General features: G+C 67.7%; 58 protein-coding genes, 2 tRNA genes and 2 pseudogenes (1 of these 62 only partly in view). 40 read left to right on the top strand and 22 right to left on the bottom strand.

The genetic code is table 11. The annotated features are described in order from the left end of the window. The first annotated feature begins 15 nt into the window (after positions 1-15). The 3 genes from TFC3_RS38560 (at position 16) to TFC3_RS18550 (ending at position 1,401) form a co-directional block, all read left to right on the top strand. The gene (locus tag TFC3_RS38560; RefSeq protein ID WP_067501384.1) at positions 16-234 is read left to right on the top strand and encodes a hypothetical protein; all 219 of its coding nucleotides are present in this window, start codon (positions 16-18) and stop codon (positions 232-234) included. 234 nt (positions 235-468) lie between these two features. Further along, a complete protein-coding gene (locus tag TFC3_RS18555) occupies positions 469-693 on the top strand; it encodes a hypothetical protein (RefSeq protein WP_067501380.1) in 225 nt (74 codons plus the stop codon). A 57-nt stretch (positions 694-750) separates the two neighbouring features. Continuing rightward, complete coding sequence (locus TFC3_RS18550; RefSeq protein ID WP_067501377.1) at positions 751-1,401, top strand: O-methyltransferase; 651 nt, start codon at positions 751-753, stop codon at positions 1,399-1,401. Here the strand turns inward: TFC3_RS18550 and TFC3_RS18545 are convergent. Continuing rightward, entirely contained in the window at positions 1,398-2,480 is a 1,083-nt protein-coding gene (locus tag TFC3_RS18545) for a DUF3866 family protein (protein WP_067501373.1), read from the bottom strand. The two genes, TFC3_RS18550 and TFC3_RS18545, sit on opposite strands and share 4 nt — an antisense overlap. A gap of 10 nt (positions 2,481-2,490) precedes the next feature. Continuing rightward, positions 2,491-3,561 (bottom strand): cation diffusion facilitator family transporter, encoded by a 1,071-nt coding sequence (locus tag TFC3_RS18540; RefSeq protein WP_236718196.1) that lies wholly within the window; start codon positions 3,559-3,561, stop codon positions 2,491-2,493. A gap of 90 nt (positions 3,562-3,651) precedes the next feature. Here TFC3_RS18540 and TFC3_RS18535 point away from each other — a divergent pair, with 90 nt between their 5' ends. From TFC3_RS18535 to TFC3_RS18505, 7 genes are all read left to right on the top strand, one after another. Further along, positions 3,652-4,638: a YafY family protein gene (locus TFC3_RS18535; RefSeq protein ID WP_067501370.1), complete on the top strand. Its 987-nt coding sequence runs from the start codon at positions 3,652-3,654 to the stop codon at positions 4,636-4,638. Continuing rightward, positions 4,635-5,612: a YafY family protein gene (locus TFC3_RS18530; RefSeq protein WP_067501367.1), complete on the top strand. Its 978-nt coding sequence runs from the start codon at positions 4,635-4,637 to the stop codon at positions 5,610-5,612. The genes TFC3_RS18535 and TFC3_RS18530 overlap by 4 nt, the downstream gene beginning before the upstream one ends. Before the next feature lie 18 nt (positions 5,613-5,630). Beyond that, complete coding sequence (locus TFC3_RS18525) at positions 5,631-5,918, top strand: hypothetical protein (protein WP_067501363.1); 288 nt, start codon at positions 5,631-5,633, stop codon at positions 5,916-5,918. Positions 5,919-6,061: 143 nt separating this feature from the next. Continuing rightward, positions 6,062-6,448, top strand: a complete 387-nt coding sequence (gene tatA / locus TFC3_RS18520) for a Sec-independent protein translocase subunit TatA (RefSeq protein ID WP_067501360.1) — start codon at positions 6,062-6,064, stop codon at positions 6,446-6,448. Positions 6,449-6,454: 6 nt separating this feature from the next. Then, positions 6,455-7,405 carry a twin-arginine translocase subunit TatC gene (gene tatC, locus TFC3_RS18515; RefSeq protein WP_067501357.1) on the top strand — a complete coding sequence of 317 codons (951 nt, stop codon included), beginning with the start codon at positions 6,455-6,457 and terminating at the stop codon, positions 7,403-7,405. Positions 7,406-7,532: 127 nt separating this feature from the next. After that, positions 7,533-8,438, top strand: a complete 906-nt coding sequence (locus TFC3_RS18510) for a YegS/Rv2252/BmrU family lipid kinase (RefSeq protein WP_369819631.1) — start codon at positions 7,533-7,535, stop codon at positions 8,436-8,438. Between the two features lie 75 nt (positions 8,439-8,513). Beyond that, the gene (locus TFC3_RS18505; RefSeq protein ID WP_067501351.1) at positions 8,514-8,720 is read left to right on the top strand and encodes a hypothetical protein; all 207 of its coding nucleotides are present in this window, start codon (positions 8,514-8,516) and stop codon (positions 8,718-8,720) included. 4 nt (positions 8,721-8,724) lie between these two features. Here TFC3_RS18505 and TFC3_RS18500 read toward each other — a convergent pair whose 3' ends face one another. Next, the gene (locus TFC3_RS18500; RefSeq protein ID WP_067501344.1) at positions 8,725-9,474 is read right to left on the bottom strand and encodes an HAD family hydrolase; all 750 of its coding nucleotides are present in this window, start codon (positions 9,472-9,474) and stop codon (positions 8,725-8,727) included. Positions 9,475-9,560: 86 nt separating this feature from the next. On the opposite strand from TFC3_RS18500, the gene TFC3_RS18495 reads away from it, so the two are divergent. Further along, positions 9,561-12,341: an RNA helicase gene (locus TFC3_RS18495; protein WP_067501336.1), complete on the top strand. Its 2,781-nt coding sequence runs from the start codon at positions 9,561-9,563 to the stop codon at positions 12,339-12,341. Here TFC3_RS18495 and TFC3_RS18490 read toward each other — a convergent pair. Next, positions 12,295-12,687 carry a DUF1330 domain-containing protein gene (locus TFC3_RS18490; RefSeq protein WP_067501333.1) on the bottom strand — a complete coding sequence of 131 codons (393 nt, stop codon included), beginning with the start codon at positions 12,685-12,687 and terminating at the stop codon, positions 12,295-12,297. The two genes, TFC3_RS18495 and TFC3_RS18490, sit on opposite strands and share 47 nt — an antisense overlap. A 134-nt stretch (positions 12,688-12,821) precedes the next feature. Here TFC3_RS18490 and TFC3_RS38100 point away from each other — a divergent pair, with 134 nt between their 5' ends. Beyond that, a complete protein-coding gene (locus TFC3_RS38100) occupies positions 12,822-12,965 on the top strand; it encodes a hypothetical protein (RefSeq protein ID WP_161952628.1) in 144 nt (47 codons plus the stop codon). An 87-nt stretch (positions 12,966-13,052) separates the two neighbouring features. Beyond that, complete coding sequence (locus TFC3_RS37165; RefSeq protein WP_201787181.1) at positions 13,053-14,009, top strand: hypothetical protein; 957 nt, start codon at positions 13,053-13,055, stop codon at positions 14,007-14,009. On the opposite strand, the gene TFC3_RS18480 is transcribed toward TFC3_RS37165, so the two are convergent. The 4 genes from TFC3_RS18480 to TFC3_RS18465 form a co-directional block, all read right to left on the bottom strand. After that, the gene (locus TFC3_RS18480; protein WP_067501331.1) at positions 13,972-14,292 is read right to left on the bottom strand and encodes a hypothetical protein; all 321 of its coding nucleotides are present in this window, start codon (positions 14,290-14,292) and stop codon (positions 13,972-13,974) included. The genes TFC3_RS37165 and TFC3_RS18480 overlap by 38 nt on opposite strands. Positions 14,293-14,443: 151 nt before the next feature. Next, positions 14,444-14,528 (bottom strand) — tRNA-Leu (locus TFC3_RS18475). Positions 14,529-14,675: 147 nt separating this feature from the next. Continuing rightward, complete coding sequence (locus TFC3_RS18470; RefSeq protein ID WP_067501329.1) at positions 14,676-15,350, bottom strand: SprT-like domain-containing protein; 675 nt, start codon at positions 15,348-15,350, stop codon at positions 14,676-14,678. 78 nt (positions 15,351-15,428) lie between these two features. Beyond that, complete coding sequence (locus TFC3_RS18465) at positions 15,429-16,013, bottom strand: hypothetical protein (RefSeq protein WP_161952627.1); 585 nt, start codon at positions 16,011-16,013, stop codon at positions 15,429-15,431. Positions 16,014-16,185: 172 nt separating this feature from the next. Between TFC3_RS18465 and TFC3_RS18460 the strand changes: the two genes are divergently transcribed. Together TFC3_RS18460 and TFC3_RS39420 are read left to right on the top strand one after the other, a co-directional pair. Continuing rightward, positions 16,186-16,599 (top strand): nitroreductase family deazaflavin-dependent oxidoreductase, encoded by a 414-nt coding sequence (locus TFC3_RS18460; protein ID WP_067501321.1) that lies wholly within the window; start codon positions 16,186-16,188, stop codon positions 16,597-16,599. A 55-nt stretch (positions 16,600-16,654) separates the two neighbouring features. Further along, positions 16,655-17,044, top strand: a pseudogene (locus TFC3_RS39420) (IS1380 family transposase); the annotation flags it as partial. Between the two features lie 737 nt (positions 17,045-17,781). Here TFC3_RS39420 and TFC3_RS18450 read toward each other — a convergent pair. From TFC3_RS18450 to TFC3_RS18440, 4 genes are all read right to left on the bottom strand, one after another. Further along, on the bottom strand, positions 17,782-19,941 hold the full coding sequence (locus tag TFC3_RS18450) for a hypothetical protein (protein WP_067501315.1): 2,160 nt from the start codon (positions 19,939-19,941) through the stop codon (positions 17,782-17,784). Between the two features lie 76 nt (positions 19,942-20,017). Continuing rightward, a tRNA-OTHER gene (locus TFC3_RS37160) sits at positions 20,018-20,148 on the bottom strand. Positions 20,149-20,398: 250 nt separating this feature from the next. Continuing rightward, positions 20,399-20,914, bottom strand: coding sequence for an isochorismatase family protein (locus tag TFC3_RS18445; RefSeq protein WP_236718194.1), 516 nt, complete (start codon positions 20,912-20,914; stop codon positions 20,399-20,401). Positions 20,915-21,031: 117 nt separating this feature from the next. Further along, positions 21,032-22,618 carry a methyl-accepting chemotaxis protein gene (locus tag TFC3_RS18440; protein ID WP_369819630.1) on the bottom strand — a complete coding sequence of 529 codons (1,587 nt, stop codon included), beginning with the start codon at positions 22,616-22,618 and terminating at the stop codon, positions 21,032-21,034. Positions 22,619-22,933: 315 nt separating this feature from the next. Between TFC3_RS18440 and TFC3_RS18435 the strand changes: the two genes are divergently transcribed. The 13 genes from TFC3_RS18435 (at position 22,934) to TFC3_RS38550 (ending at position 31,963) form a co-directional block, all read left to right on the top strand. Further along, complete coding sequence (locus TFC3_RS18435; RefSeq protein ID WP_067501313.1) at positions 22,934-23,365, top strand: DUF4259 domain-containing protein; 432 nt, start codon at positions 22,934-22,936, stop codon at positions 23,363-23,365. 550 nt (positions 23,366-23,915) lie between these two features. Beyond that, positions 23,916-25,184, top strand: coding sequence for a helix-turn-helix domain-containing protein (locus tag TFC3_RS37155; RefSeq protein WP_153040289.1), 1,269 nt, complete (start codon positions 23,916-23,918; stop codon positions 25,182-25,184). 408 nt (positions 25,185-25,592) lie between these two features. Then, entirely contained in the window at positions 25,593-26,072 is a 480-nt protein-coding gene (locus TFC3_RS18430; protein ID WP_236718193.1) for a tyrosine-type recombinase/integrase, read from the top strand. A 271-nt stretch (positions 26,073-26,343) separates the two neighbouring features. Next, the gene (locus TFC3_RS18425; protein WP_067501302.1) at positions 26,344-26,790 is read left to right on the top strand and encodes a nuclear transport factor 2 family protein; all 447 of its coding nucleotides are present in this window, start codon (positions 26,344-26,346) and stop codon (positions 26,788-26,790) included. A gap of 96 nt (positions 26,791-26,886) precedes the next feature. Continuing rightward, positions 26,887-27,081, top strand: a complete 195-nt coding sequence (locus tag TFC3_RS39415) for an NIPSNAP family protein (RefSeq protein ID WP_236718192.1) — start codon at positions 26,887-26,889, stop codon at positions 27,079-27,081. 229 nt (positions 27,082-27,310) lie between these two features. Further along, positions 27,311-27,883 (top strand): DUF4240 domain-containing protein, encoded by a 573-nt coding sequence (locus tag TFC3_RS18415; protein WP_067507010.1) that lies wholly within the window; start codon positions 27,311-27,313, stop codon positions 27,881-27,883. Positions 27,884-28,267: 384 nt separating this feature from the next. Beyond that, entirely contained in the window at positions 28,268-28,792 is a 525-nt protein-coding gene (locus TFC3_RS18410; protein ID WP_236718191.1) for an HAD domain-containing protein, read from the top strand. Positions 28,793-28,976: 184 nt separating this feature from the next. Beyond that, positions 28,977-29,339 (top strand): nuclear transport factor 2 family protein, encoded by a 363-nt coding sequence (locus TFC3_RS18405; RefSeq protein ID WP_067501300.1) that lies wholly within the window; start codon positions 28,977-28,979, stop codon positions 29,337-29,339. Positions 29,340-29,714: 375 nt separating this feature from the next. After that, the gene (locus TFC3_RS40025; RefSeq protein ID WP_255363772.1) at positions 29,715-29,840 is read left to right on the top strand and encodes a hypothetical protein; all 126 of its coding nucleotides are present in this window, start codon (positions 29,715-29,717) and stop codon (positions 29,838-29,840) included. A 276-nt stretch (positions 29,841-30,116) separates the two neighbouring features. Then, positions 30,117-30,521, top strand: a complete 405-nt coding sequence (locus TFC3_RS18395; protein WP_153040287.1) for a pyridoxamine 5'-phosphate oxidase family protein — start codon at positions 30,117-30,119, stop codon at positions 30,519-30,521. A gap of 227 nt (positions 30,522-30,748) precedes the next feature. Then, positions 30,749-31,111 (top strand): GntR family transcriptional regulator, encoded by a 363-nt coding sequence (locus TFC3_RS18390; protein ID WP_067507006.1) that lies wholly within the window; start codon positions 30,749-30,751, stop codon positions 31,109-31,111. Between the two features lie 139 nt (positions 31,112-31,250). Continuing rightward, positions 31,251-31,709 carry a hypothetical protein gene (locus tag TFC3_RS38555; protein WP_236718190.1) on the top strand — a complete coding sequence of 153 codons (459 nt, stop codon included), beginning with the start codon at positions 31,251-31,253 and terminating at the stop codon, positions 31,707-31,709. Next, positions 31,706-31,963, top strand: a complete 258-nt coding sequence (locus TFC3_RS38550; protein WP_173745280.1) for a hypothetical protein — start codon at positions 31,706-31,708, stop codon at positions 31,961-31,963. The genes TFC3_RS38555 and TFC3_RS38550 overlap by 4 nt, the downstream gene beginning before the upstream one ends. An 84-nt stretch (positions 31,964-32,047) precedes the next feature. Here the strand turns inward: TFC3_RS38550 and TFC3_RS18380 are convergent, their stop codons facing one another. Together TFC3_RS18380 and TFC3_RS18375 are read right to left on the bottom strand one after the other, a co-directional pair. After that, positions 32,048-34,267 (bottom strand): bifunctional diguanylate cyclase/phosphodiesterase, encoded by a 2,220-nt coding sequence (locus TFC3_RS18380; RefSeq protein WP_067501292.1) that lies wholly within the window; start codon positions 34,265-34,267, stop codon positions 32,048-32,050. A gap of 41 nt (positions 34,268-34,308) precedes the next feature. Continuing rightward, positions 34,309-36,603 carry a bifunctional diguanylate cyclase/phosphodiesterase gene (locus tag TFC3_RS18375; protein ID WP_067501290.1) on the bottom strand — a complete coding sequence of 765 codons (2,295 nt, stop codon included), beginning with the start codon at positions 36,601-36,603 and terminating at the stop codon, positions 34,309-34,311. A 283-nt stretch (positions 36,604-36,886) separates the two neighbouring features. Here TFC3_RS18375 and TFC3_RS37150 point away from each other — a divergent pair, with 283 nt between their 5' ends. Next, positions 36,887-37,273 carry a hypothetical protein gene (locus TFC3_RS37150; RefSeq protein ID WP_153040286.1) on the top strand — a complete coding sequence of 129 codons (387 nt, stop codon included), beginning with the start codon at positions 36,887-36,889 and terminating at the stop codon, positions 37,271-37,273. Here the strand turns inward: TFC3_RS37150 and TFC3_RS18365 are convergent. Continuing rightward, the gene (locus TFC3_RS18365; protein WP_067501283.1) at positions 37,267-37,479 is read right to left on the bottom strand and encodes a hypothetical protein; all 213 of its coding nucleotides are present in this window, start codon (positions 37,477-37,479) and stop codon (positions 37,267-37,269) included. The two genes, TFC3_RS37150 and TFC3_RS18365, sit on opposite strands and share 7 nt — an antisense overlap. A 149-nt stretch (positions 37,480-37,628) precedes the next feature. Here TFC3_RS18365 and TFC3_RS18360 point away from each other — a divergent pair, with 149 nt between their 5' ends. From TFC3_RS18360 to TFC3_RS18345, 4 genes are read left to right on the top strand one after another with little or no spacing between them, the layout of a single operon-like run. Continuing rightward, positions 37,629-38,834: a sensor histidine kinase gene (locus tag TFC3_RS18360; RefSeq protein WP_067501281.1), complete on the top strand. Its 1,206-nt coding sequence runs from the start codon at positions 37,629-37,631 to the stop codon at positions 38,832-38,834. Continuing rightward, on the top strand, positions 38,831-39,511 hold the full coding sequence (locus tag TFC3_RS18355; protein WP_067501280.1) for a response regulator transcription factor: 681 nt from the start codon (positions 38,831-38,833) through the stop codon (positions 39,509-39,511). The genes TFC3_RS18360 and TFC3_RS18355 overlap by 4 nt, the downstream gene beginning before the upstream one ends. A gap of 20 nt (positions 39,512-39,531) precedes the next feature. Beyond that, a complete protein-coding gene (locus TFC3_RS40190) occupies positions 39,532-39,966 on the top strand; it encodes an SDR family oxidoreductase (RefSeq protein WP_067501277.1) in 435 nt (144 codons plus the stop codon). A gap of 45 nt (positions 39,967-40,011) precedes the next feature. Then, positions 40,012-40,560 carry a hypothetical protein gene (locus tag TFC3_RS18345; RefSeq protein WP_067501276.1) on the top strand — a complete coding sequence of 183 codons (549 nt, stop codon included), beginning with the start codon at positions 40,012-40,014 and terminating at the stop codon, positions 40,558-40,560. 7 nt (positions 40,561-40,567) lie between these two features. Here TFC3_RS18345 and TFC3_RS18340 read toward each other — a convergent pair. Further along, positions 40,568-40,771 (bottom strand): annotated as a pseudogene (locus tag TFC3_RS18340) (SDR family NAD(P)-dependent oxidoreductase); the annotation flags it as partial. 815 nt (positions 40,772-41,586) lie between these two features. On the opposite strand from TFC3_RS18340, the gene TFC3_RS18335 reads away from it, so the two are divergent. Continuing rightward, positions 41,587-43,083 carry a GGDEF domain-containing protein gene (locus tag TFC3_RS18335; RefSeq protein ID WP_067501274.1) on the top strand — a complete coding sequence of 499 codons (1,497 nt, stop codon included), beginning with the start codon at positions 41,587-41,589 and terminating at the stop codon, positions 43,081-43,083. A 98-nt stretch (positions 43,084-43,181) separates the two neighbouring features. On the opposite strand, the gene TFC3_RS18330 is transcribed toward TFC3_RS18335, so the two are convergent. After that, on the bottom strand, positions 43,182-43,892 hold the full coding sequence (locus tag TFC3_RS18330) for an anti-sigma factor (RefSeq protein ID WP_067501273.1): 711 nt from the start codon (positions 43,890-43,892) through the stop codon (positions 43,182-43,184). Beyond that, entirely contained in the window at positions 43,846-44,424 is a 579-nt protein-coding gene (locus TFC3_RS18325; protein WP_067507005.1) for an RNA polymerase sigma factor, read from the bottom strand. The genes TFC3_RS18330 and TFC3_RS18325 overlap by 47 nt, the downstream gene beginning before the upstream one ends. Before the next feature lie 154 nt (positions 44,425-44,578). Here TFC3_RS18325 and TFC3_RS18320 point away from each other — a divergent pair, with 154 nt between their 5' ends. Further along, the gene (locus TFC3_RS18320; protein ID WP_067501270.1) at positions 44,579-45,406 is read left to right on the top strand and encodes a DUF4397 domain-containing protein; all 828 of its coding nucleotides are present in this window, start codon (positions 44,579-44,581) and stop codon (positions 45,404-45,406) included. Next, the gene (locus tag TFC3_RS18315; RefSeq protein ID WP_067501267.1) at positions 45,403-46,080 is read left to right on the top strand and encodes a class F sortase; all 678 of its coding nucleotides are present in this window, start codon (positions 45,403-45,405) and stop codon (positions 46,078-46,080) included. Before TFC3_RS18320 ends, TFC3_RS18315 begins: the two co-directional genes overlap by 4 nt. 148 nt (positions 46,081-46,228) lie before the next feature. Here the strand turns inward: TFC3_RS18315 and TFC3_RS18310 are convergent, their stop codons facing one another. Further along, a complete protein-coding gene (locus tag TFC3_RS18310; protein WP_082772145.1) occupies positions 46,229-49,384 on the bottom strand; it encodes a BTAD domain-containing putative transcriptional regulator in 3,156 nt (1,051 codons plus the stop codon). A 112-nt stretch (positions 49,385-49,496) separates the two neighbouring features. Further along, complete coding sequence (locus TFC3_RS18305; protein ID WP_153040285.1) at positions 49,497-50,162, bottom strand: N-acetyltransferase; 666 nt, start codon at positions 50,160-50,162, stop codon at positions 49,497-49,499. Positions 50,163-50,275: 113 nt separating this feature from the next. On the opposite strand from TFC3_RS18305, the gene TFC3_RS18300 reads away from it, so the two are divergent. After that, positions 50,276-50,704, top strand: coding sequence for a hypothetical protein (locus TFC3_RS18300; protein ID WP_067501259.1), 429 nt, complete (start codon positions 50,276-50,278; stop codon positions 50,702-50,704). A 63-nt stretch (positions 50,705-50,767) separates the two neighbouring features. Here TFC3_RS18300 and TFC3_RS38095 read toward each other — a convergent pair whose 3' ends face one another. After that, a complete protein-coding gene (locus TFC3_RS38095) occupies positions 50,768-51,415 on the bottom strand; it encodes a hypothetical protein (RefSeq protein WP_067501257.1) in 648 nt (215 codons plus the stop codon). Positions 51,416-51,563: 148 nt separating this feature from the next. Here TFC3_RS38095 and TFC3_RS18290 point away from each other — a divergent pair, with 148 nt between their 5' ends. The 3 genes from TFC3_RS18290 (at position 51,564) to TFC3_RS18280 (ending at position 55,554) form a co-directional block, all read left to right on the top strand. Beyond that, on the top strand, positions 51,564-52,637 hold the full coding sequence (locus tag TFC3_RS18290; RefSeq protein ID WP_067501256.1) for a S1 family peptidase: 1,074 nt from the start codon (positions 51,564-51,566) through the stop codon (positions 52,635-52,637). Between the two features lie 62 nt (positions 52,638-52,699). Further along, complete coding sequence (locus tag TFC3_RS18285) at positions 52,700-53,878, top strand: exo-alpha-sialidase (RefSeq protein WP_236718415.1); 1,179 nt, start codon at positions 52,700-52,702, stop codon at positions 53,876-53,878. 257 nt (positions 53,879-54,135) lie between these two features. Next, positions 54,136-55,554 (top strand): diguanylate cyclase, encoded by a 1,419-nt coding sequence (locus tag TFC3_RS18280; protein ID WP_236718189.1) that lies wholly within the window; start codon positions 54,136-54,138, stop codon positions 55,552-55,554. A 615-nt stretch (positions 55,555-56,169) separates the two neighbouring features. Here TFC3_RS18280 and TFC3_RS18275 read toward each other — a convergent pair. Beyond that, positions 56,170-56,451, bottom strand: the 3' portion of a protein-coding gene (locus TFC3_RS18275; RefSeq protein ID WP_067501254.1) for a hypothetical protein. Its footprint extends 96 nt past the window's final position; 282 of the gene's 378 nt are visible here — the last part of the coding sequence; its start codon lies beyond the right edge, outside the window; the stop codon is at positions 56,170-56,172.

Raw genomic sequence — 56,451 nt, 5'->3', positions numbered from 1 at the left:
TACGCTGGTCGGGCTATGACATCGACGCCCGAGCCCGGCCAGCACGCGCCCGAGAACCGCCCCGAGCGCACCGTCGAAGACGTCATGTGGGGCCGCGTCGAGCGCCGCAAGGCCCGCATCCGGGCCCAGATCGACCGCGACCGCCAGGGCGGCCACCGGATCCCGACCTGGGTGATGGCCACGGTCCTGGGCCTGATCCTGCTGGGCTGGCTCTACCTGATCTTCTTCGACTGACCGCCGGATTCTCGACCGGCAGCAGGGCCGGATTCACGAGCAGGAGCACAATCAAGATCCGGCTGGCTCGGGTCCGTCGTGGTCCGAGACGTCGCTCCCGCCAGGGACCGGGCCCGGACGCCCAGGAGCCTGGCGGCTCCCGAACGGCCGCCCGCCCCCTGCCAGGTGCGGAAGCGGTCACGCTCACCCCGGAAACCTTCAGGGCGTGGGATCGTGGCGGCGTGAGGCTGGTGGATGTTCTGGTGGACCTGGCGCGTACGGGAGCTGGGGCCGGTGCGGTGCGGGATGACGTTGGCCGAGGCGGAAGGGTTGCTCGGACCGGGCGGCCAGTCGGGCATCATCACGCTGCCGGCCGGGGTCCGGGCGATGTTTGCTGTGCCGGGAAGTGGCGACGACGTGCCGGACCGCGACCGGCACTATCTGCTCAGCGTCTACGCCTCCGCACTCAAGCACCGGTAGGCGGCGCCGCACACTGTTGTCTTCCCCGGCGCCCGGGAATCGGGAACGCTTGAGGTTATGGCGAACATCAATGATCCGGCGATCGAGGAGTACCTGGTCGCGCACTCGGCTCAGGCGGATGACGTGTTGCGGGAGTTGGCGGCGCACACACGGGCGACCTTCGGTGAGCGGGCCGGGATGCAGGTCTCGGCGGACGAGGGTGCGCTGCTCACCATGCTTGTACGGCTCACCGGTGCCAGCAATGCCATCGAGGTGGGGACGTTCACCGGCTATTCGGCCATCTGCATCGCGCGGGGGCTCGCCGAGGGTGGGCGGCTGCTGTGCTGCGATGTGTCCGAGGAGTTCACCGCGGTCGCGCGGGACTACTGGAAGCGCGCCGGGTTGGACGACCGGATCGAGCTGCGGATTGCGCCCGCGTTGCCCACGTTGCAGGCCTTGCCACTTGAGCCGGTGGTGGACTTCGCGTTTGTGGACGCCGACAAGCAGGGCTACCCGGCCTACTACGCCGAGTTGGTCCCGCGGTTGCGCAGCGGCGGGCTGATCGTGCTGGACAACGTGCTGCGCGGGGGCCGGGTGCTCGACGCCAGCCCGGCCAGCCCCGACGCGGCGGTGATGCGCGGGTTCAACGCCGTGGTCTCGTCCGACAAACGCGTCGAGTGCGTCATGCTCCCGGTGCGGGACGGCGTCACCCTGGTGCGAAAGATCTAGCTCAGCAGCGAGGCTGCGTGGCGCCCGGCGACCGCCGCTGTCACGAAGTACGCGTGGTCCTCGGCCAGCCCGCGGCCCATGGTCGACAGCTTGACCGGGCTGTCCTGCAGCGCCGCGTCCAAGCCGTCGGTGGGCACCTCGATCAGCCGGTGCAGGGTGGCCAGCGGGGCGAGCGCCTCGTCGACTTCCTTGGCCAGGCTGGTGGGCAGGTCGGCGGGGAAGGGCAGGTCGGCCGGCACCAGCGCGACCTTGCCGTACGCGGTGAGGCTGTGGTGCGACACGCCGCGGTGGCGGGGGCGGGCGTCGGCGTCGGAGATGCGCAGCGACCCGACCGGGCGTCCGCCCAGCGCGACCGTGGCGTTCACCGCCTCGCCCAGCGCCACCCCGGAGAAGCCCCAGGTCGTGCCGGTGCCGAGGTTGCCGGGGCCCTGCGCGACGATCGCGAGGTCGGCGCCCAGCACGTGGCGCGCCGCCAGCAGGCCGGTGTGCACGGTGCTGGCCTCGAGGTCGCCGCCGAAGGCCTGCCCGGTGGTGATCGTGCCGGCCAGCTGAGCGGTCAGGGCGTCGATCGTGCGGGAGAACCAGGCCGGCAGGGCGCCGCCGTCGGTCATCACGTACGCGACCTTGGCGTCGGGCCGGTCGGCGTGCACCCCGGCGAGGATGGCCGGCAGCGCCGAGTGCAGGTCGGCCAGGACCACGGGCATGTCATCGAGGCTGTCCGCGGCCGCCATCACCTCGCGGTGCGGGGAGGCCTCCTCGTCCACGCCGAGCAGGATGGGCTGCAGCGGGGTGTAGCGGGCCTTGACCAGGTGGCCGGCGTCGCGGGTGGTGCCGTCCTCGGCCGGGTCGGCGGGCAGGCGGTCGGGCAGCGCCACCACCAGGGCGTAGCCGCCGGTGCCCAGCCCCATCACCTGCGCGCCGACGTTGAGCAGCACCCGGTCGCCCGGCTCGGGACGGCCGGTCAGCTCGGGATAGGCAAGCGCCTTGAGCGGCCCGTGCGCCGTGTGGACTTCCAGCTCGAGGGCACCGCGCCACTCCCGCCGTACCGTATGAACTGTTCCTGACCGCCAGCGCACCATGGCGGCGACCCTATATGTCGAGCCCGCCGTCGCGGTGGTTGCGTCCCGCCGAGCCGCGCGTCGGGTCGAGGAAGACGTACTGGATGTCGGAGTAGCGGTGGCGCAGACGCCGCTCGGCCTCGTCGGAGGCTTCCTCGATCTGCGCGCCGCTGACGTTGTCGTCGAAGTCGACCTTCGCCGCAACCAGGATGTTGCCCGGGCCCAGCTGCATGGTCAGCAGGGTGGGTACCGCGGTGACCACCGGGATGGAGTTGAGGTCGTCGGCGATCTGGTTGTGCATGGCCCTCGGGACCGCCCGCCCGACCAGCAGCGACACGTTGCTGCGGGCCAGGACGAACGCGACGATCAGCAGCAGTACACCGATCAGGATCGAGGCCAGGCCGTCCCAGAACTCGCTGCCGGTGAGCTGCGCACCCAGGATGCCCAGCGCGGCCAGGATCAGACCGACCAGTGCCGCGGAGTCCTCGAGGTAGACCGCCTTGACCGTGGTGTCCGAGGTCAGCCGCAGGAATCGGAACGAGGTGATGCCCCAGCGCCGCGACTCCTCGGCGACCTGCCGCTTGGCCTTGAGAAAGGACGTGCCTTCGGCGACAAAGGAAACCCCGAGCACGATGTACGAGATCAGGTACTGCCCGCTGTGCTCGCCGTTCATGATCGTGGTGACACCGTGGTAGATCGAGAACCCGGCGCCCCCGATGAAGGTGAACAACGCGGCGATGAAGGCCCAGACGAAGCTTTCCTTGCCGTAACCGAACGGGTGGTTCTCGTCGGCCGGTTTCTTGCCCCGGCGCAGCGCCACGTAGAGGAACACCTCCGTGACCGTGTCGGCCAGCGAGTGCGCCGACTCCGAGAGCATGGCCGCCGAGCCGGACAGCATGCCGGCCACCAGCTTGGCCGCGGCGATGACGAGGTTGGCCAGCCCGGCGATGACCACCGTACCGACGCTTTCGTTTTCCTCGCCCTTCTTGCCGCCGGCGCCGGGCTCGGCCGGGGCGGGCAGCGGCCCGGCGCCGGCGAGACCGACGGCCGGCAGGTCCGGTGGGTTCTGCGAGGTATCAGCGGCGCGGGGAGTCTCAGACACGCTGGCTACCATTCCCTTGTTGGTTACAGATAACCGTGCGCGGGCTGCGCGTACCGCCACATCCGCGGCGGGCTGCTAGCGTTTCACCTCGTGTCGCGCACCCGTACCGAGCGCCTGGTGAACCTGGTCATCTGCCTGCTCTCCACGCGACGGTTCCTGACCGCCGCCCAGATCGCCGCGACCGTCCCCGGCTACGAGCATGATCCCGAGGACCCCCGCGACCACGACGCGTTCCAGCGCAAGTTCGAACGGGACAAGGCCGAGCTGCGTGAGCTGGGCGTTCCCCTCGAAACCGGGCTGGCCAGCGCGTTCGACACCGAGCACGGCTACCGCATCGCCCACCGCGAGTACGCACTGCCCGACATCCCGCTGGAGCCCGACGAGGCCGCCGCCGTGGGCATCGCCGCCCGGCTCTGGCAGCATGCCGGGCTGGCCGCCGCCGCGTCGTCGGGGCTGGCCAAGCTGCGCGCCGCCGGTATCGAGGTGGACCCGCAGGCCACGCTCGGGGTGGAACCCGTGGTCACCGTCGACCCGGCGTTCGGCCCGCTGACCGCCGCCGCCCGCTCGCGCCGCGCGGTGACTTTCTCCTACCGGGTTCCCGAGGTCGACGAGCCGTCCACCCGCCGCCTGCAGCCCTGGGGCGTGGTCTGCTGGCAGGGCCGCTGGTATGTCGTCGGGCACGACCGCGACCGCGACGCCACCCGCTGCTTCCGGCTCTCGCGCATCGTCGGTGGCGTGAAGGCGGTCGGGGCGTCAGGCGCGTTCACTCCGCCGGAGAACACCGACCTGATCAGCCACGTGGCCCGCTACAACGGCCCGATCGCGCGCAACGGCCGGGCCACCGTGGTCGTACGCCCGGGTTGCGCCGCCGGGTTGCGTCGCTGGGCCAGCGAGGTCGTCAGCGCACCGGACGGCGACCGGCTGACCATCGCGTTCTCCGACGTCGAGTGGCTGGCCTCCCGCCTGGTCGGCTACGGTGCCGACGTGCGCGCCGAGAACCCGCCGGAGCTGCGGGAAGCCGTGATCCAGCAACTCAAAGAGGTCGTCGCACGCTACGAGCCGGCGGTGCTCGCGTGACGCCGCAGCAGCGGGCCCCGGTGGGCCGCCCGGCGGGCGGGGACCGGCTCGGCCGGCTGCTCAACCTGGTGCCGTACCTGCTGGCCCGCCCCGGGATCGAGGTGGCCGAGGCCGCCGCCGACTTCCGGATCAGCGAGAAGCAGTTACGCGAGGACCTGGAGTTGCTCTGGGTCTGCGGGCTGCCCGGATACGGCCCCGGCGACCTGATCGACATGGCGCTGGACGGCGACCGCGTCACCATCACCTACGACGCCGGCATCGACCGGCCGCTGCGGCTCAACCCCGACGAGGCGCTCGCGCTGGTGGTGGCGCTGCGGATGCTGGCCGAGACCCCCGGCATCGGCTCCCGTGATGCGATCGAGCGCGCCCTGGCCAAGATCGAGAACGCGACCGGGGATCTGGGGGATGCGCCGGTGGCGGTTCGGCTGCCCGCAGGTACCGAGCGCCTGGAGGCCATCCGGGGCATCGTCGAGCGCCGCCACGCCATGAAGATCACGTACTACACGGCGGCGCGCGACGAGACGACCTCGCGCACCATCGACCCGATGCGGGTGCTGATGGTGGGCAACCGTGGCTACCTGGAGGCCTGGTGCCGGCGGGTGGAGGCCACGCGGCTGTTCCGGGTGGCCCGCATCGACGGGTACGAGGAACTGGACGAACCCGCCGCCCCGCCCGCCAAGGCCGTGCCGCACGACGTCAGCGACGGCATCTTCCGCCCCTCTACCGAGTTGCCGCTGGTCACTTTGCGCGTCGGGCGCGCCAGCCGGTGGATCACCGAGTACTACCCGTGCGAGGAGGTCCGCCGCGACGGCGACACCTGGCTGGTCGGCATGCGCGTCACCGACCTGGGCTGGGCGCAGCGCTTGGTGCTCGGCCTGGGCGACGTGACCGTGCTCAGCCCGGCCGCCCTGGTCGGCCAGATCCGCGACCAGACCAACGCCGCCCTTGACCAGTACGCGACGCCCCAGCCGTGAGCGCCTAAGCTTTCCGCCATGGTGTTGTGGATCGTGCTCGCGGTGGTGGTTGTCGCCTTGATCATCCTGGTAGTGTCGGTTTTGTCGGTGCTGGGCCGGTTGTCCGCGCTGGACCGGGCGATGCGCCGGTTGTTGCTGCGTCAGGAGCAGGCCGGCAAGCTGCAGGCCGACGTGGCCGCTTTGCAGGAAACCGTCGCGGGGTTGCAGCACCGCGCGGAGACGGCTCAGCAGCAGGTCGCCGTCATCAAGGCCGGGCACGGCGAAAAAGGAAAGCACTCTTTACAGAAGAGCTCATCTGCGTGGTAGCGTCCCGGTCCCGGTGCGTTGTCCGGAAATTCCTTGGCTGGCCCCCTTAACAAAGAGGTCCGGCCGGGGTTGTTGTCAGGATCCACACGTACGATGGACCCCGCACCGCCGCTCGTTCATCTGCCAATTCGACTGGAGTTCCCATGGGCGCCCTCAAGCCATGGCACATCGCCGTCATCGTTGTCGTGCTCGTGTTGCTGTTCGGCGCCAAGCGGCTGCCGGACGCCGCTCGCTCGCTGGGCCGCTCGCTGCGCATCATCAAGGCCGAGACCAAGGGCCTGGTGGACGGCGACGACAATGTGGCGGAGAAGGCCGAGCCGCCGTATTCGCGCCAGCCCCTGCAGGGTGAGGTAGCACCCGGCCAGCCGTACCAGCAGCAGCCCGGCCAGCCGTACCAGCAGCAGCCCGGCCAGCCGTCCCAGCAGCCGCAGGGCCAGCCCTACCAGCCGCCGCAGCCGGGTTACCAGCAGCCGCAGCAGCCGCCGGCCCAGCCGTTCGTGGACCCCGTGCAGCGCACCAACGACCGCTGACCGATCGTGGCCCTTTCACTGCGCCGTCACCAGGGGCCGAGCAAGTTCGAACAGGCCGCAGACGGCTCCATGACGCTGATCGAGCACGTCCGGGAGTTGCGTAACCGCCTCTTCTGGGCCGCGCTCGGCATCGTGGCCGGCCTGATCGTCGGGTTCTTCCTGGCCAACTGGGTCTTCGACCTGCTGCAGGAGCCGTACTGCGACCTGCCCAGCTCCATCGTTGACGGCAAGTGCCGCTTCCTGGTGCTGGGCGTCGCGGACACGCTGATCCTCAAGCTCAAGATCGCCCTGTGGGTCGGCCTGATCGTTGGAGCCCCGGTCTGGTTGTTCCAGCTGTGGGCGTTCATCGCGCCGGGGCTGCACCGCCACGAGCGCAAGTGGGCGTACGTCTTCGTGGCGATCGCGGCGCCGCTGTTCACCGCCGGGGCCGTGCTGGCCTACGTGGTGGTCGGTCACAGCCTCGCGTTCATCATGAAAGCCGGTGTCTTCGACGACACCACGCAACTCGAAGTGACGTCGTACATCAGCTTCGTCATGAACATGATCTTGATTTTCGGGGCGGCCTTCGAGTTCCCGCTGATCCTGCTCATGCTCAACTTCACCGGCGTGGTGACCGGCAGGAAGCTGCTCGGCTGGTGGCGCATCGTCGTGTTCATCTCGTTCGCCTTCGCGGCGATCGCGACCCCCGACCCCGGCCCGTTCGGCATGACGCTGCTCGCGGCCTGCATGACGTTCCTCTACCTGATCGCTGTCGGCGTGGCGATGCTCAACGACAAGCGCAAGGGCCGCGGCAAGGAGGTCTACGCCGACCTTGACGACGACCAGATCTCCCCGCTGGAGGAGGAGCAGGTGCCGGTCGGCGTGTCCGACCGCATCGACGCCCCGGCCCCGGTCGACGGCCCGGCCCCGGTGACCAAGCCGCTGCCACTGGAAAGCCGCTTCGATGACATGACCTGATCCACCAGAGGGTGAAGGGCGGGCTGCGGCCCGCCCTTTGTCGTCAGGGGATACGGAGCACAGGTGGCAGGCGGGCACGCGCGGTTTTCACGGTGTTGATTCAGCCGGGCCAGCAGTGACAGGTAGCGTGCGCGGCGTGGGTGATGAGGTCGCGGTGCTGGTCAATCCGGGCGCGGGGAGGGGCCGGCACGGCGGGTTGCTGCCGGCCGTGCTGGAGGAGCTGCGCAGGGCCGGGCGCCCGGTGCGGCTGCTGGCTGCGGACAGCGGGGACGACGCGGAGCAGGCGTGCCATCGCGCGGTTGCCGAGGGTGCTGCCGCCGTCGTGGCGGTGGGCGGCGATGGCACGGTTCATCGCGCGTTGCAGGCGGTGGCGGACTCGGGAGTGCCTCTGGGGGTGGTTCCGGCCGGGACCGGTAACGACTTCGCGGCGGCTGTGGGCGTACCGGGAAGGGTGCTTGCTGCTGCGGAGGCTATCTCGCGGGCCGTGCGCGACGGGCGGGACCAAGCAGTTGATCTGGCTCGGACGACGTTGCCCGGCGGTCAGGTGCGGTGGTTCGGGGCGGTGCTGGCGGCCGGCTTCGATGCTGTGGTGAACGAGCGGGCCAATCAGATGCGCTGGCCGCGCGGGGCCCGGCGCTATGACCTGGCGATTGCGCTGGAGCTGGCGCGATTGCGGGCGCGGCACTACACCCTGGTGCTCGACGGGGTTGAGCACCGCTTCGACGGGGTGCTGGTAGCGATCGGAAACGGACAGAGCTACGGCGGCGGGATGCTGATCTGCCCGGCCGCCGACGTGCGGGACGGGCTGCTGGACGTGATCATCGCGCGGGAGATGGGGCGCGCGGCGCTGACGCGGCTCAGGCCCCGGCTGCAGCAGGGGACGCACGTGACGGATCCACGCGTCGGGGTCTTCCGGGCGCGGGAGGTCACGGTCGAGGCCGAAGACATCATCGGATACGCCGATGGCGAGCGGATGGGAGCGTTGCCGATGACCGTGAGCTGCCAAGCGGGTGCGGTTCGGTTGCTGCTCTGATCGCGGCGTCAGCAGCCGCGCAACCCGGCCGAACAGCCCAGTGCACCGCTCATCGCCGGTTCTCAAGGGGGAAGCATGCCGGTCAGTTCACTCAGCTCCAGCTCACTCGCCAGCGCCTACCTGGGTTCCACCGACACGCTGGCCGCCGCCCCCGCCAAGAAGGCCGAGAAAGCGGACAAGCCGCAGTCCACGATCGCCGACCACGTCGCCGAGGCCGACGAGCAGGCCCCCATCCGCAGCGCCAACGCCACCCAGGGCACGCTGGTCGACACGTACCTCTGAGCAGCTAAGCAGTCCCGCAGCCCGCCAGGGCCAGGCTTGCCCCCAGCCCGTTGGGCCGGCCCGGCTCGGCCGCCGGCAGCACCAGCGCCGCGCAGCCGGCCTGCACCGCCCCCGCATCGGCCGGGGTGTCCCCGACCATCAGCGTGCGCTCCGGGTCCACGCCCAGCATGCCGCAGGCCCGCAGGAAGATCGCCGGGTCCGGCTTGGCCCGGCCGATCTCGTACGACAGCGCGTAGGCATCCACCAGCTCGGCCAACCCCCACGCGGCGAAGTGCGGCCGGATGTCGAAGCCGATGTTGCTCACCACCGCGACCTTGATCCCCGCATCATGCAGCGTGCGCAGGGTCGGCTCGGTGTCGGCGTACGGCAACCAGCCCTCGGCGCCCAGCAGCCGGCTGTACAGCGCGCCGGCCAGCCCCTCGATGTCCGTGCTGACCGTCTCGGCCAGCCCGGTGTACGCCGCCCGGTGGCTGTGCTCGTAGAAGTCGCGGTCGGCCCAGTGCTCGGCCAGGTGGATCGGCACCCGCCGGGGTAACGGCCCGCCCGCGCGCCCGGCCGTGACCAGCCGGTCGGCCAGGATCGTCGCGCGCCCCCGGTCCAGCTCGGTGCCGCAGGCCGCGGCGGCTGCGGTCACCCAGGCGACCGGCTCCTCCACCTGGGCGAGCGTGCCGTGGAAGTCGAAGAGCACGGCGTCGACCTGACGTCGCGACGGGACGGTGGTCGATTCGGCAACATCCGGCACGCCGTGCACCATACCGAGCGGATGGGACGCATCTGTCGGCAACCGCCCGGCGAGCCATGACCTTCGTTGTGTCAGACCCACGCATTAGCCTTGGGTTCATGACATCCCCCGCCGAACGCTACGCGGAGTCCAGAAGGCGATCGGCCCGCATGGCCGAGCATCCCGCGCTGGAAGACTTCATGCTCGACGTCGGCTTCGATTTGGACGATTTCCAACGGCAGGCATGCGAGTCCCTGGAGCGCGGCAGCGGCGTACTGGTCTGCGCGCCCACCGGGGCGGGCAAGACCGTGGTCGGCGAGTTCGCGGTGCACCTGGCGCTGCGGGCGGACGGCTCGGGCACCCGGCGCAAGTGTTTCTACACCACCCCGATCAAGGCGCTGTCGAACCAGAAATACCACGACCTCGTCGACCGGTACGGAGCAGAGCATGTCGGCCTGCTCACCGGCGACAACGCGATCAACGGCGACGCGCCGGTGGTGGTCATGACCACCGAGGTGCTGCGCAACATGCTCTACTCCGGCGCGGCCACCCTGCAGGGCCTGGCCTACGTGGTGATGGACGAGGTGCACTACCTGGCCGACCGGTTCCGTGGCGCGGTGTGGGAAGAAGTCATCATCCACCTGCCCGCCTCGGTGACGTTGGTCTCATTGTCGGCTACGGTCAGTAACTACGAGGAGTTCGCCGACTGGCTGGTCACCGTGCGCGGGCAGACCGAGGTCGTGGTCAGCGAGCACCGCCCGGTCCCGCTGTGGCAGCACATGCTGGTCGGCAAGCGGATGTTCGACCTGTTCCACGACGCCGACGCCGCCCGCAAGCACGACGTGCACCCCGAGCTGCTGCGCTACACCGGTGAGATGCTGCGCCGGCTTGAGCTCACCGACCGCACTTCCGGGCCCGGCTGGCACAACCGCGGCGGCAAGCCCCGGCGCTGGCAGCCGCCGCCGCGCGCCGAGGTGGTCGAGCGCCTCGACCGGGCCAACCTGCTGCCGGCCATCCTGTTCATCTTCAGCCGCGCCGGCTGCGACGCCGCCGTGCAGCAATGCCTGGCCGGCGGGCTGCGCTTGACCGACCCGGAGGAGCGCGCCGAGATCCGCGCGATCGCCCAGGCCAAGGTCGCCGCCATTCCCGGTGAGGACCTGTCGGTGCTGGGCTACTGGGAATGGCTCGACGGGCTCGAACGCGGCATCGCCGCTCACCACGCCGGCATGCTGCCCGCGTTCAAGGAGGCCGTCGAGGAGTGCTTCGTGCGCGGCCTGGTCAAGGCCGTGTTCGCCACCGAGACCCTGGCCCTGGGCATCAACATGCCCGCCCGCTGCGTGGTGCTGGAACGCCTGGTCAAGTTCAACGGCGAGGCTCACGTCGACCTCACGCCGGGGGAGTACACGCAGCTCACCGGGCGCGCCGGGCGCCGCGGCATCGACGTCGAAGGTCACGCGGTGGTGCTGTGGAGCCCCGAGGTCGACCCGCGCCACGTCGCCGGGCTGGCCTCCACCCGCACCTACCCGCTGCGCTCCAGCTTCCGCCCGTCCTACAACATGGCCATCAACCTGGTCGGCACGGTGGGCGCGCAGAAGTCACGGGATCTGCTGGAGTCCTCGTTCGCCCAGTTCCAGGCCGACCGCTCGGTGGTCGGGCTGGCCCGGCAGGTGCAGCGCAACGTCGACACCATGCAGACCTACGCCGGGGACGCCGCCTGCCACCACGGCGACTTCGAGGAATACTTCGGCATCCGGGTGGCCATCGCCGACCGTGAGCGTGCGCTGGCCCGCCAGGGCACCCAGCAGCGCCGGGCCGCCGCGGTGTCCTCGCTGGAACGGCTGCGCGTGGGCGACGTGATCCGGGTGCCGCAGGGCCGCCGCGCCGGGCTGGCCGTGGTGATCGAGCCACCCGGTGGGGGCTTCGGCGAGCCGCGCCCGCTGGTGCTGACCCAGGACCGCTGGGCCGGTCGGGTCGGGCCGGGCGACTTCCCCAGCCCGGTGGAGGTGCTCGACCGCATCCGGGTGCCCAAGCATTTCAACCCGCGCTCGCCGGGGATGCGCCGCGACCTGGCCGCCTCGGTCAGCGCCACCGGCCACGACCGCCACGACCAGCCCGGCGGCCGCCGCGGGCGCAACAAGGGCACCCCCGGCGACGACCACGAGGTCGCGCTGCTCAAGGTGCAGTTGCGCCAGCACCCCTGCCACGCCTGCCCCGACCGCGAGGAACACGCCCGCTGGGCCGAGCGCCGACACCGGCTGTCACGTGACACCGAGGCGCTGCGCGACAAGGTGGCCGGGCGCACCGGCTCGCTGGCGCGCACCTTCGACCAGGTGTGCGCGGTGCTCACCGAGCGCGGCTACCTGGCCCCCGACGGCGAGGTGACCGATATCGGCCGCTCCCTGGGCCGGATCTGGACCGAGGCCGACCTGCTGGTCGCCGAGTGTCTGCGCAACGGCGTGTGGGAAGGCCTCGCCCCCGAGGAACTGGCCGCTGCGGTGTCCATGGTCCTCTACGAATCGCGCCGCGAGGGTGACGAGCGAGCCACGGTGCCCAAGGGCTCCACCCAGGGCGCAGTCGACGCCTGTCAGAAGCTGTGGGCCGAGATCGAGGCGCAGGAAGCCGGCCACGGGCTGTCGCTGACCCGCGAACCCGACGCCGGCTTCGTCTGGCCGATGTACCGCTGGGCCAAGGGTGAGCCGCTGGCCCGGGTGCTGGCCAGCGGGCACAACTACGAGGCCGACATGCCGGCCGGTGACTTCGTGCGCTGGGCCCGGCAGGTGCTGGACCTGCTGACCCAGATCCGCGACGGCTCGGGCGCCTCCCAGCCGGTGCGCGACACCGCCCGCAAGGCGATCACCGCGGTGAACCGGGGGGTGCTGGCATACCAGACGGCGTTGTGAGATCGGCGGGCAGCGCGAGGCGGCGGGCCGCGGCGGAGCGGGCGGCGTCGTAGCCGGGAGCTACGCCGTCGACCAGGATCGTCTCGCCGTCGATGTGGCGGGTGCGCAACGGCAGGATCTGCTGGTACGCCGGTGAGGTGTACCAGGCGCGGGCCGAGACGAGGTCAGGGAACTCAATGATCACCACGGTTCCCGGCCACGCCCCCTCAAGCTGCTCGACCTGGGCGCCGTGCACGAGGAAGCGGCCGGCGTACGGGTCCATGGTTGCCTGGATGAGTTCCATGTAGCGGAAAACATCCTCGTGGGCGGCTGGGGTTCGCAGGTGGGCCAGGGCGTATGCGCTCATGGCGACCATGCTGGCCCGGTGCCGGCGCGCGCGTCGATTACCCGGGACGTAACGAGGATCCCTGCTCATGAACGTTTGCGCAGCTCGGGGGAGGGTGGGGGAGCCTTTCTCGTACCCCTTGCGAGGAGACTGCCGTGACCACCAAGCCCACCGCAGCGTTCGCCGGTGCATCCTGGACCGATCGCGGTGCAGAAAACGTGCACGACACCCTGCGGTGCCGCGCCCCGGCTCCGGTCGGTGCCGACCTGCCGCAGGCCGACGGCACCACGTCGGCGTGAGCGCTGCTGCCGGCCGTGACATCTGTCAGGCGTGGCTCGTGACGGACGGCGGAAGGGTTCGGGCGCGCCGGGCCGCACGATGAACACATGCGACGGATAGCTCCCGCTCTTGCCCTGTTCCTGCTCTCACCACTGGTTGCGGAGTTCCTGCTCGGCGACTTCACGTTGTCGACGTTGCCGTTCCTGGTGCTGCTCGCCCCCATGTACGGCGGTGGCGCGCTGATCATCCGCGAAGTTGCCCGCCGTACCGGCAAGGGGTGGCCCTCCATTGTGCTGCTGGCGCTGGCGTTCGGGATATTCGAGGAGGGCGTGACCACGCAGTCGCTGTTCAACCCGGACTATTTCCACGCGCACCTGCTGGAGCACGGGTTCGTGCCGGCGCTGGGCATCGCGTTGCCGTGGACGCTGTACGTGCTCGCGCTGCACACCGTGTGGAGCATCAGCGTGCCGATCGCGCTTGTCGAAGAGGCCACCAGCCGGCGCACAGAGCCATGGCTGCGCACGCCGGGGCTGATCGTTTCTGGACTGTTGTTCGGGCTCGGGGCGTTCGGGACGACCATGTCGTCGTACAGCGACGGCCACTACCTGGCGTCCGCTTCGCAGCTCATCACCGTGGCGGTGATCTTGGCGCTGCTGGTGCTCGCTGCCGTCAAACTTCCCCCGCGCCTGGTTCGGGAGGGACACGCGCCCAGCCCGTGGATTGTGCTGGCGGTGGCGCTGGGGGCCGGGGCGCTGTTCATGGCGACGAAGTGGCTGCCCGACGGGCTCGGGGTGCCGGCCATGCTGGTCGCGTTCGCCGCAGCCGGGAGCAGTGTGCTGGTGTGGTCGCGGCGGGCCGGGCGGGGCGGGCCGCACCGGGTGGGGGGGGGAGGGGGGGGGCTGGGGGCGGACGCGGGGCACCATTTTTGCACCCCAACCGGGGGCGGGCCGCGGCGTCGCCACCCGCTACGACAAGTTGGCCGTCCGCTTCCAAGCAGTCCTGACCATCACCATCATCGGCGAGTGGTTATAAAACACGCCTTAGCCGCTCGACGTACTCGATAGCGAACGACTCGAACGTCGCAGTCACCGGGATGTCGTTTTCGACAGGAGCAGCCAGCATGACGATAGTGCCCAGCGCCAGGTGAGCGAAGCCTTGAGCGAGCAATACTTCGGCCGGCGGCCACTGGTGACCGTGAGCCTCCACGAGAGCCTTGAAGCGCTTCGCGTCAGAATGTGCGTCGAAAGTGGCGCCGTCCTGCGCGCCCTCACCGGTCCCGCCGGTACGCCACTTAACCCTGTACCGAGTGATCTTGTTCTTGGTCCTTCGATTCTCGATGGACGCCATCGCTGTCTCCCAGCTGCCACGGCGACCTCGATCGCAACCGGAAGGGCTCCTCAAGAGGCGGTGTTCCCACGGCGGCCCAGGTTCCGGAAACGATTACGGCCGTCGACCAACAATCGCTGGTCAGCGGCCATTTATTATTGACAAATATATGTGTCCGGAGGGGGACTTGAACCCCCACGCCCGATAAAGGGCACTAGCACCTCAAGCTAGCGCGTCTGCCATTCCGCCACCCGGACCTGCACTACAGCGTGGTAGGCCGACCGGCTGCTGCCGCTCGGCGCCCTACCGGGCTGCACAGGAGAGAACTTTACACGGTCGCTGCGGGTGGTCGTACGGGGGTGCCCCGGCGTGCCGTAAGGCGCCGGTGAACTGCAAGAAAGCGCTCATGCCAGGGGCTGGACGGCGGCGAAGGAGACGCTCAGCAGACCGGCCCGGGTCTGGATCTGGTAGCGGGTGCGGCCTCGTTTGACTACGGTTCCGGGCAGGTTCGCGTACTTGCCGGCTCCGACCACCCGGACCCGCTCGCCGACCTGTACCGGGACGCGGGCCGGTTCGGGTGCGGTGAAGATGCGAGCCAGCTCAGCGGTGTACCGGGGATCCATCGGCGCCGGATCACCCAGGTGCGTCCAGGTGTAGATGGCGGCGGCGTCGAACCCGTTCGAGCACTGCCGGCAGGACTTGACGCGGATGGGGCGGCGGTGGGCTGTGGTGCGGTGGCCCGCGGGGCATGTTCCTACCCAGGAGCCATCGACCTTGGGCGCGTCTTGGGGCATGCAGCGCTGCCCGGAACAGCCGATGCGCTGGGCGATGGTGCGCCATACGCGGTCGTGGCCGTGCCGGGGGCCGGCCAGGGCGTGGGCGATTTCGTGCAGGACGGTTTCGGTTACCTGCTCGGATCCGTACAGGGCGATCAGGTGGCGCGACAGGCCGATTTCCTTTTCGCGGAAGCGGCATACTCCGGCGCGGGTTTTGGCGTTGTCGAAGGCGAGCCGCCACCCGGTGAGCCGGTGCTGGGCCATCAGGTCGGTTGCCAGCTTCCTGGCCTCTAGCAGATCCAAAGCCCGTGCTCCCCGTCGTACGATCAAGCGTGCCAGCCGATCGTGCCACGCTCCGAGGGCAGCGCCCAGCACCCCTGCTCAGCGCACGGTGACCTCGGCGGTCTTGGGCAGATCTGGCGACCACAACGAGGTGGCCTTGATCGTGTACGTCCCGGGCTTGACGCTCTTGGAGAAGGTGTTCTGCTCATTGGTCGTCATGGTGTACGCGGATTTCGTACCCCGATAAAAGACAATCTTGTTGTGGCCGTTGGCGTAGGCCAGCGGGTCCACGAAAGTCCCGCTGATGGTCCGGCCCTTGACCTTGACGGTCAATTTCAGTGCGGGCGCGGTGCCGCCGACGTTGACCTTCACCCAATTGCTGAGGGCGGCGCCGTACGGGGAGAACGCGATGACTTCCAGAGTGACGATCCCGTAGTAGGCGGGGTCATTTCCACACCATGCAAGCTTGGCGACGCCCGGCTCGGAAGCGCGGCCCTGCAGTGTCCGATCAAGGCCTTTGAGCTGTACCGGCGCCTCACCGTACGAACTCGGGAAGTAGATCTCGAAACGCACCATCCGGTCGCAGTCATACGCGACGCCAATGGTGGACGTTACCCGGATGCCAGGTTTGGCGGCTGCATGAACCGGTCCGGCGATACCCATAAAAGCGGCGAGGCTGGTCACCATGGCACCGATCGCGGCGGGAACTCTGCGGGTCATGTCCTGTTGATCGGTTGCTCTCCCGGGGGCTTGAGGGCGCGGTCGCCGCCCTTTGCCAGGCGAGAAAAACCAGATCATTAAATTCATCAAGTGCTGAGTTATTCTGTACGCCGGAAGCTCACCGGAGGAGGTCGGCGTGGCCGGCAGCAGACTCAGAAGTGGTTACCTCTGGCTGCTCAAGAACACGCTCAACCGCGCCACCCTGCGCGCCGCCAAGGCCGGGCGCGGTCCGTTCTCGCTCATCCGGCATGTCGGGCGGCGCACCGGCCGGACCTATGAGACCCCGCTCATGCTGGCCCGGCTCGGGCGGGACTTCGTGGCCGAGTTGACCTACGGCCCGCAAGTCGCCTGGTATCGCAATGTCACGGCGGCGGGGGAGGCGACGGTGATGGTCGGCGGGCGTGAGTACCGGATCGTCAGCATTGAGTCCTGTGACCCGGCCGTGGGGTTGCGAGCGTTCGGTAATCCGGCGGCGCTGGTGCTCAGGGTGCTGCGCCGGCGGGAGTTTCGCTTGTTGAGGACGGCCGGAGACCAAACCCCTCTTAGGTAAGGGCGGTCGGTGACGGCGGCCGGGACCGCGAAAGTGCCTTCTGAGCTGCGATGATCTGACTTGTCTAGGGTCGAAATCGTCCGTCACGGAAGGCACTCTCACGGTGCAGAGTACCGGTACGCGCCCGAACGTTGTCGTCACCGGTGGTGCTCAGGGCGTGGTCGGTCATGCCGGCACGCGACTGCTCACCGATCTCGCCGATAAGACTGGTCTGACCAGGAGTTTCGTTTAGGCTTTGGGGCTGGACCGGCAACGTTGTTCGGTGCATGAGCCGGGCCGGGTCGCCATCGATCTGGCGGTGTTGCTGGCCGACGGCGGAGAAACGATCACTGACCCGGGCGTGCTGCGCCAGCAACCAGATCTGTTCGGGCCGGTGGCCTCGGACGCAACGGCGTGGCGGGTCCTCGACACGATCGACGAGCCGGGGTTGGACCGGCGGCGGTCGCGACAAGTACTGTCCGATGCCTGCTCACGGCCGGTGTGGACGGATCTCCCAAGCCGGGAGAGTGTTCCTCCCCATCAGGGCCTTGGCGCGTTTCTCGTCGGCGATCTGTTGAGCCCTTTCCTGCAGGCTCGCTGCCCGGTCGATGAGCTGGCGAGAGTTCGCTCGGATTGCAGCAGAATTTTCGGTGATTGCTGACCACTGCGCAGCCGTCGGCATAAGGCTCCTCTTCTCGGACAGGCACCGCCACCACACTAAAGCCGCCGAGCCTGCACCGAGTAGAGAAGCCAGGCGCGATGTGGGTGCTGCGGTGTGCGGAGGGCGGACGGGAACAGGTGAGAACCCGGCGGCCAGGCGACTGAGAGTCGGTGATGCGTTCACCGGTCAAGTCGCGGGTGTGCAGGACAGCGGCGGCGAGGGCGGTGGCGCCACCCGGTTCGACGGCGATGCGCGGATTGTTTCCAGAGCTGCTCCTGCGCCCGGCGGATCACCCGGCCCGGAGTCAGCAGGACGCGGGAGCCTTGGTCCACATCGACGTCGACCGGACAAACCGGCGGCGATCAATGCCGGTCGTTGCTGCCGTGGTCATGACCTACCTGCTGGCTCTTCCCAATTTCACGGGATGAGCGCCGGCTACAGCCGAGGAGAGCGCGGGTGCTAGCTGCCAGATCTCCGCTTGCGCGGAGGTCCCGAATTGAACGGGTAGAAGGAAGCGCCCGCATGGCCTCGGCTGTAGCCGGTCACTCAGGGATCAGCTCACTGAGCCGGTTCAGGGTATACGCCTGCGACCCGGCCGGCAGGTTGTCGGGTGCTTGCAGGCCGATGAAGCTGACGGGACCGTCCGGGAGCTGACCGTCGAACATTGCCACCTCGGCCCGGGGGCGCCACCGCTCGATGAGGTAGGAGATCGTCAGGTAGCGCCGTTCCACGAGTGCTCGTACCCGGTCAGCGGTATTGAAGGTTGTGCCCTCCACCCGGTTGAACGCCGGCTGTCCGGGCAGGTAAAGGTGCAGCCACACAGCCTGCCAGCCGTGCTCACCCTTGGCGAACACGACGGGTAGGGCGATACGGCCCTGCCCGCGCAGCTGCGAACGCGCCCGCACGGTACGGGCGTCGAACGGAGCGCCGCGCTGGTCGAGCGTGCGGGTCTGGTAGCCGAACATCGACTCCGCGACGTCGCCAAAGGACTCGCCCGCGAAGACGAGAACCTGCGGGACCACATAGTGGCCTTCGGTGGTGAGGGGAACGTCGATGAACTCGGTGGCGCCGTCGGTGGCGTCGGTGATGTCGCCGGAATGCACCACACCGTCGTGGTGGTAGTTGGTCCAGGACACCTGACCCGCGGTGTGAAACTGCTCGTCAAGCAGCAGAACCGACAGGTCGTAATCCGTACGCTGGGCGCGCTGACGCCAGTAGGTGAAGAACCGCAGCAGCTCACCACTCACCGACGCCCGCGAGCCGCGGGGCAGCACCGCGAAACCGCCCTCGGCGGCCTTGCCGGACAGCGGCAGCGCAACGTCAAGCACCGCGGGATCCACCAGCAGCGGATGCTGCAGCGACGGCAGCCGTGCGGCTATCTCAGCGTCCAGCCGTGCCGACAGCTCGGCGACCAGCTCCGCCGGCAGCGGCGGCCGGTGGTCCGGTCCCACCCATGAGCTGCGCGAACGGCTCGCGTACATCCGGGCTGAGACCGGCGCCAGCCGATTGCCGACATGCTCGCGCAGCGAACAGAGCACCCGGCCCGACGCCGAGCCGAGCGCACCGATGACCGCCTCCACCACCTCGGCCCGCTCAGCAGCCGACGCTGAACGCAGCAGCCGGTCCGCGGACCGCAGCAGCAGCCCCGGCGCCGCCGACAGCACCGACGCAGCCTGAGCCGCGCCCCCAGCGCGCATCGCCGTCTCCGCCCGGCTGGCAAGGTTACGGATGCGCTGCTCCCCACGAGCGACGGCGAACACCTGCTGAGCATGTGGCCACTGGTCGTACTCGTGCGGGTGCAGCCTCTCGCCGAGCCGCTTCCACTGCTCCGCGTACCGCATGACGTCACCCAGCTTGTCCGGACTCGCCGCGACGACTTGGTCCAAAGCGGCCAGCAGAATGCGACGTTCCCGGCGTGCAAAGGTACGCAGCCGCGCAGGGGTCACCAGCGCGACATCTCCACCGGAGACGTGGCAGGCCAGGCGCAGCACGTCGGTTGTGCTGTCCACCGCAATCAGCGGCCGGCCCAGCACCAGCCGGACCCCGTTGAGCACGGCACGGTTCTCCCGCACCGGGATCTCACCCGGCTGCATGCCGTCCATGCAAGCAATCGCGAGTTCGCTGAGAATCGCCAGATCCGCCTCACCAAGCGGAGTGGAGCTTGCGGCCAGGCTCAGATAGAGCCGCTGCGCCTCCACATCGACCGGGTCGCCCAGGTGCAGCAGGCTCACCCGGTCACCGGACGCGCCGATCAGATCGTCGTGGGCGGCCAGCAACTCGGCGTAGGTGTGCTGATACGTGCCGTAGCCCGGCAGATCGAGCAGATTCACCCCACCGGCGACAACCGCGTCGCGCAGCTGCTCGTCGCTGGCCGTGCCGCCGCCGGTGAACACCGCCTCGCGCAGGCGCTGTGTCCAGAACTCGACGGTGTCCGGCACATCGTGGGGGAAGCCAATGAAATAAGCGTTGTGCTGAACGTGATCGCCGACCAACTCCCGTACCGCCGACACCACAATCGCAGCAAGGTCCATCGCCGCATCCGGAGCCAGCGCACCGATGTGCTGCAGAACCGCGCGCGACGCCGAGAACCCGACCTCCAGCAGCGCCGCATCAAGCTGCCGGGCTACCGCAGCCCCGTCACCGGCCGCGCCGGTGCTCGCCGGCACACGCAGCGTCTTCTGAATGATCAGCTTCTCGAGCATCCACTTCCTCCGTTCACCTGGCGAGGAGCCTCGACACAGTCGACGCCGGCAGGTGCCGCCACCGCTGACGGCTACGTGGGTCGCCGGGGATTCGAACCCCGAACCTTCCGATCCAACAAGGAGAAGGAAGCGCTGCCCATGACCGCATGGAAGCGGAAAGCGGACACACTACTCAGTCGGATGCTCTTCCAGTTGAGCTTGCGACCCGTCAGACGGATCTTCACACGGGCCGCAGCGGTGAGCAATCAACTTTCCACGCCGCCACAAGCCAGGCGACGTCCCATTCGCGCTGACGAAGAACGCGCCGCGCGGAGGCGCAGCAGTTTCAGATGTCCCACCAAGATGCCGGCGGTGATTCGCGAGTCTCCACCGGTGCGCGGATCTAGCCGAGAAGCGGATGCCGGCGTCGTGCCGTATAAGAGACGAAACTCGGTGCAGGAAACAAGGAACCCGCGGGTCAGAGCCGAGCCAGTATTTCTCCGGTCTCGACCACTGGGCCGAAGCGCGGAAAAACCACGGAAAGGGCGTGGTTATGTTCGGCGGTTGTCATGCCGCTCATGGCGTCGGCTACGAACAGCACGTCGAAGCCGTGGTCAGCGGCCGCGCGGGCCGTAGATTCGACGCCCATGGTCGTGGCCAGACCGGTCATGACCACGGTGTCGACACCTCGTTCCTCCAGTCGAACGGACAGGTCCGTTCCGTAGAAGGCCCCGATGGTGCGTTTGACGACGACGATATCGCCTTTCTGTGGCTGGATTTCCGGAACGAAATCGCTACCCGGCGGTTGCGATGTGACGCCAGGACGTTCCACCCGCACCAACACGACCGGCGCACCGACCCGCCGCCAGGCGTTTGCCAGCAGTACCGCCCGGCCCACCACATCTGCGCCGCGGTGCGGGCCGAGATCCAGGTTCACCAGTCTCGGCATCAGATCCACGATGACAAGTGCGGCTCGTTCGACGGTGAAGGTCACGCCGGGATGCTAGACGCGGCGCACACGCCTGCGCAGCCTGAAAAGGAGTGCGATTGTCATCCGACGTTCTGATTTGCCACGACGAGCGTGCATACCAACGGCATCGTCGTCGGCGGTTCAGGTGCGGAAACCAGCCACCATGGCGCTGAGTTCGCCGGACATCCGAGCAAGTTCGGTGGACGTTTGCTGAGTTTCGGTGATGCCCTGGCTGGTGAGCTGGGCGGCGTCGGCGACACCGGTGATGTTGACGGCGACCTCGTTGACGCCGGTTGCGGCCTCCGAAACGCTGCGGTTCATCTCCTGGGTTGTCGCTGTTTGCTCCTCGACGGCGGAAGCGATGGTGGTCTGGTAGTCGCTGATCCTGGCGATGACCTGGGTGATCTCCTCGATCGCCGTGACTGCCCCGGTCGTGTCGGCCTGGATTGCCTGAACCCGCTGAGAGATGTCCGCGGTCGCCCGGGCCGTCTCCTGCGCCAGGTCCTTGACCTCAGAGGCGACCACGGCGAAGCCCTTGCCCATTTCACCAGCGCGGGCCGCCTCGATGGTGGCATTCAGGGCAAGCAGGTTGGTCTGCTCGGCAATCGAGGTGATGACCTTGATGACGTCACCGATCTCAGCGGAGGACTCGCCGAGCTTGCCCATCGTCGTGGAGGTCGCCGCGGTGACCATGACGGCCTCGGACGCCACCCGGGCCGCCTCGGTCGCATTCTCGGAGATCTCCCGGATCGCTGCGCCCATCTGTTCGCTGCCCGCCGAGACGGCCTCCACACTGCGTGAGATCTCCTCCGCCGCACTGGACACGGTATGCGCCTGGGCTGTGGTCTCCTCAGCCGACGCGGCGATCTGAGAGGCGACCCCGGACATCTCCTCTGAGGCGTGCGCCAACGATGTTGCCGATCTTTCCATGCCTGACACCGTGCTGCGCAGACCCACCACCGCGGCGTCGAGCTCGGATGCCATCAGGCCTAGCTCGTCGCGACCGGACACTCCGGTACTGATGGTCAGGTCGCTCTGCGCCAGGGCCCGGGAGACCCGTCCAACTGCCCTCAACGTCGTCATGATTCCGCGGATCACGATGTAGGCAAGGAGAAACGACAGCAGGATCCCGGCGAGTACTACGAAAATCACCTGCAACCGGGCGGAGCGGTACGCAGCCGCGGTAGCGGCACGTTTGTCCTGTGCCACGGCTGTCTCGATGCTGACCAACTCGTTCAACGCACTCAGGGTGGCGGTCAGCGCTTGCCGGCCGCCGCCTTCACGAGCTGTCTCGAACGCCCGGGTGTCACCGGACTCGGCCGCAGGCAGCAGCCGCTTGGTGCGGATGTCCCGGAATTGGGCGAGTGAGGTCCGGAATTGCTGCACAGCTTTCTCACGACCGGTCATGTCAGTCGCCGTGTACTGGGCGAAGACCTTGTCGGCCAAAGCGTCACCCTCGGTGATAGCGGTGCGGTAGGCGGAGGTCTCGGCGGGGACGGTGCTGAGGGCCATGTCCATCAGCGCCACCGAGGATTGCTGAACGGCGTTCTGCACCTGGCCCAACTGTGCCACCGGTACCAGATTCTGGCTGTAGAGGTACTCGGCGGCGTCGGCCGTCTCCGACAGCTTCTGAATCCCAACCGCCCCCACGACCACAGCAGCCACGACGGCGACAACAACCGTCGCATAGATTTTCACGCGTACCGACAGGTTGGTGAACCACCGCAAGATGACCTCCAAGAACGGCCATCACGGCGAGGATGACCCTGAAGTGGCCGGAGCGGCCCTCCATCACATTGGCAGAGAAACGGCCAAGGCTTAGCAGAACTGACGAAAGTACAACGCGTCGCTCTCGAGCGCACAGCTGAACCGGGTCGGCCAGTACGGGTACTTCGCGGTCGTGCGCGCCAGCAGTTCCGGTTTGACAAACGGGTTTTGCTGTAGCCAGCCGTCGCGGTGATAGCGGGCCGGAGAACCTCTTTACTTGTTGATCGTTAGGCTGTCGGCGAGTTTGGAGTCAACCAAGGAGCTGGAGGGAGCAGCATGGGCACCTGGGACGTCGGCCCGTTCGACAACGACACCGCTGCCGACTGGTGCGGGGGCCTGAACGATGCCGCCCCTGAGCAACGAGCAGTGCTGATCCGGGATGCGCTGAGCCGGGTTGCCGAGCACGGAAACGAGTATCTCGACAGCGGCGAAGCGGTGGACGCTATCGCCGCTGCGGCCATCGTCGCCTCACAACTCCCGGGTGGGACGGCAATCGACAGTCCCTACGCGCCCGATTTCCTGATCGAGGGCGGCAGCGTCGCAATAGACGACGACGTCCCTGCGATCGCGGTACAAGCACTCGACCGAATCGTCCAGAAAGATTCCGAGTGGCGCGAGCTGTGGGAAGATGCCGCGGAATCGTATCCGCTGGCGCTCGCCTCGGTGCAATCGATCCGCGCAACCCTCGAGCAGGCGACCATCCAGTGAACTGATTGGCTGCTCGGGAATTGGCGCACGGCCAACCAAGTCGCCAGTTCCCGCCTCAACTGTGCCCGCCATTCATCAGCGTCCGGATCTGCCGATGAGAGCGCAACCCTTTGACGGGCCGGATGCGTGGCGTTGTCGCAGTCCGACTCGCCGTAACACGCGCGATCGTGTCGCAATGGACCTAATCCTTCCCCGGCCCGCCAACGAGAAATCGGTGGAAGGCAAGGAGGATTGCTACGGCGGCGGCAAATGTGCTCGCTCCTGTCATCATCGCATCTGGCATAGTGTGATTTGCGGACCACGACATAACGCCACCGACGAATCCGATAAGTAAGGCGCTCTGGATAATGACAGCAAGCTTCAACTTTCGCATTCTCCTGAGTCCTCGCATTTTCCCTCCCTCGTTTGTCCTGTAGGGATGAGAGCACACAACTGAATCTGCGCGCTGTAGAAATGGAACTGACGAACAAACGCCTCCGCGAAAGCGACCTACTATCAGATCATGGACTGAGATGGAACGCTATGGAATGCCAGACGCATCATCGAAGCCATGAGCGGCAACGGCAGTTTTCCCAATGCGCCACGACCCGAGTCGATCAAAACAGCGGCTGACCTGGCCCTTCAGCTGCGCGGGCTGCGCCTCTCGGCACACCCTCGGCTCTCCCTCTCGGCTTTTGCCCAGGCGTGCGGCCTCCCGAAGACGACTGTCTGGAACGCAGAGCGCGGCAGTGTCATACCTCGAAGTGAGACCGTCCACCTCATCGCCGTGGCGTGCCATCAGACTGGAGAACAACTGGTTGAGTGGACGCGCGCCCGGGAGCGTGCAGAGCGGTATCAGCGGGGACGCCCTAACTCCGAGTCGTCAGCCAATGAGGCACGGTGGCTGACCCAGATGGACGCACCACGGTTGGCTGCCCGTCTGACTCGCGAGCAGCCGGCCTCGGCCGCGCACGCCTTGGAACTGATTCCACCGGACTTAGCGGCAGAATGCCTCAGTCTGATCGAGCCGCTCCGAGCTGCTGCGGTCGTCGTCGCTATGGATCCCATCCCGGCCGTACGCTTGTTGTCCTTAATGGATCGAAGGCTCGCCGTGGAGCGACTTGGCGATCGCGACATAGCAGCGGTCTTCATCTCGATGGCCGAACCGTCGGTAGCGGCTGAAGCGCTTTTGCTGATGCCGGTGAACACCGCCGCCTCAGCCGTTGGTTCACTTGAATCTGAAGCAGCTGCTCAGTGCATCCTGGAGTTGCCTGCAGGACTCTGGAGCCCATTGCTGATCAACACACCTAGAGGATTTTTGAAACGAGTAGAACCACTCTTGCCCGGGATGACCATAAATGCGTTGAGGGCTCAAGCGCCTGAGGCGGCTGCCGAAGCTTTGTCTAGGATGAATCGCCGCTGCGCCGTCGTGCGCATCATGCGCATGGAATTTCCTGAACTTCGTGCCATCTTCTCAGAGATGAGACAGGAGGATGCAAGTGAGCTGTTAAGCGCGTTTGTCCCAGGGCTGATCTTGGAGCTGCTGCCATCTTCTCCGAAGAAGTCGCAGTTTGTAGCAAATTTATTAATGAGAATGGAAGTGAGCGTCAGCGCAGGAGTACTTGCTTCCGTGGTACCGGACGCGGGCTCTCGATGGTTCGCAGCAATGTTGGAGAATAAGCCAACTAGGGCAATAGAGGTGTTAATGGCCATGAGCGCAGACGATGCCGGGTCACTCTGCAGAGAACTGGCAGATCCAAAGCTTGTAGAGCAGGTTCTGGCCGTGCTCCCAGCGGGCTCGCCGACCGCTCAGGCGATTATCCGCCGTTTCCGATCCTGACTGAGTTGGGTGAAGCTCGAGTGCCCGACACGTCCGTAAATCCGAGAAAGGTCCTGGGAATTGGCTTTGATCAAGCTAATCGTGCATTCATCTGCCGCGTTGAAGGCGTTGGTGGTCTTGCCGACGGTGACGCACCGTAGGTTATGACTACTTCTTCTGTTCCGGATCGTCCTGCGGTCGCCGCCGACGAGCGCATGCTGCGTGCGGCGGTGGCCGCGTACCTTGGCCGGTACCGCGGTGAGTCCCGTATCCATACCGGCTCCGACCTCAAGGTGTTCCTGACCTGGTGCTCAGGTCAAAATCTTGATCCGCTGTGCCTGGGACGGGCTGGGATCGAACGGTATGTGCGCTGGTTGCAGGAAGTTCGCTCCTACCGCACGGCTGTCGGCCAACCGCAACGACTTCGCGTTGATCGCGCTGCTCGGCCTGCTTGGGCTGCGGGTCTTCGAGGCCTGCGGTGCGAACATCGTCGACCTTGGCGAGGAGCACGGTCATCGTGTCTTGAAGGTTCGCGGCAGGGGCGACAAGACGGTGCTTGTTCCGCTGCCTCCCGCGGTCGCTCGTGCGATCGAGTACGCCATTGAAGGCCGCGAGCACGGACCGATCTTGCGCAATACGCTTGGTCGGCGGATGGACCGGCACGCCGCGGCCCGCCGGCTCCGGCTGCTGTCCGCAACGGCCGGGATCCGAATGCCCCGAATGCACCCGCACCTGCTGCGTCACACGTTCGTCACCACCATGCTGGACGCGGGTGTCAGCCTCCGTGACGTACAGATCGCCGCCCGGCACGCCGACCCGAAGACCACGATGCGCTACGACCGGGCCCGTAAGAACCTTGACCGGCACCCCAACTACATCCTCGCCGCCTCCATGGCCTCCGGCACCTGACCCCGAGGCCCCGCCAGCCCAGCATCATCCGGGCCGGCGGGACTCGTCCCGGTCACTGACCCATCCCATTACCCGCAACGTCTGCTCCATCGCCGGGAACGATCCGCTGTACGCAGACATGCCGGAAGTAGGGCGCTCGAGCCGCTCCACGACAGCGCCTGGGGCAGTCAGATGAAGGCCGAGGCCGGTAGGGTGCCGTCGATGGGAGCCGTCCCCTGGATGTAGCCCTGGGCGCGCCAGAGTGAAACCACCAACCCAAAGGAATCCCGGCATGAGCAGCCCACGCGAAGTTTTCCTTCGACTGGTGAACGGCGTCTGCGACGGTCCGTACGAGGACTTGGCCGACTTGTATGCCGAACAAACGTACGTGACGCATCCATTTCACCCACTCGACCCACCGCCGCTACGCAGCCGCGATGAATTGCACGAGCACTTCACCGCGCCACCTCCGGTCGCCCGGACGCTGAACCGTAAGCCGGTAGACATCACCATCCATGAAACGGCCGATCCGGAAGTGATCGTCGCCGAGTTCGCCTACCAAGGGCGGGTCAACGAGACAGGCGAGGCGTTTAGCGTTCCATGCGTCTTCGTGATGCGCATCCGTGATGGGCTGATCATCGAATCGCGAGACTACATCGACCACCTCGCCAGCGCGCGGGCGTGGGGCCAACTCGACAGCCTGCTGGCCGCACTCCGTCCGCAGGAAAGCCACCGCTGAAGGCGGTGCCGGCCCTGGTTCAGATACGACGTCCTGCGCCCTGATCTGCCGCCGAGCGAGCGTGCTACTGCGGCTGGCGACCCATAGGATCGACGCGTGATCACCTGCGTCGTGCACTACACCATCGACCCGGCTCAGATCGAGGCGTTCGAGCGGTTCGCTCGCGAGTGGATGCGGCTGGTGACCGAGCACGGTGGGATACATCATGGTTATTTTTTGCCAGCCGAAGGGGCGAGCGATCGAGCTGAGGCGCTTTTCAGCTTCGAAAGCTTGGCAGCGTACGAACGCTAACGTTCCCGGTTCGGCGACGACCCGGAGTTCATCGCCGCAGACCGCATCCGGGACGAGTCGGGTTGCGTTCTTCGCTACGAACGGACGTTCATGCGACCGCTGCTCCCTGACCGAACGACATACTGACCTGCCGCGATCCGCTCGCCACTTACTGTCACCGTCCTGCGGAGCGGTTCAGGTTCACCGTAGTCGTGGCGTCCGGCTGCTCGTGATCGTGCACAATGCCGTCGTGGACGAGAATGAGTTCTGGACCATCGTCGAGGAAACACGCGCAGGGCTCGGCGACAACCGCGACAACGGCGAAGCGCTCGCCGGGGCATTGGTCCACCGTCTGGCAGCCGGACCGGCGGACCTGGTCATGGGTTTCGGCCGTCGACTAAATCGACTGCACGACGCCTTGTATCGGTGGGATGTCTGGGCCGCGGCATACCTCATCGGGGACGGCTGCTCCGACGACAGTTTCATGGACTTTCGGGCCGGCGTCATAGCGCTGGGCCCGGCATGGTACCGGCGCGTGCTCGCCTCGCCGGACGCGCTCGCCGACCACCCGGTGATCCGCCGGGCTGCCGCCGAAGACGATGACGAGGCGGTGTTCGCCGAGCCGATACTGTCCGTGGCAGGCGAGGCCATGGAGCAACTCACTGGCGACGAGCACGCCTACGACAACATCTTCGACGAGGCCGGCGAGGACCCCGATCAGGAAGCATTCGCCGACCCAGCCGGCGAGGAATTCGACTTCGACGACGACGCCGAGATGCGCCGCCGCCTGCCCCGGCTCACCGCTCTGTACTTGCCGGTGTGACCGCGGCAGGACATAGCCGGCGCCGTCCACCTCGACTTAAGGGGGGTTACCAGCGGAAGGCGAGAACGTGAAGAGATCAACACCGTTCAGATTCGTAACGCCTACCGTGAGGTCTACCTCCGATTTCGTCGACACGTAACTGTAGATTCGTCGAAAAGCGATTGAGCGAGTGGGCAAGGCCGCCCGAAGTCGAGCCGCAGCGAGCTGTCTAGCCCGGAGCTTGTCGCTGAGGATGACGAGCGAATTTCTCTAGGCCGACCCACGGACGGGTAGGACCGCACACAGCGTGCTGTCTGCCTAAATTCCAGGCATGGTCACGTGCGCGGATCTGCCGCCGTCCGGGCACTCGATAGCGTTGCAGTCTGACGGGCTATGTTCCCGTGGATGACCATCCGTGACGACCGCCCGCTGCTCTACCTGGACGTCGATGGCCCGTTGATCCCCTTCCGTGCGCGGTTCCCTGGGCATGGGCCCATCGTGGGGACCGCCACGGTGGCTGCGAAGGCTTCGGGTAACCCTCTGGTAGAGCGCCTCGATCCAGCGGATGGACGCAGATTGCTGGCGTTGGGATGCCAGTTGGTATGGGCCACGACCTGGATGGCCGACGCGAACGAAGTCGTCGCGCCTCGACTCGGACTGCCGGAGCTTCCTGTCGTCGACTTCCCAGAGGACGAAAGCTTCGAGGGCGGCCTGCATTGGAAGACGAAGCCCCTCGCGCAGCAAGCCGGGGACCGCCCGTTCATTTGGCTCGACGACGAGATCACCGACACCGACCGGCGATGGGTCCGGACCCATCACCAGGGGCCGGCTTTACTGCATCGCGTCGACCCACTCGTCGGTCTCACCGACGGCGATTTCGCCGCGATCCACCGGTGGCTCACAGTTCAACAGCAGGGGTTCACGAGTTAACTCTCATGGCGCCGACCGCGCGCGGTGGCCGGCAGCGAGCCGTGACGCGGTGTGACACACGTCCGGAGGCCAGCCCGGCACACGCTCGTGCCGATGAGCGGACGTGTCGTCATCGGCATGAGCGCGCCGAGCGGTTCGCAGGATCAGGCTTTCGCACGGCCTCCTGGTCGGGCAAGATCCGGTCATGACCGTCGACATGCTCCACCTACAGCGCGCTTTCGATAAGGCCGAGTCGCAAGGCGACACCGAGTCGCTGGACGGGTTGTTGACTGATGACTTCCGGTCGATCGGAGAACAGGGCTTTGTACTCGACAAGGCTCAATGGCTCGGCAAGTTTACTGAATTCGCCTACACGAGTCTGGAGAGCAGCAACGTAGAGGTGTGCTTCTACGGTCACGCGGCGATCATACGGTGCGTTCAGCGTAGTTACTCGACCTGGCGCGGGCAGGAGATGACGTTGACCGTTCGCGTCAGTCAGACCTGGGTCGAATTGTCGGAAGGCTGGCGGCTGGCTGGAATCCAGTTCAGTTCCCTCAGCGACGCGTGACCGTCGATTCATCATCGCAACCGGCATCCTCTTTTGCCGCGATCCGCGCCCTACGCAGGGTCACGCCGAGGCCAGCGGCTGACCACGGACATGGCCCCTCTCTGTGTCATCAAGACGCGGTCTGCATCGAAGTTCTAAGCTTGTTGTCGGCGGGTTCGGGAAGTGGCGGCCGCCTATGCGGACATCCCAGCGGTGGAACTCTGGAATGGGTCAGAGGTTCTATCTGTCGGTTCGTCGAGAGCCAGGTCGCCGACCGCTACCCGCGGGCCCAGAGCGGCGGGGTCGCAACCGCTGATCAGCCGGGCCGTTGACGGCACCGGGGCTGGAGAACGACACCGGAGGCGCCGCCGGCCGGGACGGCATGGGTGGCGGCCATTGCGACGCCGCGATCTGCGTTCCGGTGACCGGCAGCGCAGGCGAGATCTGGTCGAGCAAGCGCTGCGCCAGGGCGGCATCGATGTCGAGGTCAGCGCTGATGCGCACATCAGCGGCGGTGGCTAGGTCAACGACGTCGTCGCTGGTGATCGCCTCAGCTGTGAAAGTGCTCAGCCGCCGCGCGAACTCCTGAACATTGATCATTTACAGCCTCATCCTCGGATTGCTCATGATTCACCGTAACCCCCGCTTCTGTCGGCGGCTCATGTGCCCACCGTTCGGGTCGATGATGCTGCTGAGCGGATAGCCGATCTCCCGGCAGGTTCCGGTAGCTCTCTTCAGAGTTCAGCAGTGGTGTCGGCCCATCATGGTTGACCCGCTGCTCAGGACGTCGGTGAGAGGATGCACACCATGTCCAGCCGACTTGATCAGAGTGTTCTCGACCGACTTGACCGGGAACCGCTTGCATGGTTGTGCACGCTGAGGCAGGACGGAAGCCCTCACCAAACCCCGGTGTGGTTCGTGTTCCACGATTCGACCTTGTGGATATGCAGCGCAGAGAAGAACCGGAAAATACGCAACGTGCTGTCTGACCCGCGGGTATCCGTAGCGCTGGAGGGCGGAGGCGCGCCCATTGTGGCGGAAGGCCGGGTGACGCTTCGCCCGTACGATTTCTCGCCGGACGTCATCGGACGATTCAAGACCAAGTACGACTGGGACATCACTGTTCCGATCGAACACGAGGGCCCGCGGGTGCTGCTGGAGATTCCCGTCGCGCGCTGGCTGCTCGCCGGCGTCGCACAGTAACGGCCACGGGCCGCCACGGGCTGGCACCACCAGACCCAACCAATGAGGTCACGCGCACGGATCTTCCGCCGAGCGCGCTCGTGGGACTGCGCCGATGAGTTCATGGTTGTGGTCGGCGCTCACGGTGACTCGTGCAGGGGCCACAGCTCGACTACGCCATGCGCGATGGCGCAGGGCGTGCGGTCGTGGCCGCCTGGTCGCCGTACCCGATCGTCACGAACTTCGCCATGGCAGGCCCCCTGCAACTCGTCCAGCAAGTGCGCCAGGCGGTGCTGCTGGGGTTTCTTCGACCCGGTGACCGCCTCCCGCTCATCCGCGAGGTGGTCGAGGACTTGGCGATCAATCCGAACACTGTCGCCAAGGCGTACCGGCAGATGGAGCAGGAAAACCTGGCCACCGGCAGACCCGGCCAGGGCACCTTCGTCAACGAACAGCAGTCAGCTGTGATGCCGGCCTCGACGTACACGTCGCTGCGCCGCGGCCTGACCACCTGGCTGCGCCGCGCCTACGCGGCCGGCCTCGACGAGCAGGCGGTCAACGCGCTCTTCACCTCCGTTCACCAGCAGACAAGGAACGAGGAAGTGGCGTGACAGCGGCCGAGTTCGCGCTGCGCACTGACGGGTTGGGCAAGCGGTACCGCAAGGGCTGGGCGCTGCAAGACTGCACTTTGGCCCTGCCGGCAGGCGGCGTGACTGCTCTGGTCGGGCCGAACGGCGCGGGTAAGACCACGTGCTGCGCCTGGTCGTCGGGTTGCTGGCGCCCAGCACCGGCACGGTGGAGGTCCTCGGCCACGATGTCACCGCCAGCACCCCGCAGACTCTGTCCCGGGTCGGGTTCCTGGCCCAGGACCACCCTCTGTACAAGCGTTTCACCGTGGCCGAGATGCTCCACTTCGGCCGGGCCTGCAACCGGCGGTTCGATCAGAAGCTCGCCGAGCGCCGGCTGGCGAAGCTGGGCATCCCGCTCGACCGCAGGACCGGTACGCTCTCCGGCGTGCAGCAGTTCTGCGGCGCAGCCTGCCCGCGCTCGGTGTCGCGTTCGGGGCGTTCCTCGCCGCCCGGATGCCGGTGGCGTTGCTGGCCCGTCCCGTGTACGCCACCCCGCTCACCACCATGGCGCCCATCCCCGTCGACGGCTCGAATGGCCAGGCAGGGCACCAAGCCGCGCCCACCCTCGCTGACTGGATGATCGAACACGGCTATGCGGACGTCACCGGGCGCAGGCTGAGCGCAACCGACTATTACGAGCTGGAGGATGCCGCAAACGAGGCCGGCACCAACCTCAACCAGTTCCTGCACGCACGAGGCATCCAGCAGTTCACGGTCTACCACCCAGCCGATCGGTTCTGGACGTTCCAGCTCATCGAGGCGGCCCTGTTCTTGACCACCGCCGCGGTGCTGATCGGTGTGGTGGTGTGGCGGGTTCGAAGCCGTATGATCTAGCGGCACCTCAGGCGCAGTGGTCCCATCGCCGAGGGGGTGCCAAGGCTCGCGAGCGTCGGGAACGCACTGCCACGGACGGTCATCTCACCGCAGGGCGTGCTCGTCGAGCAGGCGAATCACCTCAGCTGCCTCGGCCGGGGCGCCGAACAGGTACCCCTGGCCGTGGTCGCAGCCGATGCCGCGCAGCGTCTTCCACTGCTCGTCGGTCTCGATGCCTTCCGCCACGGTTTGCAGCTGCAGCGCCTGACACAGCCCGACGATGGCGCTGACCAGCGTCACGTCGCCCGCGTTCGTGTGCACCTGGTCGACGAACGACTTGTCGATTTTGATGGTGTCGACCGGTAGCTTCCTCAGGTAGTTCAGCGATGAATAGCCGGTGCCGAAGTCGTCGATGGCGAGCTGCACGCCCACCTTGCGCAGGGCCTCGAGGGTGGCGATGGCGTCGTCGATGTCCTGCATCAGCATCGACTCGGTGATCTCCAGGGTGAGGGCGCCGGGTGCGATGCCGGCCTGGGCGACAGCCGCGGCGACATCGTCCACCAGATTGGCGTGCTGGAACTGGCGGGCCGACAGGTTCACGTTCATGCGAAGGTGCCCTGCCTGGGGATTGTCCCGCTGCCACGACGCCAGTTGCTGGCACGCGGCGCGCAGCACCCAGCGTCCCAGCGGCACGATCAGCCCGCTGCTCTCGGCGTTGCCGATGAACTGGTACGGCCCGATCAGACCGTCGCGGGGGTGTTGCCAGCGGACCAGGGCTTCGGCGCCGATCAGCCGCTGGGTCTGCATGTCCACCACAGGTTGGTACAAAACGCGGAACTGCTCCTCGGCGAGGGCGCGTTCCATGTCGGCGCGCTGCTGGGCCTCCTGCAGCACCGTGTGGTGCATGCCGGGGTCGAAGACGGCGCAGGCATCCCGGCCGTCCCGTTTTGCCGCGTACATCGCCAGGTCGGCGTTGCGCAGCAGTTGCTCGGCCCGTACGTCGCCGGCGCCGAGGCTGGTGGCGATGCCGATGCTCAGCGTGCTCGTGATGTCCCGGCTGGCCAGCCGGGTCGGGCGGCGCGCTTCGCTGAGCAGGCGCCCGGCCAGGTGTTCGGCCTCCGCGGTGGTCATGTCCTCGATCAGGATGGCGAACTCGTCACCACCGAGGCGGGCCAGCAGGTCGCTCGGGCGCATCTGGGCCAGCAGCCGCCCCGAGATCTCGGTCAGCAGGTCATCGCCGGCGCTGTGCCCGAGGTTGTCGTTCACCAGCTTGAAATCATCAAGATCAATGAGCAGGACAGTGACGGGTACGTCCACACTGCCGTTCACCGCCTGCTCCAGCCGGTCGCGGAACAACGCCCGGTTCGGCAGCCCGGTCAGCGAGTCGGTGAAGGCCTGCCGGCCCAGCTGCTCCTCCAGTGCCCGGCGGGTGCCGATGTCGCGCAGGCTGATGACGACCGCCTGCACATCGGGGTCGGCCACCCGGTTGACGCCGATGACGTCCAAGTAGATCCAGGTGCCGTCGCCTCGCCGCAACCGGGTCTCCATACGCGCCGTGGAGCCCAGACCCGCACCGAAGATCTCGCTCAGCCAGGCGCTCACGCGCGGCAGATCCTCCCGGTGGACCAGGCGCGTGAGGTCGGCCCTGGTCGACGGGGGATCGTGGCCCAGCATGGTGCGTACCGAGGGGCTCGCGTACCAGACCGACCCGTCGACGCCCAGCGACAGCACCGCATCCGAGGACGCCTCCAGCAGCATTTCGGTGCGATGCTCGACGGACCGGCGCCGCCCGTCGATCCGGCGGCGGTTGTAGGCGTTGACCGCGTTGAGTCCCACCACGCCGCCTACCATCCCGACCAGCGTGGCGAGCGAGACGGGATTGAGGTCACGACCCGAGGCCACCAGCACCACAACGTACGAGGCCAGCATCCCGGCGCCGGTCTTGATCACCGTCTGGGGCGTGTACAACGCCGCAAGGGTGATCATGACCAGGACGGCGCCGGGAAGGTAGGCGTCGGTGCCGGCCGGGTCTTTGAGGCCGAACACCAGCAGCACCGGCAGTTCGGCAATCCACCACAGCACCAGCCAGCGGCGCACCGTGGCGTTCTGAACGTACCGCCGCCACGGCAGGAAGTAGCAGGCCCCCTGGAAAACCGCGGCCACCGCGAAGACGATCCCGAACCACCGCAGCTCGCGATCCCAGTCCAGCGCGATCCGCACAGCGCCCAAGATGGTGATGAAGCCCGCGATGGCAGCACCGATCCGGATCTGGCGAGTCCAGTAATCCGCCTCGTGACTGTCGAAGGCCTGCACACCTACACGCATCGGCACCGACGCCCCGGACGTGAGGAATTGACCAGCTGCCGTCAGTCAGCGACGAGAAGATCCTGCTGCGCCCGCGCCGGTGCCGTTGCTTCAAGCGACAGACGTTCAGCCACCTGCTCGGGGCGCAACGGCCGGGCGAAGATGTAGCCCTGCCCGTACTGATAGCCGAGGCCCTGCAGGAGCAAGCGCTGCTCGTCGGTTTCGATGCCCTCGGCAACCGAGGAAAAGCCGAGGGCGCTGGCCATCTGGCTGACCGCGGTAGCGACCGCCGCCTGTCGGCTGACCGTGGTGATCGACTCGACGAAGGAGCGGTCCAGCTTGAGCGTGGTGACCGGGGTGGTGAGCAGTAGCCCCAGCGAAGAAGCGGCGGTGCCGAAGTCGTCGAGCGCCAGCCGCACGCCCAGCGCCCGCAGGCGCAGCATGGCGTCCGCCGATTCCTCGTCATCGAGCACAGCCGTCTCGGTCACCTCGACGGTGAGGCACGCCGGTGGCAGCCCGGTGCTGGACAGCACGTCCGCCACCTCCTCGACGAAGCCCTCGGTACGCAGCTGACGGCCGGCCACGTTGACGCCGACGACCAGGTGCGCCGCAGCGGGAAACTCAGCATGCCAGCGAGCGGCTTGCCGGCACGCCTCGCGCAGGGCCCACCGCCCGATGGCCACGATGAGCCCGGAGCGCTCGGCCGCCGGGATGAACTCGACCGGTGACACCGTGCCGCGGACCGGGTGCTCCCAGCGGATCAGCGCCTCCACCCCGGTGGTGCTCAGGTCGCTGAGCCGCACGATCGGCTGGTAGACGAGCCGGAACTGCCCGGCCTCGATGGCCGCCGCGAGCTCGCGGATCATCTCAGCCTCGGCGCTGATCCGAGCGCCCATCTCGCTGGTGTAGTGCACGCTCGTACCCTTGCCGCGCCGTTTCGCCTCGTACATGGCAATGTCGGCGTTGCTGATCAGGGTGTCCGGCTCGTCGCCGGGGCCGGCGCAGGCCAAGCCGATGCTGGCCCGCGGGGAAACGATGAGGCCTTGCAGGTCGACGTTCTCGGCCAGGCGGCGCTGGATGTCGGCGGCGATCCGGTCGGCGGCCTCGCGGGTCGCGCCGCGCAGCAGGATGGTGAACTCGTCGCCGCCCAGGCGGGCCACCAGATCGCCCTCACGGACCGCTGCCCGCAAGCGGTCGCCGATGGTGGTCAGCAGCCCGTCACCGGCCGCGTGGCCCATGGTGTCGTTCACCGTCTTGAAGTCGTCGAGGTCGACCAGCAGGACAACGGTGCTTGCGTGCCCGGCGAGGGCCTGGCTCAGCTCCTCGGTGAAGCGGGCCCGGTTGGCCAGTCCGGTGAGCTGATCGGTGCTGGCCTGCCTGCGCAGTTGCGTCTCACGCTCGGTGAGGTGCCCGAGCGTCACGTCCAGCCGGCCGACCAGCTTGACGTTGTCCTGAAACGCGATCAGCTGCCGGATCGCCACCAGGCTCGTGAGCAGCACGACCCCCACGGTTGCACCCCACAGGCGGGTCGACACGTCGGAGGGCAGAACCATGAAGAACACGACGAAAATTAGGGCGATCATCCCGTACGGCAAAAGGCTGTACGGTTTGCGCTTGGATGTTTCCCGATCGTCTTGGGTACGTACGGTGAGCTCCTGGATGCGGGGCCCGGCGGCGATCAGCAGCGAGGGCAGCAGCAGGACCATGAACACGTAGAAGCGGTCGGGGTGCTGGAACGAGCCGGGCAGGAACGCGGCGACACCTTGCACGACCGGCGCGCAGACCATCGGCCACGCCGCGCTGCGGGTCATTGGAGGGCGGGGGATCAGGGACACCTTGGTGGCCGAGAACGCACCCACGATGACCAGCGCCGCGGTCAGGCTCGCGGTCACCCGGTTGACGTGCTGATCCACCGGGTTCACGGCGAAGCACCACGCCATCACACCGCCACCCACCAGTACGGTGGCCGCGTCGAGCCAGAAGACCAGCTTCTCCCGGGCCGAGTGCAGGCCTTGGGGGAACAGCATGCAGGCGAGCACGTTGCTGGACATGCCGATCGCGAAGAACACCGACTGCACCTGGCCGCCGTCGGTTGAGGCGGCGGACGGGACCAGGAAGTTGTGCAGGCACTGGAAGCTGTCGCCGATGGCGAAGGAAGCCCCGGCGAAGGAGATGCTGGTGTAGAACCGGCGGTATTCGGCAGCGGTGAGAAAGCGCAGCCGCCAGGCACCGATGCTGAGCGCGGCGTCCAGCGGCACCTGACCGAGCCAGAAGAACTGCGTCTGCCGGGTTTTGTCGCCGTCGAAGAGCAAGAACAGCGCAAAGCTGAGCAGGGTCACCACGAGCAGACCGAGCAATACAGGATCGCGCAGGAGGCCGGCTCCAGCGACCCGTCGACGCCGCGTATCCACCCTGCCTCCACGTGTTGACTCCAGCTCACATCGGCCGGTGCGCAGCAAACCTGAGGGTTCCCCGGTGCAGCTCGGCAGCCTCAGCCGGAACGCTGGTTCCCCTGCGCACCACTGCTACGCCCTGGCCTTGCCCGGCGGTGCCGGCAGCAGGACGCCGCCGATAGCGACGCCCTGGAATCAGACCAAGCCGCGGTGGTGGCGTGCGAAGAGCTGTCGATAGAACCAGTTGTTGCGGAACACGCCGGGCTGGTACGGCACGTCGACGCTGGCCGAGCTGGGCGCGAGCGAGCCGGTGGTCGACCCCCAGCTGCGGCGTGCCCACGTCCTGGTCGTCTGCGGCACCAAGGTGCTGGTGGAGGTGCTCAACCGCCTGGACGTGCCAGGCGTCGCGGTCACCGACGTGTCGCTGCACCGGCCCCGCCTGACGACGTCTTCCTGTCCTTGGCCGACTGCCGTGGCGACAACGGCGAGGCAGCCTGACCGAAGCCGCCCTGGCCTACCTGCTGCTGCTGTTGTTCGGGCCGGCGATGTCCTGGGTCGGTCCCGGCACGGCAAGAAGCAGGCGCCCTATGGACGCCTGCTTCGTACGGGGGAACCGGAGCCGGCTGGTCAGTGACGCTGGCGGTCAGCGCCCTTCAGGCCGCGGTAGATCGCCGTGATAACGAGGAACAGCGCTCCGGCCAGCACGACGGTGATCAGCGCGTTGACCGCAACCGGCAGGTCCCGCACCAGGTACTGCTTCACGTAGTTGCATCCGAGGATGACGATCAGGTAAACCCACCACGGTGCCCATTTATTGGTGCCTTGCTTTTCCGGGCTCATCGAATAACCTCTTTCGGGTCACCGGCACTGCGTCCATTCTGGCCGAGCCGGGCCGCATTGCCATCCATAAGGGGAATGAGAATCGTCTCCTCATTTAGTAGGACGCGCCTTTTTCCCGTACGTGATATTCTGACGTTTATGTATTTGACATGCTCGATGTGATGCTGAAACTGTCGCGATGGCCGCTGCTGAGCCAAGAGGCGCTCATCGTCGGAGCCTCCGTGGTCACCGGTGGCCTGCTCTACCTGGCCGATCTCTATCCGCTGTACGTGACGGGCACGGCCGACCTCGCTCCGATGTGGTTACGGGTGGCGCTGTTCATCGCGATCTGCATCGTCGAGTTCTTCCGGCGCCTGGCCCCGGCCGCCGCGCTGAGCCTCGGCGGAGTGATCCTCGCGGTCGACTGCTTCCATGGCCCGACCATCCCGGTGCTGCTGGTCTTCGCCGATCTGCTCTACACAGCCACGCTCTACGGGCCGCGCAGGCTGCACCGGCAGATGGCGCCGATCGCCGCGGTGGGCCTGCTGGCCCTGATCACCCTGGCGTTCGTGCTGCAGCGCGACTGGCGGGTGCCGCTGATCGCCGCGGTGACCGCACTGCCGTTCATCGTCATCCCGATCTGGTGGGCGGCCAACGTTCGCCAGCACCGCGACATCGCCGAAGTGGAGCGGGCCAACGCCGCCCAGCTGGCCCAGATCGCCCGGCTCGACCGGTCCGCCGCGATCGTTGCGGAACGCGCCCGGATGGCCCGGGACTTGCACGACATCATCGCCGGGCACCTGTCGGCGATCGCGATCCAATCGGAGGCGGTGCTGGCCATGGACGACGACCCGGGCACCGCCCGCCGGGTACTGGCCGCCGTACGCCTCAACAGCGTCCAAGCGCTGGAGGAGATGGGCGCCATGGTGCGGCTGCTGCGCGCCGACGGCACCGCCTCGGACGAGACGATGGCCCCGACCCGCCTGTCCGACCTGCCCAAACTGGTGGAGTCGGCGCGGGCCAGCGGGATCGAGGTCGAGGTCGAATGCCAGCTCGACGACGATGTTCCCCTTCCCGCCGCGGTCGACCTGACCGCATACCGCATCACCCAGGAGGCGCTGACCAACGTGGCCAAACACGCTCCGCAGACCAAAGCCCTGGTCGACATCCGGCAGCAGCTCGACGTCCTGATCGTGCGGGTGGCCAACGACCTGGCCGGAACGTCGGCCACGGTCGCGCATCCCGGCGTGTCGCACCGAGGCCTGCTCAACATGCGCGAACGCGCGGCCGTGGTGGGCGGCAGCTTCTCGGCCGGTCCGGACGGCTCGAGCTGGCAGGTCCGCGCGATCCTGCCGACCACCGGGAGCCAGGCGTGACCATCAAAGTGCTGGTCGCCGACGACCACGGCTCGGTGCGGGCGGGTATCGCGCTGATTCTCAACAACGCCAAGGACATCGAGGTCGTCGGCGAGGCCGCGGATGGCACCGAGGCCATCGCCCAGGCCCGGGCGCTGCATCCGGACGTGGTGCTGATGGACGTACGGATGCCGGGCATGAACGGCATTGCGGCAACCCGGGTCCTCACCTCCGAGAGGCTCTGCGAGGTGCTGGTTCTGACCACCTTCGATCTCGACGAGTACGTGTACGGCGCGCTGCGGGCCGGCGCGGCGGGCTTTCTGCTCAAGTCGGTCGAGGCCGGCCCCCTGACCGAAGCGGTCCGGGTGGTCTCGGCCGGCGACGGCGTGCTGGCCCCCGAGATCACCCGCAAGCTCATCTCGGCGTTCGCGTCGAGCGCCGACCCGATGCCGCTGGCCAAGCCGGCGACCGGGCTTGACGAGCTGACCGAGCGGGAACGCGACGTCCTCGTCTGCCTGGGTGAGGGACTGTCGAACGCGCAGATCGCCGCGCAATTGTTCATCGGTGAGACCACCGTCAAGACCCATGTCTCGAAGGTGCTGTCCAAGCTCAGTCTGCGCTCCCGCGTACAGGCCGCCCTGCTCGTGCAGGAAATGGACCGCACCATCACCGGGGAGCAGCCCGGCAACGACCGCTGACCCGCTGACAAGGAGGAAACGTGTCCCGATGGATACGTACGCGTGCCCGCTCGACGCCGACCAGCATCGACCTGATCTGCCTCGCGCACGCGGGCGGCTCGGCCAGCTTGTTCCGGCACTGGTCCCATCCGCTGCCCGAGCACGTCCAGCTCGCCGTCGTGCTGTCCGCGGCGTGCTCGCGCTACCTGGCGCCGTATCTCGGGGCCGCCGGCATCCGGGTGAACCTGGTGGCGGCCGGCCCGCTGCGCACGATGGCCGCGTTCGGCATCGGCGAGAGCAGGCGGGAAGGCTTCACCCGGCAGGCGCAAGCCTGGCACGAGCAATCCCCGCTGGGCTGGGACCCCGCCGACTTCGTTCCGGTGGCCAAAAGCTGCGTGACCCTGCTGCCGGGCTGGCTGCCGGCCACCACCGGTGAGATCCTGCACGTCGACGGGGGGCGCCCACGCCGTCGGTGACCGGCCCGGCGTCAAGGCCGCCCCGCTCGCGGAGGTAGCAGCCCGGTGATCGTCGCCGTGATCATCGCCTGCGAGGTCGGTTTCTGGGCCATCCTCGCGGCCGGCCTGTTCGCCCGCTACATCCTGCGCCGCAAACGACTCGGCGCCGTCCTGCTGGTGTGCGTCCCGGTGACCGACCTCGTGCTGATCGCCGCGTCGATCGCCGATCTGCTCAGCGGCGCGCAGCTCGCCGCCGTGCACGGACTGGCCGCGGTCTACCTGGGCTTCAGCGTCGCGTTCGGACCGGATCTGGTGCGCTGGGCCGACGTCCGGTTCGCGCACCGGTTCGCCGGCGGGCCGCCGCCGCCCAGACCACCCCGGTACGGCCGGGCAAAGGTCAGCTACGAGTGGCGGGCCTGGCTGCGGTGCCTCGTCGCGTGGGCCATCACCTGCGTGGGGACCGCCGTGCTGGGACTGGTCTCCGGCGAAAGCCTGGACAGCCCCGCGGTCTTCGGCTACACCGTGCAGGCCACCATCATCATGATCGTCTGGTTCATCGGCTGGCCGCTGCGGACGACGCTCTCACCGCCCAAAGCCCCCGTCGGAGAACGGTAACCGGACGTCAACCGGTCATCCCGCCGCCCACCTGTAGCACCTGCCCAGTGACGTAGGTGGCGCGGGGGCCGTATGAGATCGCGACCACGGCCCGGCACACCGTGTACGAGCCGGTGAGATTGGTGTCCAGCACCGCATGCCACTGCTCGTCACTCATCCGCGCCAGCGGGACGTCGCGCACGGTCCCGGCCGAGTCCACCACGACATCGGACCGTCCTGCTCGACGTGCTCGTCAAGGTGTCGAATGGTGCTCGCATGAGCAATTCGCTGAGCCGGTCGACCACATTGCCGGTCGTATTGCGAGCCTACCAGAGTAATTCGCTTGATCAATGTTTTGTCGATCGGTGTTCAATTCCGCGAACGAAACACCAGACCGCCGGACGGAGCCGTCCGCGTATTGATGATCGGGAGATCAGAGCGAAATCCCGGTACCCCGGCCGGAACGCCCGGCTCTCATCCCGCAACGCACGAGGTACGGGCTGCCGGCCATCACGGTTGCGCAGCGCGCCGGCTCGCGCACGGCAGCTACCGCCCATGCCCGCGGTCCTCCGCACCAGCCGACGGGGGACCGGCAGACTCCGCTGGGTCTTCAAGTGGCCTGCGAGCAAGTATCGGGCTCGGCATGGAGCCTTTCGAGGGTCCGGAGGAGCTGGCGGGCGAGGTAGCGCATGAGGCAGCGCCGGGTTCCTTTGGTGGTTCTTCCTTCGGCTCGGCGTCGTTCGGCGCAAGCGCGGACGTCGTGCGGGTTTCTCCCACCTCTTCGGTATGCAGATCGGCAGCCCGGGGCAGGGTCCAAGCCCTGAGAGGGCCCCGGTTGGTGGGCGGGCCTGCGGCGATGGGCGAATCAAGGTCGACGTCGACCTCAATTAGCCCGCTGACCTGCCGAAGAGGTGACTGTCGCGGCACAGCAAGCGGCACGGAAGACACCGTTGCGGGGAGCACGTCGTCATGATTCAGCCAGCCCACCACGGCCCGCTTGCGGCGCCGCGAGTCATGCGCTGGTGTACGGCGGCCTGCACTGCGGCCGTGGCGTGGTTCTTGATGGTCATGGTGCAACCGGTCGAGCCGATTCTGCTGGGGTGGCTGCTGACGCCGGCGGCTGTTCTCTGCGCGGTGCTCGTGTGCTGGCAGGCCGCGAAGGCTCGCGGCGGACGTACGATCGCGGGCATCTTCTGGCGGCGCGTGGCCGTGGCCCTTGCCGTGTTCGCGATCTCGATGATCGCCCGGATCATCGACTCGGTGGAACCCGACCTGTCGATGACGGCTCGGATGAGCGTAACCTCCGCCGGCCTGCACGCCGCCGGTGTCGCTTTGATGATGTGGGCGCTGGTTCTGCTTCCGGCCGGGACGCACAACCGGGTTCAGCGAGCGGCTCTGTGGCTGGACCTCGGCACGGTCACCGTGGCCGCGGCGACCTTCCTGTGGCACTTTGCCGGAACTGCGATCCTGGCCGCGCCGGGCCGCAACCCGGTGACGGTGGTGGCCAGCATCGCGCTGATGATCGCCGGCCTGATCTGTCTGCTGATCATCGCGAAGGTCGCGCTGGCCGGCACCAGCGTGCTCGATCCGTACGCACTGCGCATGCTCGGCGCTGCGCTGGGCGTCGGTGGGCTCGGCACGGCCCTGGTGGTCGTGCTCGTGCCACCGGCGTACATCGACCCCAGCCTGCTGATCGTGCCGGTAGCCGTGTTGCTCATCGCGGGGGCCGCACGCCGTGACCTGCTGTCCGAGTCCGGCACCGAGGAACGGGCCACCCGGCCGCGCCGCCGGTTCAGCCTGCTGCCCTACACCGCGGTCGCGGCGACCGACACGCTGATGCTTCTCACCATGCAGCAGGACACGGGCGACCGCATGCTGATCGCCGTGGCCGGCGTCAGCCTGACCGTGCTGGTGATCGGACGGCAGATCCTGACCTTCCACCAGAACGAAACGCTGCTCACCCGTCTCGACGAGGCTCAGCAACGCCTGCAGCACGACGCGACGCATGACGCGCTCACCGGGCTGGCCAACCGGTCGTTGTTCGAGCAACGGCTGACCGCCGCCGCCCAGCACGGTCCGTCGAACGGCGGCTTCACGGTGGCGGTCATCGATCTCGACGGCTTCAAAAGCGTCAACGACACCCAGGGGCATGCAGCGGGGGACAGCTTGCTGCGGTACGTCGCGGACACCTTGCGGTGCGGGGTCCGCAGCCAGGACACCGTGGCTCGCCTCGGCGGTGACGAGTTCGTCATCCTGTTCCACGACCTCACCGGCGAGGCCGTCGATGACATCATCGTGCGCCTGCACGCCACCCTGGCCCAGCCCGCCGACCTCGACGGGCACCACCGTGTTGTCAGGGCCAGCTTCGGGGCCGCCGGGGGAGTCCCCGGCGTTGACCCGGCAGCGGTCCTGCGCGACGCCGACCTCGCGATGTACCGGGCCAAGAGCCGTGGCGGCGGATTCGAGCGGCACCGCGAACGGGAAGCAGACAGCGAGACCACGCGGATCCCGGGGACACCGCAGCCGACCAGCACGTCCGGCTGACCAGCCGGTGCGCTCGGGCCAGGCTCCCCGGCGGCCGGATCCCCGCGGTCGCCCGGATGCGTTCCACAGTGAACCTGGACCTGGCGGCGCCGGGCTGCCTAGTAGGTCAAGGTGCCGCGCAGCAGGCTCCGGCCGGAGTGCGTCGCGTCGCCGTCGTGCGGTTCGTCGCTGACGTCGACCAAGCGGTAGCGGTTCATGTCGACGCCCACCGGCACCGGCAGCACCGCGTCTGGCTTCTCGGGCAGGTTACCGATCGCCACCATCTTCGCCGGATCGTCCGGGTCGATCAGCCAGACCTCGTGGAAGCCGGTGGTCAGCGGCAGGTTCCGGATGTCGATGCGCAGCTGACCGTCGGACAGCACCTGTACCGTGCCGCCGGCGGCTGCCGGCACGGTGGGTAGCGGCGACAGCGTTGCCCGCGCGGCTACGGTTTCGGCCGGAGGGCGCCGGAGGTAGCGGTCCACCGTGACCGTGCCCACCACCGCGAGGACCGCCGCAGCAGCGGCAGCGAGCACCGGCGCGAGCCAGGGGCGCCGCGGCCGGCTGTTGCGCTCCGGCCGTGGCGTGACGTCGGCGACCGGGGTGACGGGTGCAGCGATGCCTGCCTCGATGCGCTGCCAGAGATGCTCCGGCGGCGCGGGAAGGTTGCTCAGCCCCTGGCTCTCGGCGCCGAGGCCGGCAACGGTGCGCAGCGTGTCGAGTTCATCGCGGCAAGGCTCGCACCGCTGCAGGTGGCCGGTCTCGTCGGACTCCGCGGTCTGCTCAGAGAGCGCGAGAAGTACCAATCGATCGGGGTCGAGATGCTGCACCGTCCACCTCCCAACGACGTCGCAAGTTCGCCAGTCCCCGGCGGATATGGCTTTTCACCGTACCGAGCGGCATGCCGGTGACGGCCGCGATCTGCGGATGGGTCAGATCGTCGAAGAACGCCAACTCCAGCGTGCGCCGCTGCTCCGCAGGCAACCGGCTCAGCTCATCGGCGACCACGAGCCGGTCGACGATCTGCTCGGGGCGTTCCGGCTCCTCCGGCGGCGCCACCTGGGCCCGTACGGTCTCGGTCACCCGGTTGTCGCGGGCCATCGAACGAATCCGGTCGATCGTCTTGCGCCGGGCTATGCCGAGCAGCCAGGCCAGCATTGTGCCGCGCTGCGGGTCGAACGAATCCCGCCCGGACCAAGCCGCCACGAACGTCAGCTGGGTGACGTCCTCGGCGTCGGCTTGGTTGCCCAGCAGCCGATGAGCCAGGTGGAGCACCGCAGCGCCGTGCCGTTCGTACGCTGTTCGCAACGCCTTCTCGTCGCCGTCGCGCAAGCGCTCGGCGAGCTCGTCGTCGGAGCTCATCATCCTCCCCTCGGCGTCATCGTTCCCGTGCCTGTTTCGGTCCGCGACCGCTTCCTGGATGCAGCAGATTTATCACATCCGGGTTCGCATCCACCTCCCACCGCCGCGTCGAAGACCAGGACATCGGATCAATACGTTGTCAGAGGGAGTCCTGATGCTCGTCATGAGTCTGCGCCGCACGGCCGCGGTCGGTGCGGTGGCCCTGATCGCTTTCGGCACCGCCGGAGCGTTCGCATCCAGCCCCGCCGCCGCCGCAAAGGCCAATGCCCAGGTGTCCGTTGTGCACGGCATACCGGGCCAGCCGGTGGACGTCTACGTCAACGGCAAGAAGACCATTCCCGGTTTTCAGCCCGGAAAGGTCGCCGGACCGCTGAGCCTGCCCGCCGGCGAGTACGACATCGCGCTCACCAAGCCGGGCGACGCGATCGGCGACGCGTTGCTGACCGTCGATGACGCCAAGGTTCCCGGTGGCGCGAACATCAGCTTGGTTGCCCACCTCAGCGTGGACGGCAAGCCGGTGCTGACCCCGTTCGTCAACGACACCGCCAAGCTGGCTGCGGGCCAGGCGCGGCTGGTCGTACGGCACACCGCGGCGGCCCCGGAGGTCGACGTGCGCGCCGGTGGCAAGCCGGTGTTCGAGGGTCTGAGCAATCCCGAACAGGCCAAGGCCGACATCGATGCGGGCACGGTGTCCGCCGACGTGGTGCTGGCCGGCACAAGCACCCGGGTGCTCGGGCCCGCCGACCTGAACCTGAAGGAAGGAACGGCGACGATCGTGTACGCCGTGGGCTCGGCCGACGACAAGACTCTCGACCTGGTGACGCAGTCGATCAGCGGGCTGCACTCGGCGCCCGGTGGCGTGCCCAGTGGAAACGGCGGTCAAGCCGACCGCGGACCGGCGCCGGCCTGGTACGGCGTGGGCATCGCCGGTGTCCTGCTGGGCCTGCTGGGGCTTTCGCGGCTCGTGGCCGCCCGTCGATGAGCGGACTTCGTGGCACGTCCCGGCGCTCGCCGGGGCGTGCCCTGCTTCTTCTGCTTCTCGGCGCGCTGCTCACCACCTCCGCCGGCGTGGCGGCGTGCCGTTCCAAGCCTGCCGCTGACTTCGGTGCGCCGGCGGCGACCGCGTCCCCGGTGGCGCCGGCACCCGCGCCGTCCACCGCCGGTCCCGTACCGATCCAGCACGGCAGGCCCGCGGCGACCGCACCCGACTCACCCACCCGGCTGGCCATTCCGGCGCTGAAGCTGACCGCCGCTGTTGATGCCGTGGGCATCGACGAGCAGACCGGCGACTTTGCTGTACCCCCGAGCGTGGACCGCGTCGGCTGGTACAAGTTCGGGCCCGGTACGTCGGCCGCCGCGGGTTCCATCGTCATCGCAGGTCATGTGGACAGTGCTGAGGAAGGCGAAGGAGCGTTCTTCCGGCTTGGCTCCCTCGAGGCCGGCGACCAGGTCGAACTCACCAGTACCGGCGGCATTTCTCGTACGTTCCAGGTGGTGGCCCGGCAGCGGTACCGCAAGACGGCGATCCCGCTGCAGAAGTACTTCGCCCGCGACGGTGACGTCCGGCTCACGCTGATCACCTGCGGCGGCCCGTTCGACCAGCGGACCCGCCACTACCGCGACAACGTGGTTGTCACCGCGACGCCGATGTCCTGACCCGGGTGCACCGGCCGGGTGGGTTCGCGGTGGGCAATCACCACGTACCGGCCGTGTATGCGTGGTCTATGCGCTGTGCCGGTAGCTTCATGCGTGTCCGGCAGCACCGGCAGCGGGCAGGAGGGCCCGAAGGTCACCTCAGCCGCGCTCAGTGGCCACCTGCCGCGACAATCGCAGTCAGCGTCTCGGGATCGGTGTAGCGGCCTGACTCGTTCTGCAGGCGCAGGGCGAGCGCGGCCTGGCTGGCTGCTTCGGCGACGCGACCCTGGTCATTGTTGACTTCCGCTAGCGCGGCCAGCGCCGCGCCCTCCAAGCCGCGGTAGCCGTAGCGACGGGTCTCGGCGAGCAACGACGTCAGATCCGGGGTGCCCGGCGCGGGGGCGCCGGCCTGGCCGGACACAGTCCATCGATGCTCGGCCAGCGCAAGAGCGATCGCGTGGGTCAGTGTCAATGAACGGGTCTGTGCGGTCGCGGTCAGCTGGTACGCGCTGCGGTGGTATTCGATCGCGCGGTCGTGCTCGCCCAGGACGTCGTGCACCTCGGCGGCTTCGTGCAGCACAAAGCCGAGGTCACGGGCGTCAAGTCCGGCGGGGATGGCCAGTGCTCGCTGAATGTGGGGCAGCGCCGTGCCGGCCGCACCAAGTCCGCGCCAGGCTGCGGACAGGTTGACCAGCGCACCGATCAGGCAGGAGACATGACCGACCTCGTCCGCGATGCTCAAGGCCTCTGCTGCTTGCCGGGTGGCCGCGCTGAACTTGCCGCACAGCAGGCTGAGCCCAGCCGAGTTGGTCAAGATGATCGCCTGCCCGATCCGCGAACCCTGCTTCTCGATGACGGTCAGCGCCTGGCGGAACAGATCTCCGGCCAGCTTGAGCTCACCCTGTTCCGCGCGATAGGCACCGAGAAGCTGCAGGGTACGGCCTTCGTTCAGCCGGTCACCCAGGTGCCGGCTGATGACCAGGGCAGCCTCCAGTTGCTGCACCGCGGCGGTGAGACCGCCCAGTTGACCGTGCAAGGCTGCGGTGGAGCTGAGAGCAAGCTGTTCAGCCTCGGGCCAATGCGCGCGGCGGGCGAGGCGCGCTGCTTCGGCGTACCGGGCGATCCCGGCGGTGAAATCGCACCTGCCGTCGGCGATACGCGCCAGGGCGATCTGCGCCGCCGTCTGGCCCTTCAGGTCGTCTGCCGACTCAGCCGCTTGGGCACCGGCGGCGGCCACCACCGCCCAGGTGTCCAGGTCGACCCGAGTCCACAGATACCTGCCCACCGCATCGGCCAGCCGGGTCACCAGGCTGGCGATGCCGGGCTCGCGACTCACGCCGCAGGCGGCGATGAGGTTGGGCAACTCCGCGGCGAACCAGGTCTGAGCGGCGGCTGCATCCCCGCCGAAGTGATCCACGCCAGCCCAGCCCGGCAGACGCAGGGCACCCGGTTGCAGAATCCGGTCCGCAGCCTCGGTCAGGTCACGGTAGTGCTCGTAGAGGCGGTGCAAAGCCGCCGTCTGGTCCGGTGCGCCCGGCTTGGTCCGCGCGTACTCCCGGATCAGGTCGTGGAAAGCGAAGCGGTTGATGCCCCGGCGCACCACGAAATGCGCGTTGACCAGGCGCAGCAGATCCGGCTCGACAGCCTCTGGCGGGACGCCGGCGAGTGCGGCGGCGGCGCTGGTGGTGAAACCCGGCCCGGGTACGAGGCTGAGGAGCCTGAGCAACCGCTGTTGACCAGCGGTGAGTCCGCGCAGGGAGAGATCGAACGCGGCAAGCACCGCACGTTCGGTATTGCCCCGCGCGCGGGCGCCGGCCTGGTGCTCGGTCAGGTAGCCGGTGATGCTCTGAGCCGGGTCTTCGGCTACGTCGGCAGCGGCGATGCACAATGCCAGGGGCAGCCACCCGCAACGCCGGGCCAGGGTCCGGGCGGCTGCGGCTTCGCGGCGCACGCGGGCCGGACCGACGATGCGCACGATGAGCTCAAGCGCCTCGTCCTCCATCAGTGCAGCGAGTGGCACCTGCCGGGCGCCGTGCCGGGCGATCAGCCCGGCCAGCCGGTTACGGCTGGTCACCACGACTGCGTTACCGCTTCCGCCCGGCAGCAATGGCACCACCTGTTCGGCGGAGGCGACGTTGTCCAGGACCATCAACAGCCGTTTGCTCGCCAGCAGTGAACGCAGCAGAGCCGCAGCCTCGTCGATGGCCGGCGGCACCCGGTCCGCTTCGACACCCAGAGACCAGAGCAACCGGCGCAGCGCCTCGGCGGGTGCGGTGACTGGCTCTGCGCTGAAACCACGCAAATCAACGAAGATCTGCCCGTCGGGGAAATCGGCCACAGCGCGCCGTGCCCATTCCACAACCAGCGTCGTCTTACCGACCCCGGCCGGACCGACTACTGCCAGCACCGGTAGCCGTCCCGAGTCCTGGGCATCTGCCAGAGCGGTGTCAAGTGCCGCGGTTTCGCGGGTCCGACCGGTGAAATGCCCCGAGGCAGGCGGGAGTTCGGCTGGCCGGGCGACCACCGCGGACTCGGCCCCGACCGGCACCCCAGCCGGGCGCTGCAGCGCGGGATCCTGCCGAAGCACCGCTTGGTGCAGCCCGGCCAGCTCAGCACCGGGCTCCACACCGAGCTCCTCGGCCAGGGCGGCGGCGGTTTGCCGATAGGCGGCCAGCGCGTCGCTCTGCCGGCCCGCCCGGTAGAGCGCCAGCATGAGCAGGGCCACGAAGCGTTCTCGATACGGATGCTGGCGGACCAGCGCGGTCAGCTCGCCGACAAGCTCCGCTGCGCCACCACGATGCAGGTCCAGTTCGACGCGCCGCTCAACAGCGAGCAGCCAGCGTTCCTCCAGCCGGGCGGCCTCATCTTCGACCGCCTCCAGGGACCCCACGTCGCCAAAGGCCGCACCGCGGCGCAGCGCCACCGCATCGGCCAACGCTGGCCGGGCGGCCTCAGGCTCGGCGCGCTCCAGTGCCATTTCGGCCTGCGTGCACAGGGCCGCGAAGTGTTTGATGTCGGTCCACACCCGGTCGGTGTGCAGCCGATAGCCGGGCCGGCCGCTGCCACTGATGATCTGTTCGCCGAGGATACGACGCAGCCCGTGAACGTAGGTGCGCAGATTGTTGCGCGCGGAATGGGGAGCCTGAAAACTCCACAGTGCTTCAATCAACTCGCCGGACGGTATCTCAACATCCGGGCGGCACAGCAACAGCGCAAGCAGGGCGCGCTGCTTGGGCGGCCCGGCGGTGATCGCAGCACCCCCGGCGGTGACGACTATCTCCCCGAACGCATAGATCCGGACCACGTCATGATCTGAAGAAGACATCGCCTAGAAGATAGACCGCAGACGCCAGCGTGGACATTGCTCCCGGCCAAACCTGCGAGTGTCCGGGTCACCTTACGAGTCCCTCGGCGCCCGGAACCCGAAATAAGCGCGCCTACTCCGGGTAGACGGTGCCGGGCGGTGCGGCGATCAGAACTGTCGCTTCGGTACACCAGCCGAGTGTCCGGTACAACTGCTGGCCCTGGACGCCGCCGATGAGCAGCCCGGTCTGCGCGCCGAGCTCGATCGCCGCGTTGGCCAGACTTCCCATGACCACACTGCCCAGTCCCCGGCGCCGATGACCCGGCCAAGTGAGGATCTTGTCGGCCGAGGCGTACCCGCCGACGACTCCCGCATAGCCCCGAGCGGCGTCCGAGCCATCGTCGGCGAACACCTGGACGAAGACGACGCCGTCGTCGACCGTGGTCTCGGTTCGGTACCCGGCGGGCACCGGGCTGAGGGGATGCTCACGCAGGTCGACGCTCATCAACTGCTCGGATTGCTGCAACATGGTCAGCCCAGCCGCCTTCAGCGCGCCTACCGCCGCCTGCGGCTCTGTGGTTGCCACGGTCAACCAGGTGACGCCCTCCTCCCGGAGCGCCGCCGCGGCGAGCCCGGCCAACGACTCGGCCCGGTCATCGAACGCGAAAAACTCGATCTCGCGCGAATCCAACCGGCAATGCACCCGCAGCCCGCCGGGCACCTCAACGCCCGGCTCGACCCCGCGCGCCCTGCCCCAGCCCCGCTGCCACGTCGCGAACACATCCCGAGTGCCATACACGCCGGCCAGTAAATCATGGAGAACACGGACCAGTCCCGCACATATACGAGGCATGTACGGCAGGCGCTTACCTTCGCGTTGTTCGATACGCCTGGGCAAGAAGGGTTACATTCATGCGCAGAATCACCTGTTCCGCCGTACTGTCCGTCGCGCTGACCGCCGGTGCCCTGCTGGCCGGCGCCGGCCCTGCCGCCGCCTGGACGCAGAAATTTTCCTGCGACAAGAGCTTGCACAACTGGACCGAGTACGGGTACCTGAACGCTCTGGTGTCCTGGTCCTCCGGCGGCGGCGTGGAAACGAACTTCGCAATGAACTCGAGCATGAAGCCGATCAAGGCGGAGTCGTTCGTGCGGCTGTTCTTCAGCGACGGCAGCACCAAGAACCTCAAGTACACCGATGTCGATGACCAGAGCAACGGCGGAGGCGGGATCACCTACAGCAATCCCGTCAACCATCCTGGTGTTACCAAGCTGATGTTCCACACCTACATCGGCCCGGACAGCAACGTGTGGGGCTGTGAGGAGTGGGTGTACCGGCCGTAGGTGCCGGGCGCAACGTGACCCCGGCACGAGGCCGGCCGGGGTCACGTTCGGTGCCGGGGATGGCTACTTGCGGATCGAGTCGTAGCGGTACGGGTCGAAGCCCGCGCGCCGGGTATCCGCCACATTCATCTTGCGGTGCTGCATGTCGTGACCCGGCCGGCTCTCCTCATAGACCCAGAAGTCCGCCTTGGTGTCCGCGTTCACCCACTTGTCGAACAGCACCGCGTGGTCGTGCTCGTGGACCACGGCGTCGCCTCGCAGCAGGTCGTTCCAGTTGATGACGTGCGATACGTCATCCAGCGTCCACGTGGTCTTGCTGGTCTTGAGCTTCCAGGCCATCGAGACGAACCCCGAGCAGTCCGTACGGTAACGCTTGCCATGGTTGACGTCCCACGCGTCGGCGGAACCATAGGGCACGTTGCGGTCGTACCAGTCCTTCGCGCGGGTCATGACGCTGTCACGCTTGATGGGTTTGCCGTACCCGGCCGCGGTCAGTTCGGCGTCCTCGGCCACGGTGAGGACCTCCTCAGCGCCCTCGCCGCCGCCGGGACTGACCGGGTCGTCGGCAGCGGCTGCCTGCCCCGCCACCGCCGCGCTGGTGGGGACGCTGCTGGCCAAGGCGGGGGCGGGAGCTGACATGATGGCCGCCGTGGCCGCGAGGGCCCCTGCGATGGCGGCCGTGCGGATCCGGCGATTGGTGATGGTACGCATTCGTCGCTTTCCTTCCCGGTACGACAAGACGCCCTGTGGCATCGGCGGAAAGCTATCCACAGGCCGTACATCGGCCGTACATGCCAGCACGGACAACAAATGTGCGCGCCCTGCCTACTTTCGGCCACACCGAGAAAGGAAGGCAGACATGCCGAAGACAATGCTCGCGGCAGCCGGAGCGCTTGCGCTGACCGCGCTGGCAGCGACTACTCCGGTACGAGCGGCTGAAGCCGCCACGGTTGCTTCCATGCCCGCCGCGGCTGCGAGCGCCTTCGCCACGCAGCTGGGCGACTCCCGTACCGGCGGTGTCTATGTCGATGCCACCGGCCGTACCGTCGTCACCGTGACCAACGCTGCCGACGCCCAGGCGGTACGCGATGCAGGCGGGGTCGCCCAAGTCGTCGAACGCAACCTGAGCGAACTGCGATCGGCCACCACCGTGCTGGACGACTCCGCCCGCGTTCCCGGCACGTCATGGGGCATCGACCCGAGCACCAACCAGGTGAGCGTCGAGATGGACAGCACCGTGACCGGCGCGAATCTGCAGCGACTGACGGCTGTCACCGACCGCCTTGGCGCGGCCGTACGAGTCGGCAGGGTCCCCGGCAAGCTCACCCTGACCGCCGGGTTCACCTCCGGCGGCCAAGGGATCCAGAACAAAGCCGAAACCCTTACCTGCTCGATCGGTTTCAATGTACGTAACACCGCCGGCGCCAAGTCCTTCATCACCGCCGGGCACTGCGGCAACAAGGTCAGCACCTGGTACAAGGCGGCCAACGGCACCTACCTGGGCACGAACAAGCAGAGCACCTTCCCCGGCAAGGACTACGCCGTGGTCACCTACGCCAACAACGACGTCTCCGCGTACGGCACGGTGTGGGTCAACGGTGCCGAGCAGCAGATCACCAGCTCCCGCTACCCGATTGCCGGTGAGTCGGTCGCCCGTACCGGAACCACCAGCACCGACCTCGTCGGCGCGGTCCTGCTGACCAGCACCACGGTCAACTACTCGGAGGGTACGGTCACCGGACTGATCAAGACGTCACTGTGCGCCGAGTTCGGCGACAGCGGCGGCCCCCTGTTCCATGGTTCGGTGGCGCTCGGCATCACTTCCGGATCCGTTGGCGCCGACCAGTCCTGCACCACCGCAGTCAGTGAACGGCGCTCCTACTATCAGCCTGTGCAGGAAGTCCTCGATCGCACCGGGCTCGGTGTCTTCTGATGCAGCTCCGGCCGTCCGCGGGATCGCACAGGAACAGTACGCGCACCCTCGCCGTGGTGCTCATGCTCGTAACCGCGTTGATGTCGGCGGGCTCACCGGCGTTGGCTGCGGGGCAGAAACACAGCGAAACCCTGCTGTTCGACGGGGATGGTGAGACCCTCAACGGCACCCGCTACCACTCATTTCGCATTCCTTCGCTGCTGCGCACCACCAAGGACACCCTGCTCGCCTTTGCCGAGGGCCGCGCGGAGTCCAACCGGGACTACGGCAACATCAATCTGATGGTCAAACGCTCGACCGACGACGGCGCAAGCTGGTCCGCCCTGGCCGAGGTCGTCGGAACCGGACAGGGCACCTGGGGCAATCCGACCGCCGTGGTGGAGCGCACCAGCGGCACAATTTTGCTCTTCCTGTCGTGGAACCCCGCCGGTCTGAGCCAGAACGGAGCAGACGGCACCACCCGGATCAGTGCGTGGGGCGAGCGCCGGGTCAAACTTTTCACCAGCAGCAAGCAAGAGGATGGGCGAACCTGGCACGGCCCGGTCGACCTGACAGCCGCTGTCACCCCCAAGAAGCACGCCGACGGCTCGGAGTGGGCCTGGGATGCGGTCGGGCCGGGGGCGGGCATCGAGACCTCGTCGGGCCGGCTGGTGATTCCGGCCACCAACCGCACCATCTACAGCGACGACGGTGGCACAACTTTTCACAGCGCCCCCATGGCACGCGGGCAAGAGGTCACTGGGGAAAGTTCCGTCCTGGAGTTGACCGACGGCCGGCTGATGCGCAACGACACCGCGGTCAAAGCGAAGTGGGAGACGGCGAAGAACCGCTGGATAGCGCGCGGCACCGTCGAGGGCGGATTCACCGCCTACACCCCCGATCCGCACCTGCCGGACCCGCATGCGCAGGCTTCGGTCCTGCGCTACAACCTCGACACCACACCACGGATCATGTTCCTCAACTCGGCCAGCACGACGAATCGCCGGGCCATGACGATCCGGGTCAGCACCGATGAGGCGGTCACGTGGCCGGTGAGCCGCCCGCTGAGCGACGCGCCGCTGCCGGCATGGCCTCAGCTAGGCGCCGGCAACGTGGCCGAGGGTGGCTACTCCAGCATGGCCAAGACCGCTGACCTGTCGGTCGGCGCGCTCGTGGAGGTCAACGAGGATGTCGACGCGAACGAGACTTCGCACCGCTCGATCGTCTTCCGCAAAATGAACCTGCCGTGGATCACCGGCTGACCGGTGTCACGACGGGTCAGGTCTCACCCCGGATCGCCGGCGCCGATCTTCCTGGTCAGCAAGCGACCTGCCCACCAGCCGGGCCAGATGTCATTGGCGGGGGAGCCACCTTGGTCGCAGTTTCCTGAACATGTGGCCGCTGACCGGCATAGTCTGATTCAGCGTTCGCGTTCGAGGGGTCGTGTGGTGCGAATCAGTGCTGCACCTCAGCTGGTCCGCGCCTGAAGCTCCGGCAAGTCGTCATGGTGGGCCTGGATATGCGCAGTAGATGGGGCTTCGGCGCCGCGGTAGCGATCATGATGATCGCTTACTACTCCGTACCCGATGAAGCATGGCAGTTCTGGCTGCAGAACGGTGTGTGCTACCTCGCTGCGCTGGCAATCCCGGTCGCGTTGCGCCGTCGCGGCCCGAGCCGTCGTGAGCAGGTGCCATGGTGGCTGTTCGCGGCGGCTGTTGCGCTGTCTTCCTCGGGCGGCATCGCCCTGCGCTACGGTTTCGGGGAACTGGCCGGGCCGGACGTCTCGGACTATCTGTACCTGTCTTTCTACCCCCTCTGCGCGCTCGCCCTCGGCATCATGATGAAACAGTTGGGGCGTCGCGCGGACTGGGCCGCGTCGATCGACGCGCTGACGGTCACGGCCGGCATAGGCCTGCTGGCGTGGATCTACGAGCTGGAGCCGGCGCTGCACGCGCCAGGTGACTCGCTGGCCGATCGCATCACCACCATCGCGTACCCGCTGGCGGACATGCTCCTGCTGGCCCTGACGCTTTTCCTGGTACGCACGAACGGCCCGCGCGGCGGCTCAGCACCACGCTGGATTGCGGCTGCCTTCGTCTCCTACCTCATCGGCGACGCCGCGTGGGTAGCCGTGCAGCAGCTCAATGAGCAATGGTCCGGCATGTGGCTGACCGACCACATCATTCTCAGTTGCTACCTGATCGGGCTCACCCTGCTGGCGCTGGCCTCATGGCAACCCAGCATCCGCGACGACGGCCCGGGGGCGGCCGCGACTGCCCGGCTGACCAGACCGCAACTGGTTCTGCTCAGCACCGCCGTACTCATCGCACCGGCGGTCCTACTCGGCGAAGCGCTGCACTCGCAGGTGACTCACGGCAGCTCCATCGCGATCGGCTCAGCGCTGATGTACTCGCTGGTCATGACGCGAATGATGCAGTTGCTGCGGCAAGCCGAACGAACCTCGGCGCAGGTACGCGAGCTCTCCCGCCAAGACGCCCTGACCGGCCTGCCCAACCGCCGCGCCTCCATCGACGAACTACCCCGCTACCTCGAACAAGCCCGACGCGACGGCATTCCGATCAGCGTCGGCATGCTCGACCTCGACCACTTCAAGGCCTACAACGACCAGTACGGCCACCCCAGCGGCGACCGCCTCCTCAAGGCCGCTGCTTCGGCTTGGCATGCCACGCTACGACGATCCGACGTCCTGGCCCGTTACGGCGGCGAAGAATTCATCGTCCTGCTACCTGGGGCCGACCTGCAGCAGGCGACTTACGCCTTACACAGACTGCAGCCCGTCACCCCCGAGGACCAAACCTTCTCGGCCGGCATCGCAACGTGGGACTATCACGAAACCTCCGACGAACTGATCGCCCGAGCCGACGCCGCGCTCTACACCGCCAAACGCACCGGCCGCGACCGTGTCTGCCTCGCATAAGACCCGCGTGGGCGATTTTGATCACCCGGCCAACCAGGTCGGGACTGAAAGATGTTTCGATTCTCGCTCCCATGGTCCGGCCTTTGATGTGAAACGACTGAAACTGCTCGGTACCGGGTCTCCCCAGCGGCGGATCGCATCCCGGACGGCGTCCAGGTTCGCGGTTGTCCGGGCCTTGAAGTAAGGGGGCTGCCCGGCACGAGGTCCGAGCGTGCGACCGGTACGCAATGGTCATCCGGAACGTCGGACGTACCGTGACAGTCAACAGTGGATAGTGCTGAGGCGGTCTCGTTGGCCCGGCCCTGCGCTTGCGCAGCAAACCGGGACTGGTGGCCCGGTCCGATTCACAGACCTGACCCATCGAGTACGCCCACAAGCCCCGGTGTATCCGCTGGAATTGCCTAGCTGGCGATTGAGGCGTCGGCGCTGCCCGCGCATCCCCGTTGCACCCGGCAACCCGACCGGACGACCGCGGTGACGGCCGACCGGACCGGATCACGCGGCACACGGACTGCGCCGGCGCCTCCGTCTTCTACAGCCTGGTGGTGGACGTCGGCTTTACGTGCAGATCAGCAGGCCGGCACCGGTGACCTGCCCGAAGACCCTGCGGGCCGTTCACTCGTAGCAGCTCTGATCCGCCGACTCCAGCGCCAACTCAGAGACCTTCTTGTTTTTGATCATCATGCGGTAATACGCGTCGGCGTTGCCGGGCACCTTCACGAAGCCCCGGTGGTCGCCGACCGGGTCGTCAGCCGCGGCAACCTTCCATCCCGAATAGGCATCGCGTACGGCGCTTTCCGAACTGCCGATCCCGATGCCTTCGGGTGTCCGAAGGCCGGGGCGCCCGTCGATGACCTGAACCCCTTGCGTGCTGCCCGCCGCCACCCGAGCATCCGG

Source organism: Actinoplanes sp. TFC3, assembly GCF_001553785.1.
Lineage (GTDB): Bacteria > Actinomycetota > Actinomycetes > Mycobacteriales > Micromonosporaceae > Actinoplanes.
This window is presented reverse-complemented; position numbering and strand designations above follow the sequence as displayed.

Coding starts and splice junctions, on each gene's coding strand:
- TFC3_RS38560 (WP_067501384.1), top strand. CDS start 16: ATGACATCGACGCCCGAGCCCGGCCAGCACGCGCCCGAGAACCGCCCC.
- TFC3_RS18555 (WP_067501380.1), top strand. CDS start 469: ATGTTCTGGTGGACCTGGCGCGTACGGGAGCTGGGGCCGGTGCGGTGC.
- TFC3_RS18550 (WP_067501377.1), top strand. CDS start 751: ATGGCGAACATCAATGATCCGGCGATCGAGGAGTACCTGGTCGCGCAC.
- TFC3_RS18545 (WP_067501373.1), bottom strand. CDS start 2,480: ATGGTGCGCTGGCGGTCAGGAACAGTTCATACGGTACGGCGGGAGTGG.
- TFC3_RS18525 (WP_067501363.1), top strand. CDS start 5,631: ATGGTGTTGTGGATCGTGCTCGCGGTGGTGGTTGTCGCCTTGATCATC.
- tatA (WP_067501360.1), top strand. CDS start 6,062: ATGGGCGCCCTCAAGCCATGGCACATCGCCGTCATCGTTGTCGTGCTC.
- TFC3_RS18505 (WP_067501351.1), top strand. CDS start 8,514: ATGCCGGTCAGTTCACTCAGCTCCAGCTCACTCGCCAGCGCCTACCTG.
- TFC3_RS18500 (WP_067501344.1), bottom strand. CDS start 9,474: ATGGTGCACGGCGTGCCGGATGTTGCCGAATCGACCACCGTCCCGTCG.
- TFC3_RS18495 (WP_067501336.1), top strand. CDS start 9,561: ATGACATCCCCCGCCGAACGCTACGCGGAGTCCAGAAGGCGATCGGCC.
- TFC3_RS18490 (WP_067501333.1), bottom strand. CDS start 12,687: ATGAGCGCATACGCCCTGGCCCACCTGCGAACCCCAGCCGCCCACGAG.
- TFC3_RS37165 (WP_201787181.1), top strand. CDS start 13,053: ATGCGACGGATAGCTCCCGCTCTTGCCCTGTTCCTGCTCTCACCACTG.
- TFC3_RS18480 (WP_067501331.1), bottom strand. CDS start 14,292: ATGGCGTCCATCGAGAATCGAAGGACCAAGAACAAGATCACTCGGTAC.
- TFC3_RS18450 (WP_067501315.1), bottom strand. CDS start 19,941: ATGCTCGAGAAGCTGATCATTCAGAAGACGCTGCGTGTGCCGGCGAGC.
- TFC3_RS18435 (WP_067501313.1), top strand. CDS start 22,934: ATGGGCACCTGGGACGTCGGCCCGTTCGACAACGACACCGCTGCCGAC.
- TFC3_RS37155 (WP_153040289.1), top strand. CDS start 23,916: ATGAGCGGCAACGGCAGTTTTCCCAATGCGCCACGACCCGAGTCGATC.
- TFC3_RS18425 (WP_067501302.1), top strand. CDS start 26,344: ATGAGCAGCCCACGCGAAGTTTTCCTTCGACTGGTGAACGGCGTCTGC.
- TFC3_RS18410 (WP_236718191.1), top strand. CDS start 28,268: ATGACCATCCGTGACGACCGCCCGCTGCTCTACCTGGACGTCGATGGC.
- TFC3_RS18405 (WP_067501300.1), top strand. CDS start 28,977: ATGACCGTCGACATGCTCCACCTACAGCGCGCTTTCGATAAGGCCGAG.
- TFC3_RS18395 (WP_153040287.1), top strand. CDS start 30,117: ATGCACACCATGTCCAGCCGACTTGATCAGAGTGTTCTCGACCGACTT.
- TFC3_RS18390 (WP_067507006.1), top strand. CDS start 30,749: ATGGCAGGCCCCCTGCAACTCGTCCAGCAAGTGCGCCAGGCGGTGCTG.
- TFC3_RS38550 (WP_173745280.1), top strand. CDS start 31,706: ATGATCGAACACGGCTATGCGGACGTCACCGGGCGCAGGCTGAGCGCA.
- TFC3_RS18380 (WP_067501292.1), bottom strand. CDS start 34,267: ATGCGTGTAGGTGTGCAGGCCTTCGACAGTCACGAGGCGGATTACTGG.
- TFC3_RS18365 (WP_067501283.1), bottom strand. CDS start 37,479: ATGAGCCCGGAAAAGCAAGGCACCAATAAATGGGCACCGTGGTGGGTT.
- TFC3_RS18360 (WP_067501281.1), top strand. CDS start 37,629: ATGCTCGATGTGATGCTGAAACTGTCGCGATGGCCGCTGCTGAGCCAA.
- TFC3_RS18325 (WP_067507005.1), bottom strand. CDS start 44,424: ATGAGCTCCGACGACGAGCTCGCCGAGCGCTTGCGCGACGGCGACGAG.
- TFC3_RS18320 (WP_067501270.1), top strand. CDS start 44,579: ATGCTCGTCATGAGTCTGCGCCGCACGGCCGCGGTCGGTGCGGTGGCC.
- TFC3_RS18315 (WP_067501267.1), top strand. CDS start 45,403: ATGAGCGGACTTCGTGGCACGTCCCGGCGCTCGCCGGGGCGTGCCCTG.
- TFC3_RS18310 (WP_082772145.1), bottom strand. CDS start 49,384: ATGTCTTCTTCAGATCATGACGTGGTCCGGATCTATGCGTTCGGGGAG.
- TFC3_RS18300 (WP_067501259.1), top strand. CDS start 50,276: ATGCGCAGAATCACCTGTTCCGCCGTACTGTCCGTCGCGCTGACCGCC.
- TFC3_RS38095 (WP_067501257.1), bottom strand. CDS start 51,415: ATGCGTACCATCACCAATCGCCGGATCCGCACGGCCGCCATCGCAGGG.
- TFC3_RS18290 (WP_067501256.1), top strand. CDS start 51,564: ATGCCGAAGACAATGCTCGCGGCAGCCGGAGCGCTTGCGCTGACCGCG.
- TFC3_RS18285 (WP_236718415.1), top strand. CDS start 52,700: ATGCTCGTAACCGCGTTGATGTCGGCGGGCTCACCGGCGTTGGCTGCG.
- TFC3_RS18280 (WP_236718189.1), top strand. CDS start 54,136: ATGCGCAGTAGATGGGGCTTCGGCGCCGCGGTAGCGATCATGATGATC.